Below are 57,671 nucleotides of genomic sequence, written 5' to 3'. Positions count from 1 at the left end.
TCATAGTGACGATAACATCAAGATTTTTATTTGTTTCTTGCAACGTACTGCCCTCAGGAGCAATGTCTCGATCATGAAATGCGAAGAATGGAACATTTAATGTTTCAAAAAGTTGAAAAGCTGCCTCAACTCTAGCTTTTGCTAAATCCATTCCATCATATCTATCCCAAGATCTTTGCATAGTAGCTGCACCAAAAGGATCCGTACCATCTGCTGTAAACGTGTGCCAGTAAGCAACAGAAAAACGCAGCTGATCTTTCATTGTTTTACCGCCTACTACTTCTTCAGGATTATAGTATTTAAAAGCTAAAGGATTTTTAGAATCTTTACCTTCGTATAAAACTTTGTTTGCGCTTTCAAAATAATTAATTTTATTAGTACTAGTTTGGACCATTTGTCATTTCCCCCTTCGATTTAAGTGAACAAGTTTATCCATTAACTATCTTGATTCAGTTAGTTTGTTTATCCAATAAACTAACTTTATTTCATCATATACAAAATAAATGTTTATTTCAATGTTTTTTTTAGAAAATTTAGTTATAATATTAGATATGATACTTTTAAATATCTAATTCAAGCTTCAAAAAACACCAACTTAGTTCGATAGATAAACAAAGGAGTGGTTATTATTCAAATTGCAGATCAAGCTTTAGTAAAAAAAATGAATCAAAAATTAATATTAGATGAAATTTTAAAGAACTCCCCTATCTCCAGGGCAACTCTCTCTGAGATTACAGGATTAAACAAGTCTACTGTCTCCTCTCAAGTAAATACACTGCTTGAAAAAGATTTTATTTTTGAAATTGGGGCAGGGCAATCCAGAGGCGGCAGAAGACCTGTAATGCTTGTTTTTAATAAGAATGCAGGCTATTCGATCGGTATCGATATAGGAGTCGACTATCTTAACGGAATTCTAACCGACTTAGAAGGAAATATTATTCTTGAGAAGACTTCTGACTTGTCTAGTTCTTCTGCTAGTGAAGTAAAAGAGATTTTATTTGCACTTATTCATGGTTTTGTAACCCATATGCCTGAGTCCCCTTATGGTCTAGTGGGAATAGGGATTTGTGTTCCAGGTCTTGTAGATCGTCATCAGCAAATTATTTTTATGCCTAACTTAAATTGGAATATCAAAGATTTGCAGTTTTTAATTGAGAGTGAGTTTAATGTTCCGGTTTTTGTTGAAAATGAAGCTAATGCAGGAGCATACGGTGAAAAAGTATTTGGTATGACAAAAAACTACGAAAACATCGTTTACATCAGTATTAATGTCGGAATTGGAACTGGACTTGTTATTAACAACGAATTGTATAAAGGTGTTCAGGGTTTTTCTGGGGAAATGGGTCATATGACGATAGATTTTAATGGCCCCAAATGTAGCTGTGGAAATCGGGGCTGTTGGGAATTATATGCTTCTGAAAAAGCGTTACTGGCTTCGCTCTCTAAAGAAGAAAAGAATATTTCTCGAAAAGAGATTGTGGAACGTGCAAATAAAAATGATGTAGAAATGTTAAATGCACTTCAAAACTTTGGCTTTTATATCGGAATTGGATTAACCAATATTCTTAATACATTTGATGTAGAAGCTGTTATCTTGAGAAATCATATAATTGAATCTCATCCCATTGTTTTAAATACGATTAAAAACGAAGTTTCTTCTAGAGTCCATTCTCATTTAGACAATAAATGTGAACTATTGCCTTCTTCGTTAGGAAAAAATGCACCTGCTTTAGGAGCGGTTTCTATCGTTATTGATTCTTTTTTAAGTGTTACCCCTATAAGTTAGTTAAGTGAACGCAAAGGTTAGCAAACTATATCACGTTTGATCTTAAGAATGAAGCAGCTATTTTCGATTAATTGATTTTCTATAAAAGGGAAAGAATTACCCTCTTCTAATAAGAGTGTTATGTCTGTCTCCGCCACCTTTTTCATCCCATGCAGCCAGTCACCTATCATAACGGCAACTGGCTGTTTATATGTTATTGGCAACCTGCTCTTTTCTAAACTACGGAGAGTCTTGCCTTTTGGGTTAATTTACCTGCTTTTCACATTATGAAGCATGTCTTGTCAGAGTAGTTATGACTTCTTTATATTCCTCTAACTCTTTGGTCTGTGCGAGAGTATTGATTTTCTCTAGCGATAAAAGAGAACTCTGAATAATAAATGTGCGAGGCTCCGTATCATTTTGCAGTAATTCATCAGATATAAACGTCACAAATTCCAGACTCTTCTTTTGTTCCTCTTCATTTGTTAGTTTATTTTCAATCACCCGTTTTAACTTCGCGGTTACGCGCATAAGCTCAGTCGAAAAATGACTTTCTGTTTTCTCATTAAATACCGCAGAGTAAACGGAAGGATTAAATAACTGTTCTTTTTGTTCTGCTACTTCGATTACGATCTCCTCTATACGCTTCATACAATAACGGACAATTTGTTCAATAGGCAATGGATAGTTTAGTGCTTTATTCATTTTAAATATATTGTTAAGCATTCCTTCTAGCAGCACAGCTCCATCAAATAAATAAGGAAAAGTCTTAGACGGGAAAATCTGCTGCAAACGTTCATATATCCAGTTGAATGTTGCTGTTTTTAACTCCTCTATATATTGAAATGTTTTGATCTCATTTAAAATGAGTGTACTTTCAATCATTTCAGGAATTTTGTTTTGCTCTGCAAAGTTCAGCATAAAAATTATCTGTTCTTCAAATACCTTCTGATTGTCTCCTTTATATTCAATGGCTACTTTTTCTCTTTGGAGAATAAGTGATTCTTGCAAAGACGAAAGTAATGAGAGAAGGAGTTCGCTTTTAGATGAAAAATATTTATAAAATGTTCCTTTTGAAATACCGCTTCTTTCTAATATATCTTGTACCGAAGTGTCTACGTATCCTTTTTCCATAAAAAGCTGGTGCGTATGCCCTAAAATATCGAGCTGTTTTTGGTTCATTGCTGCTACTCCTCTGTTTACAATTTACTTTTTATTTAGTATAACTTATCTGCCTTTTCCTACGTGAATTTTATCCTTTTTCCTTGATAAATAAATAAAAATAATTATATACTATTAGTACATTTTTATACATGTGGTATAAAAATGTACTAATAGTATATGTTAATTAAACAAAGCAACTATTTATCTAGCAAGTGACAACTACTAAGCGCTATGTAGCTAGTAAATTCCAAATTTATACCTATTCTGAAGGAGGAATAAGATCATATGAACAAAGAAGTCATTCCCGTTACAGAAATTCCAAAATTCCAATCACGTGCAGAAGAGTTTTTCCCTATCCAATGGTATAAAGAAATGCTGAACAACCACCCTGTTTATTTTCATGAAGAAACAAACACATGGAATGTATTCCAATACGACCATGTTAAACAAGTCTTGAGCAACTACGAATTCTTTTCAAGCGATGGGCAAAGAACCACTATTTTTGTTGGGGATAATAGTAAGAAAAAAAGCACATCTCCAATTACCAATCTTACAAACTTAGATCCTCCTGACCACCGGAAAGCGCGATCTTTGCTTGCTGCAGCCTTTACTCCTCGCAGTTTAAAGAACTGGGAACCGCGAATCAAACAAATTGCAGCAGACCTTGTAGAAGCCATACAAAAGAATTCAACTATTAATATTGTTGACGATTTATCTTCTCCTTTTCCTAGTTTAGTTATAGCAGATTTATTCGGTGTACCGGTAAAAGACCAATATCAGTTCAAAAAATGGGTAGATATTCTGTTTCAGCCTTATGACCAAGAAAGATTAGAAGAGATTGAACAAGAAAAGCAGCGTGCAGGAGCTGAATATTTTCAATACCTCTACCCGATTGTCATTGAAAAGCGCTCCAACCTTTCTGATGATATTATCTCAGACTTAATTCAAGCCGAAGTTGATGGTGAAACATTCACAGATGAAGAAATTGTACACGCTACCATGCTGCTTTTAGGTGCAGGAGTTGAAACCACAAGTCACGCCATTGCAAATATGTTTTATTCTTTTTTATATGACGACGAGTCGTTATACAGCGAGCTGAGAAACAATAGAGAATTAGCTCCAAAAGCAATAGAAGAAATGCTTCGATATCGGTTTCACATCTCCAGACGAGATCGGACGGTTAAACAAGATAACGATTTATTAGGCGTTAAGCTAAAAAAAGGAGATGTCGTTATTGCGTGGATGAGTGCATGTAATATGGATGAGAATATGTTTGAAAACCCTTTTTCTGTAGACATTCACCGCCAAACTAATAAAAAACACTTAACGTTTGGAAACGGACCTCATTTTTGTTTGGGCGCCCCTCTTGCCCGACTTGAAATGAAAATCATATTAGAAGCATTTTTAGAGGCCTTTTCTCATATCGAACCATTTGAAGATTTTGAATTAGAATCGCATTTAACTTCTTCAGCTACGGGGCAATCTTTAACGTATTTGCCGATGAAGGTGTACAGATAAAGTTTATGTGCATGACAAAGCAGAGAAACGTGAAAGAGGTTTATCTTCTCTCATGTTTCTCTTTTCTTTTATTATCTCGTTTAACTACTTATGTACCAAGTTTAGGAGGGCTTTAATACGATTTAAAGCTGACAGTACCGAAATATAAGTGGCGATGAGCTGGTTAACGAAATATCAGCTATTGCCTTCTCTGCCTTAAAGCATCTTCTATAAAATGCTGATACAAATAATTAATAAGAGCAGTCGCAATCGAGATGATAAAAAGTTGAAAACGCGTCATGTTGACCATTTTGTATACCTTTAGTTTTTCTGCCAGACTCGTCAAAGGATAAGCAAATAGATAATCAAATAGAACGTTAATCAGCAAATATTTTTTAAAATTTCCATAGGTCAGCTTGAATACCCAAAAATTAGCTACAAAAAATGGGCCAAAGATAAAAGATATATCGCTTGCAAGTTTAGGGAAAAGAGGTTTTCTCACTTTCCACCAAGTAAAGCTTTTAGATAACTCACTGATAAAAGCAATAACCAATGAACTAAACGTTAAAACAGGTAGGTATCTTTTAAAGACAAATTTATCAACTTTTACTATAGACAGCCAAGGCAATAAAAGTACTGCCAAAAGCGTTAACTTTCCTTTCATTATGTACCCAACTCCTGCCGTTACGAAAATGTAAGCTAGATCATATCCTCTTTAGTTTGTGTAATAGGCTCTTTTTTATGTGCTTATTACACTGCGTTAGTTCTTTTATTCGCCTTTTGTTACAAAATTTTTTCCTTTCTTTATTTTAATCCTGTACTTTTTTGCTTTTAGGAAATTATTGAGTCTCATATTCTGCATGTGCATGGAGAAAATACGGAGGTGAATGTTTAAAAGGAGGAAATAAAAATGACTACAGTACGTGAAGTTATGACTAAAGATGTGAAAGCTTGTGCACCGCACGACCCAGTAACAGCAGCTGCAAAATTAATGCGTGATATTAATTGTGGTTCTGTGCCGGTGTGTCAAGAAAATCGAGTAATGGGAATGATCACAGACCGTGATATCGTGTTAAATTGCGTGGCGGATGGAAAAGATTGCAACACTGTGCATTGCCATGATTGTATGACTAAAGATGTAATTACGTGTTCTCCGGATACGGATATTCACGAGTGTGCACGTATGATGGCTGACCATCAAATTCGCCGCATTATTGTAGTGGAGAATAATAATATGGTTGGAATCTGTGCAATCGGCGACCTTGCGACAGTGAACGTATATGTTGATGAAGCCGGTGCAGCATTAAGCGAAATTTCTAACCAAGTTCATTAAAACTTTTCAGCATATAAATCCTTAATGCTTGTACAAAATAACCCTGTCTGCAAGGAGGTGCTAACATGCCAAATTTAAACGATAACAAATTTAAAAAGATTCAGTCTGAGAGTCAAAAGCAAGGAAAGTCTCAAGAAGAATATGCGGCTGAGCTTGACGCTAATCGTGCAAAAAGCCAAAAGAAAAAGTAACAATAAAAGGATTACAATCGGCAGAGGCTCGTTTGTAATCCTTTTTATCATCCCGTTTTGTTACAGGCTGCGATCAGTTATAAATGTATAGTGAGTATATGCTTCATACTTCTCACCGGGCTTTAATACACAAGAAGGAAAATGCTTATGATGAATAGCGTCTGGTAAACCTTGTGTTTCTAGGCAAACACCGAGGTATTTCTCTGAGTGAACCCCTCTAATTTCGAATTCTTCGTCTAGATGATTTCCCGTATAGAGAACAACTGAAGGCTGATCCGTTTTGACTTCTATTTTGCGGCCGCTTGCAGGATCAAATAATGACATCTGATTTTCAGCTTCTGCTTCTAAAAGAAATGGATGATCGAACCCTTTACCCACTAATATATTTTGCGGATGTGTAGAGTCCACACCTTCCTTGAGACTATGTCCTTCTCTAAAATCAAATGGAGTATCTGTGACGTTTAGCGTTTCTCCAGTAGGTAAAAGATCATCATTCAACTCTAAGAATTCGTTACTTTTCATCTTCAAAACATGATCCAAGACCGTTTCTTTTAGATTTCCGCTTAAATTGAAATACGTATGATTTGTTAAATTGATAAGAGTGTCTTGATCTGTTGTTCCTTCATAAGAAATATGGAACTCATTTTTATTCGTTAATGTATACGTAACTTTCACTTCAAGGTTGCCGGGATACCCTTCTTCTCCGTCTTTACTTACATATGTAAATTCAACACCTACATGATCAGTTGTCTCAATAGTTTTGGCATTCCATATTTTATGACTAAATCCTTCTTTTCCGCCATGCAAATGATTGTTTCCTTCATTTTTCTCTAGACGATAAGTTTCATTATTAAGCTCAAACGATGCTCCACCTATACGCCCTGCTACGCGTCCAACCACAGCTCCGAAATAAGGAGAATACTTTTGGTATTCTTCTATTGAATCAAATCCCAATACAACACTTTCAATCTTCCCTTCAGAATCCGGCATTTCAATATTTGATATTACACATCCATAGTCAAGGCAGGTGATTTTAAGCCCTTCATCATTTAATAAGGTATAAGCATGTACAGCTTGATTGTTTAGTTCGCCAAATTTCTCTGAGTTCACTTTCACTTTTAATCAGTCCAATCCTCTTTTTATTCGTAAATTGCTTAACGGACCCTACATGTTATAAACATCGGATATGTTGTTATAGTTCCCTCTGCAATCCTTCCTGAATCTTCATTATTCTCATTTTATTGTAATCGTGTACATTTCTTAATTCAAGCTTGAATGATAAAGGCTGGCCACTGTGTGTCATTGCTATTTCTTTAGTATTCCTAAGTATTCTTCCCAAGGTCCTACATCTTCTCTGTATCGTTCTGCCATTACTCGAACAATTTGCGCAATATGGGTTAAATCATGAGCAACCCAAGTCGAGAGCAGCTCTCTGACTTTTACTTCCCCAAACTCAGGGTGTTCTCCTCTCACTTCAAGGTGCTTTTCATGCTTAACTAGCAGCTTTAGTTGATGTAAATTCTGTATTCTTACCTTTTTGAATTCAAGAAGCTTCTCTTCAATAGAATTAGCAGATTCCTTGTTTAAATGGGCATAGCGGTCAAACGGAGGAAAAGCTCCCTCTTTTCCTTTTTGAAGGATAAATTCTAGCCTTGGTATCCAATTGTTTTTTTCTGCTTCTATTAAATGTTCTATGACTTCGGAGGTATTCCACGTTCCTTCTCCTTCATTGCATTGCAGCCACCCTGCAGATAGTCCCGACAAAAGTTTTTCAAGCGTTTGTGGCGTATGCTCAAGTATTTCAATCGCTTCTTTTAAATTAAAATTCATATCAATTCCCCTTTCTCAACGTAATGATGCTGAGCTGTCAGTTATGTAAATCCTTTAGAGATTATAGTCAATTTTACCATAATTCGCTTCTATTAAAGGTGCCAACTATTTTTCTAATTCCTTTTATGATGACTAAAACAAAAACAAGAACACACGTTTGGTTTTTCTCTAGAAATATGATAAAATATATATAGGCTAAAACGCAGTGAGTATCAGTCTGAATAGATATTGCTCATCCGGAAAATAGATTACTAGAGGCTTTTTCATCTTGAACTTTCCGTGTGGATTGGAGTGAGACAACAGTGAGTAAAAATCAAAAGCGATGGACAAAAGAAGAAGATAGATTTCTTATCCAACACTATGGCGCTATGACGCTTCAAGAGATGGGTAAGTATTTACATAGAAGCAAGGAATCGGTTAATAAACGACTTACTCGATTAAATCTTCGTGCTTCGGATACAGCTTTACGTAAAAAATGGACGCTTGAACAAGATGCTTTTTTGCAGGAGAACATTGATATCATGAATAACCGTGAAATGGCACATTCCTTAGGCAGGAGTCCTTCTTCTATTGCTACGCGCATAAAAGTTTTGGGACTAACACGAAAAACGGCGATGCGAAGATGGACGCTGCAAGAAGACGAATATTTGCTAAGGTATTACGGGGTAAAACCTCTTTCACACATATCAGCTAAATTACAGCGAAGTGTGCAAGCGCTAGAATCGAGGTTGAACCGTTTAGAAGTGTATGGAGCCAAAGCACACGTAGGACATATTACAGCGTGTGAACTAGCAGCCTGCCTTGAAGTAGATGTTCATACAATTTACAAGTGGATTCATAAAGAGAATCTATCGTACAAAATGATCATCGCCAAGACCAGAACATTTATGGGAATTGACATTCAATCTTTTTGGAATTGGGCTGAACAAAATAAATCGTGCCTTAACTTTTTTAAAATACCTAAAAATACGCTTATTCCAGAACCAGCGTGGGTGAATGAACAAAGAAAACTAGACTATGTAAAGCGCCCTAAATACGAGCATAAAAAGTGGACAGCAGAAGAAGATGCCAGATTGTGGCGTATGTTTTATCAGGAAAAGCGCAATCAGCGAGAAATTGGACAGCTGCTCGGGCGTTCGAGAAATAGCGTGCAGCGACGCTTAGAGCGTTTACGTAAAAAGAAACTAGTTAGTTAAACGATAAAAAGCTTGGAATAAGCTATGCTTACTCCAAGCTTTTTTTATTGATATGACTTTTTGTTAAGCTTTAACTGCTTTTTCCCAATCTGCTGCAAATTTTTCCATTCCTTGGTCAGTTAACGGATGTTTTGCTAATTGCTCAATAACAGCGTATGGAATTGTGGCAATATGAGCTCCTGCAAGTGCTACACGCGTTACATGATCCGGATGTCTTACAGATGCCGCAATAATTTGAGAGTCGATGTTTTGAACGCGGAATAACTCAGCAATTTTAGATACCAGCTGTACTCCGTCTTCTGAAATATCATCAAGACGTCCTAAAAATGGAGAAACATACGTCGCTCCAGCACGAGCTGCTAAAAGCGCTTGGTTTACTGTAAAGATCAGGGTTACATTTGTTTTTACGCCTTTTTTAGCAAGGTAGCGCGTCGCTTCCAAACCAGCTAATGTCATAGGCAGCTTAATCGTAATGTTTTTATCTCCGTCGTTAATTTTAATCAGTTCTTCAGCTTGAGCAATCATGTCTTCAGCAGAAAGTGCGTCAGGCGTTACCTCAGCGGAGACGGATTCAACTTCCGGTACCATTTGAAGAATTTCTTCGATGCGGTCTTCAAATCTTACGCCTTCTTTTGCTACCAAAGATGGATTGGTTGTCACACCAGCTAGAACACCTACTTTGTATGCTTTCTTAATATCCTCAAGGTTTGCTGTATCAATAAAAAATTTCATCTCACTATTCCCCCTTATTGTTATACATCAATCTGCATTTCAACTTGCGCGAACTATAGTCTAGCCGATTTGCTGAAGGGCATATAGATTTTCTATAGAAGCGTTTTCAATCTCTTTTGCAGTTAATACCTTTAATTTTTCTAAAAATTGTATAGCGTCCACTCGGTCTTCAATGTCTTCTTCTGTACGAATATTCTCCGTTTTAATCTGATGGATACATTCGTTGATGACTTCTTTGTACGCATTCGTTTGGATAAACCATTCTGCTAACAGCGTTTTTGTTGCTTCTCTTTCTTCTTCACTTTTAACTGCAAACAAACTCTCTGTTTCCGTTTCACTCAGCATAAGGCTGCTAAAATCGTGATTCATACAAAGCCAAAAATAACCTTTTTGGCTATCGTAATACTTTCCTTCTCTTAAAAGAAAATACTTGATTCCAAATTTAATTTTATGAGATTGGTTCTCTGAACTCGGCATATGAATTTCTTTTATTTCTACGCTTTCTGATACATCCAGATATGTTTCTAAACCATACTTTGTATTCACTACTTTTGCATCCAATATGTCCATCCTCATTCTCCTTTTCTCAAATTCTATTTATTTTTATAAAAACAGAGGTCTGATTTTATGTAATAACGAATCCCATTTTTGTGGATGTTTTTCTTAACCAACCGACATGTTTTACTGTTTACGCTTTCATTATATATCAGATTATTCGAAAAATCATCAAAAACAATCAAATTCATCCAAAAAAAGTCATGAAATCGTAAAAAGTAGTCAAAAAAGGTCATTGTTCATTAAAAATAGAGGAACTTTTATGTTGATTACGTGCTTCAAAGTTTCTTAAGGTAATTACCTTTTCCAAAAAAACGACTTTTATTACATACCCTTTCTGGAAAAATATACTCATTCGTTTCACCATTTTTTCACTTTAACATGATATCTTGTAGTATACTTTTGTTTCACGTGCTAATTCCCATGATTTTTTGCTATTTAAGGTTATTCATTTTTATTAGTGGGAAAGTTACATAAATACAACACGTTATAGGGGGACTTTAACATGGATAAGAGAATTGAAACATTAAAAGAAAAGCTGCCTGATAATCATAAGGAGGTTGCTGTTCTGACCTCTCATATTTTTGATGCGCTTGATAAATTAACAACTGAACATCGCAGATATGTTGATATTTCGGCAGCAGCCAAAATAAAGCCGAATCCGGATGAAGAGAAAGCTTTTTTTGATACCATTTATCAAGTAAAAACACTCATTATGTCAGAGCTTGAAAAAACCGTTGAGGATATCGAGCACAAAGGTGATAAAAACTGGCATAAGAACTATAAAGACGGAATCGAGTGATAGGTAAATAAAACGTTTAAAAGCCTGTGCTTTTTGGAGCACAGGCTTTTTTCCATGAGATTCTCTACACTCGACTAGCTCGATTTGGAGAGCTCTTGGAATTCAATCATTGAAGGTTTAATACCGTTACTTTTTCACGAGTCATGGATTCAATGCTTTTACGAATACCTTGAGCACCCATACCGGATCCTTTTACGCCAATAAAAGGAAAATGATCAGGGCCGCGTTCCGTACGGCCGTTGATTTGAACGGAGCCCACTTCAATTTTATTTGCAATTGAGAAGGCTTTATTAATATCTTTTGTAAAAACGCTTGCTTGTAAGCCAAATTCTGATTCGTTTGCTATATCAACGGCTTCTTGATCAGAAGCGACGCGGATAATTGGTAACACAGGACCGAATGGTTCTTCCCATGCTACGCGCATAGTATCATTCACGTCATCTAAAAGCGTAGGATAGATAAGGTTTCCTTCACGCTTGTTTCCAGTCACAACTGTTGCACCTTTTCCTAGTGCATCTGCAATTAAAATCTGAATAAAGTCAGCTGCTTTGCTATCAATTAATGGAACGATCGTACATCCATCTTCAGGAGAACCGACTGATAGTTTATGTACTTCTTCTTTTAAAATATTTACGAGCTCGTTTGCCACTTTTTCATGCACAAGTACACGTTTAATAGCTGTACAGCGCTGACCGGAATAAGAAAATGCTCCGCTTATAATATGTTTTGCTGCTTCTTGTAAATCTGCATCTTCACATACAATACCCGGGTCTTTTCCTCCAAGTTCTAGTACAAGAGGAATCATGCCTGCCTTTTTAGCTAATTGAGTACCCGTATTTGTTCCCCCGGTAAATGAAATCATGTTAATGCCTTTATGTTCAACTAAATAATCCCCAATAACAGATCCGCGGCCCGTCACGACGTTTACAAGACCTTGTGGAATACCTGCTTGATGAAGAGCTTCAATCATCTTAATACCGCTGATCGCTCCTTGCGTTGCAGGTTTGAAGATAACTGCATTTCCTGAAATAAGCGCAGGCGCTAGTTTAGCAGCTGCTAAATTTACCGGATAATTAAAAGGAGGAATTGCGAGTACAACCCCTAAAGGTACGCGTTCAACAATAGCAACTTTAGACTTAGAACCGCCAGGAAAACTATCTCCCTTCATGCTTTCTCCGTTCATATGAAGGGCTTCTTCAACTGTATAGCGAATGAAATCTGCTGTGCGCACTACTTCATTCCTTGCATCTTTTAAGCTTTTTCCAACTTCCTTCATAATAATTTCGGCAATTTCACTCTGCATTCTTACCAGCTCATCCGCCCAGTTGTATAAATACTTGGCACGTTCTTGCAGAGAAATTTCTGTCCACCCTTTCTGAGCTTTTTGCGCGGCATGTACTGCTTCATCGACCTCTTCTTTTGTGATAGCCTGCACTTTTCCAATCACGTCATGACGGTATGGAGAAACAATGTCAATTGTCTGCCCTGATTTACTTTCTTTCCACTCACCGTTAAGATAAAAAGAATAAGTTGATACATTTAATACCGTTGTTGTCATAAAAAGTCCCCCTTAATAAAAGTGAAATTATTATCAAAATTTTCAGTCTTTTTTACGAATGAAAACTCTGTGAATATCTGAGCAAAAAGAATTCTAGATACATCCATTTCTATAACTTTTTATATCGCTTGTAACTTCCTTAAACTTGTTGCCTTTAAAGCAGCAGCTTTTCTCTTTTCGACTCAAAACCAAAGCATCATATAATTTAATGAATATTTTGTATTTTTAATATATATAAATTTCTTTCATTCGTACAATACAAAAAAGTTATCTCAACGATTAATAATGTTAATGATTTATGTCCCCCATACAAAAAATTTATGGCTTCCTACTTTTTTAGGGAAAATGGGAGTTTTAAGTTCCCTTGATTATATTTATTTTGAGGGAGATATTGAGGAGATGCACTACTCTTTTTGTTCTATGTGTTGAGAAAATAAAATAAGGGTATATAATAAATATAGGAAAATGAAGATAAAAGTAGAATATATATTCTAAAGGGAGGGATTTATTGTGATTGTTACTTTAGGTTTTGCGGCATCAATTATTGCTTTGTTTATGCTTTTTACTAATCGGACGTCCAATATCCCGGAAGAAATAATCCATGAAACCACAAATGTTAATAAAGAAGAGCAGTATATGTATTATATATAAAGCGTCTTAACAGACGCTTTTTTGTTGCGCTTTTTACAAAGTCTATAGCGGTTAAAAACGGCCCTCACCTATCATTTATCTTTATTTATCAGCGCCTGATAGCCATAAATAGTTAAACAGAAACTAATAAATGAAGAAAAGATATGTTTTGGTTTAAAGTTAACTAACTTAAATAAGTCCAATTTTTGATACAAGTAACTTAGCGGAAAAGCAAATAGTGAATCCATTAGTAAATTAACGAAGAAAAATCGTTTGAAGCTACCAAACGTAAAATGAAAGATCCACAGTGTCCCTACTAAAAAGGGGCCAAAAATAAAACTGCTATCGTTTAAAATTTTCCCTTTCCACCCTCCTTTTACACTCCACCACTTGTAAGGAATAGCTAATGAGCACATTCCAATTACTAACGATGAGGCAAAAAGAGAAGCGGGAAAATAGGTTCTCATTGATTTTTTCGGCATAAAAACAAGGGAGATCCATGGAAGAAACAATTGAAGAATTCTGATGACATTGGGCATATTAGTAAATTCTCCTTTCTTATGTTAACATGCCTAAATGTAATCGGATTATGCCTATGTCCGCAAAACAGAGTAAGCTCTTTTACTCCGTGAGTTCTTTACAACCGGTGGAACAATCATGATTAAGACAGAGCACAGCTTCCAGCAAAACGTTTAAAAGTTAATTCTTTTTAAATGAAAATATCTGAATTCAAAATACGACAGACTTCGACACTAGCTATTTGTTACTATATTTTTTAGGTTCTATTTTTAGATTGGAACCATTTTTACATAAATGATTCAACAATTTAAGCCTTTAAAATGACGTGGCAAGCGGAGGAAACTTAATGTGTTTCAAATGTAGACTACTGCTGATAAAGATAGAATTTATACGAAAAATGATGATGATGATTGCCCTAGAAGAAGGGTTTACAAGTAGTAATACGATTAAAATTAGTCAGGATCTAGATGTATTGTTAAATCGGTTTGAAGCTACTTGTTAAGAAATGCTGGCTGATAACAGAAAAAGGATCTTTCAATAAGATCCTTTTTTACTGTTGGTAGACGATTATTCGTTTCAAAAAAATAAAAGGCTAATGTTATTTAATAGCATATTGTGATCTCTCTTTCGTGCTCTATTTAATCATTGTGGGCTTCAAAAAAATTCCACATCATTTTTGAAGCATTAGGACCTTTTGAATCAGTATCCGATCCATTGTCATTTCCTCCTGACCATGCATGCCCCATATCCTCTACCATAATTTTTTTCATCCACATTTTATTTTCTGTATCTACGTAGTCATACGTTATGTAACTATAGTGATTTTCGTTTTCCCTTGAAGTATAAGGAGCTGCATTTTCATGTAGGTCGATACCGAAATACTTATATGTATAAATCCACTGTTGAATTAATGTAGACGCATTAATTGGGTTGACTGTTGTATCTGATTGACCGTGAAACGTAATGATGGGAACAGGCCGTGCATAAGGTCCCATTTTTTTATAAGCTTCATCACCGTCAAGTTCAGGATTTAGAGATCCATATAGCATGACTTCTCCAGCTGTGATGAGATCTACAGCATAAGCATTACTGCCTGCTGAATGAATGCCTACCGCTTTAAATACATCAGGATAAGCAATAGCCATCACATTTGCCATAAAGCCTCCAGCTGACATACCAGCAAGGTATATATTAGTAGAATCAATCGCATATTTAGCAGTTATGTGATCAATCATATCTTTTATTATGTCTGGCTCTCCATTGCCGCGAAACTGGTTATACTCATAAAACCAATTCCAGCACCCGTTGGAATTAGCAAAGTAATTCATCTGAGGATAAAGAACAATAAAGCCTTTTTCTTCCGCTAGCTTATTCATTTCCGTACCCGCAGCAAAATCATCTGCATCTTGTTGACATCCATGAAGCATAACGATTAATGGTACTTTACTTAACCCAGTATATGTACTTGGAACATATACCTTGTAGGTAAAGTAATCATCATAATTATACTCTTTCCAAATAGGACGAAAGAACGCACTCTGTAATTCTATTAAAAACGTTGAAGCGCTTAAAACTGGATTCATAAAAAAGGAACATAAAGTATTCACGAAGTTTACCCTCTCTCTATTTCTGATGTATACTCTCTATTTCGTTATATCACAAAATAATCCTTTTATTATGGCGCTGATCTTTTTTATATGCCTTTAATTATTTTCCTCTTCATGCTTTAGTCGTACAAATTCATAATGCAAAACTATAGAAAAAAGAATTCTATAGCAAGAACAGTCACTTAGTACGTTTAATACATGTATACGCGCGGAATACTAGAAAAGGACTGGCTATAAAAGCCCGTCCTTTTTTATGTTATCAAACGATTATTTATTTAACCAAAATTAAAAACTGATATTATTTGGCGGTACATTGTCTCCTTTGTCCTCTTTCTTGAGCTCAGATTCTATATATGAATCTTTAGAGGATTCTCCCATACGCCAATAAACAAGAAAGCTGATGGCAATACACCCTGCTACATAGAAAAAGAAAATTGATTCATGGCCAATACTTTTTAGCCATAGGGCGATAAATTCTGCTGTGCCTCCAAATATGGCAACTGTAAGTCCATACGGTAATCCTACACCAAGAGCTCGAATTTCTGTTGGGAAAAGCTCAGCTTTTACAATAGCGTTAATAGATGTATAGCCTGTTACAATGATAAGTCCAACTGTCATTAATAAAAAAGCCATGACTGGGTTATGTGCTTGTTTCATAAAAAGAAACAGCGGTACAGTCAATAATGTTCCTAAAATACCAAAGCTCATTAACAGCGGTCTGCGTCCAATTTTATCTGATAGCATACCTGCTATTGGCTGAATGACAACAAATACAAGCAGTGCACAGAAGTTAATCCAGCTTACGACCCCTTTATCTAGTCCTACACTGTTTACCATAAATTTTTGCAAATATGTTGTATACGTATAAAAAGCGACCGTTCCTCCTAATGTTAAGCCAATAACGGTCAACACCGCTTTAGGATGCTTCATAAGTGCTTTAATTGTCCCTGCATTTTCACGGCTTTCAGCGTCCATTTTAGAAAATTGTTCTGACTCATCCATTGTACGGCGCAACCATAAAACGCTTAGCGCGCCGATTGCTCCAATGACAAAAGGAATACGCCAGCCCCATGAAATCATATCTGCTTCACTAAGAACGTTTTGCAGAATAATTTGAACACCTAATGCTACCAGCTGACCAGCAACAAGCGTCACATACTGAAAGCTTGAATAAAATCCTCTTCGCCCCCTGCTTGCCATTTCAGAAAGGTAAGTTGCAGAAGTTCCGTATTCTCCTCCTAAGGAGATTCCTTGCAGCAAACGCGCTAGTACTAGAATAATTGGAGATAATAACCCTATTGTGCCATAGCTAGGAGTACAGGCGATAATAAAAGAACCGCTCGCCATAATGGTAATAGATAAGGTAAGCGCAGCCCGACGACCATATCGATCCGCATAGCGTCCCATTAATAAACTTCCGATTGGACGCATTAAGAAACCGACGGCAAAGATTGCCGCTGTGTTAAGCAGCTGACTTGTTGAATCACCTTCCGGGAAGAATTGCGATGAAAAATAGACGGCAAAAGCAGAGTAAACGTACCAATCGTACCATTCAATTAAGTTCCCAACAGATCCTTTAAAAATATTACTTGTAACACGCCTGTTGTTTGTAGCTTCACTGGTATGAGCCATGAGTGATCCCTCTTTTCTTTGAGTGTTTAATGTTGGTTCTCCTGTAATATGAAGTAGCAAGTAATTTACCAGCAAATCTTTTTAAACAGCTAGATTGTATTGCTTTCTATAAAACCTGTTCAACCAATTACTTATATAATGAGAGCGCTTAAAAAAGGTTGGATAATTCATTTCAGTATCATCTATAGATAATAAAATAAGTGGTTTTAAAAGCGGCGGCTGTCTATTACATATGTAGTGTTAATCCTCCCTTCCATTTATATATTGTACTATTGATTTATTAGAAAATATAATATTTTCTAATTATTTATACAAAAATTTTACAAAGTTCGGCTTTCTAATTTATATGACAAACAGAAAAAAAGCCATGTTCTTTAAATGAGAACATGGTTAAGAAAATACTCTTATCAACTTGTGAGTGTAAGCTGCTTACATTTACATAATATGTAGAATAAACATAACTTGTACTAAGCTCTAACCTAAATTTAAGATAATTATCGAATTTTAATTTTATCTCTTATTATATATACAGCCATGGATGCTCTATAATTTTGTTGCATTGGCGACCTTAATTTGGCTCATTTAATTTTAAATTCACATAAAAAGCGTTCTATCCCAAGATATTTTTCACCTAAGCTTGTTGTTTGGAAACCAAACTATATAAAATAATGAATGAGAAGAAATACGCCGAGAACTGGAGCCGCAGCTAACATAAGGTTTATAGAATTTCTAATTCTCCACTTCTTGTCCGTTTTTGATTCCGTGGCCAGATTGGCTCTCATTCGATCACCGCTTACAGCTGCTCCAGATATAATAATGGCTAGGCCTACTAGTATAATGAACGCTACGAAAAATACTGTTTCTGAATTTACGTTTGCTATTGTACATCCTAATAAAAGAATAAAAGATAAAATGAACCCGCCAATAATTGATTTAATCATTTTTGTCTTCCTCCTAGCCTTTTTATAAATTTTCCACATATTAACTATATAATATCATTTTTTCTATATTTTTACTTTTATTTTGTTGTTTTAACAGATAAAAAGACAGTAATTAAGGGAACTAAAAAAGCGAAACGCTCATGTCTGAGTACGTTTCGCTCAAGGGAACTACATTTTAACTATCTTTTGTGATGTCTGCTAAACTTAAGCGAATTACTTTTGATAAGTCACTTAACGTTAACTGTATTTGGTGACCTACACGTCCACCTGAAAAGTAAATCGTTTCACAGTTTTCTGCTGTAGAGTCAATGAAGGTTTCGAACTGCTTTTTCATTCCGATAGGAGAACACCCGCCGTGAACATATCCTGTAAGAGGTAACAGCTCTCTTTGAGGAATCATTTCTAAGGACTTTTCACCAGCCGCTTTTGCCGCTTTCTTTAAATCAAGCTCCTTTTCAACCGGTACCATGAAGACATAATGTTCTTTTGATTTCCCTACGGTCACCAGTGTCTTAAAGACTTTAGCAAGATCCTCTCCGAGCGAAGTAGCTACCTGTACCCCACTCAGCTTTTTAGTGTCATAAGAATAATAGTTGTACACAATTTTTTTCTGATCTAAAATTCGCATGACATTCGTTTTATCTGCTTTTTTACCCATAATTATCACCGATACCATCATAACACGTTTTGTTTTCATATCTCCATATATTAGGATAGATAGGTTAGTAAGGATTATTTATATCTTTTATATAAAAATGAATCTAATACGCTGAATAATGACTTTTCACCACCCTTTAAATCCGCTATTTTCACACAAAAAAGCCACTAGAGGCACTAGTGACTTTTTCCATTTCTATCTATTCGATTGTGCTGCTGCATCAATACGTTTGTTTTCTCTATCGCTACAGCTTTTCACCTTAACTATAAAGATGACATTTTACTTTATGCTTGTTGTCAATCACTGTATCTTCAGGTGTTTCTTTCATGCAGCGGTCAAATGCGAACGGGCATCTTTTATGAAACGCACAGCCTGAAGGTGGATTAAGAGGAGAAGGAATTTCACCTTTAACCTCAATTTTTTCGCGTTTTTCATGTTCGTGAATTGCCGGGACAGATGACAAAAGAAGTTTTGTGTAAGGATGACGAGGATTTGAAAAAATCTCATCTGTTGGCCCTTCTTCTACTAATCTTCCTAAATACATCACACCAACGCGGTCTGCAATATGTCTTACGACGCTTAAATCGTGGGAGATAAAAAGATATGAAAGCTTCATTTCTCTTTGCAAACTGCGCAGTAAGTTTAAGATTTGTGCTTGAATGGATACGTCCAGTGCTGAAACCGGCTCATCACAAATGATAAGCTTGGGGTTTAAAATCAATGAACGCGCAATGCCTATGCGCTGGCGCTGACCTCCTGAAAATTCGTGCGGATAGCGGTTGTAATCTTCTTCGTTAAATCCAAGCTTTTTTAATAACTCAATGACAAGCTGCTTTCGTTCGCTTTTTGCGCCTACATTATGAATTGTTAATGTTTCTTGAATGGAAGCACCAATCTTTTTTCTTGGATTAAGGGAAGTATGTGGATCTTGGAAAATCATTTGTAAATCTTTACGAATTGTTCGTAAGCGTGATGCTTTAGATTCGAAAATACTTTCTCCATTAAACTGTGCTTCTCCGCCCGTTGGTTCTACTAATTTTAAAAGCGTGCGCCCCGCTGTACTTTTCCCGCAGCCAGATTCACCTACTAATCCGTACGTTTCGCCTTCATAAATATCAAAGGATAAATCTTGAACTGCTTTGATTTGGCCTTTTGCTTTCCCTAAAGCAGAACGAACCGGATAATATTTTTGCAGGTTGCGAACTTCAAGCAAGGGCTTGGCGCTTTGCTGCTTTGCTTCACTAGACATACGCAACCTCTCCTTCTTGAATTTTTTCATAGTGCCAGCACCGAATGCGATGCGTATCATCGGCATGCTCTAAAACAGGTACTTCTTTATGGCATTTTTCCGTTGCAAACGGGCATCTTGGTGCAAAACGACAGCCGGCTGGCACGTTTGAAAGCGGCGGAACCGTTCCCGGAATGGACGAAAGCTCTTGTGTTCTGTCGCCATCTAAGTGAGGAACCGACTTAATTAGGCCCATTGTATAAGGATGAAGCGGCTTTGAAAACAGCGTTTTAACGTCCGTTTCTTCCATCACTTGTCCTAAATACATCACGGCTACTTTTGTACAAATATTAGCTACAACGCCTAAATCATGGGTAATGAAAAGCACGCCCATGTTGAGCTTGTCTTTTAAATCCATCATGAGGTCAAGAATTTGCGCTTGAATGGTTACGTCTAAAGCTGTTGTTGGCTCATCGGCAATAAGAAGCTTTGGCTCACAGGCTAAAGCCATCGCAATCATAATGCGCTGCCTCATTCCACCGGAAATTTCATGCGGATACTCTTTTGCTCGCTGTTCTGGAGACGGAATGCCTGTTAGTCTCAAAAGCTCTACGACTTTCTTTTGCGCTTCTTTTTTGGAGACTTTCTGATGCAGACGAATCACTTCAGCAATTTGTTTTCCAATGGGCATAACGGGGTTTAATGACGACATTGGGTCTTGGAAAATCATTGAGATTTCGTTTCCTCTTAGCTTTTGAATTTGCTTTGAAGACATCTCTAATAAGTTTTTTCCCTCAAACAAAATCTTGCCATCGTAGCTTGTTAGGTCTTCATCTAATAGCTGAAGAATAGATTCGGACGTTACGCTTTTTCCAGACCCTGATTCACCGACAATCCCTAATACTTCTCCTTTATTTAATTGAAGAGATACATTGTCAACAGCCGTTACTTCTCCGCTATACGTTGTAAAAGTTACTTGTAAGTCTTCTAATTTTAAAAGGGCGTTACTCAACGTTTTTTCCTCCTTTTCTTCAGCATTACGTTTTTCGGATTTAACCAATCCCGCAGACCGTCACCAAATAAATTAAGGCCAAGTACAATTAAAATGATGAATACACCCGGAAACACGGTCATCCACCATGCGTTGTAAATCGCAAGCTTTCCGTCATACAGCATATTTCCTAAGCTCGGTGTCGGCGCAGGAATCCCGGCTCCTAAAAAGCTTAGCGAAGCCTCAGTTAAAATCGTTACGGCAAACACGTATGTTACTTGAACGATTAAAGGCGATAAGACGTTTGGCGCCATATGAAAACAAATGATTCGAAGTGAGTTTGCTCCTTGAGCTTTTAGCGCTTCAATAAACGTTTTTTCTTTTACAACAAGCGCAGCTGAACGAACAATTCTCGCAATCGAAGGAATAAATACAAGGCTCAGTGCGATAATAACGTTGCTTGTTTTAGGTCCTAAAGCAGACATAATAGCAATTGCTAGTAAAATAGATGGAAAAGCAAACAAGCCGTCACAAATTCTCATTAAAATATAATCAAGAATTTTATAATAAGAAGATAAAAGTCCAACGATTAAACCAAGTACAGTAGCAATAATCGTTACTGCGGCTCCAATCATTAATGATATTCTGACGCCGTACATTGTCCGGCTAAATACATCTCGTCCAAAGTTATCCGTTCCAAACCAGTGCGTGCTTGACGGCGGTGCTAATCGATTTGCAGGGTCGATTTGTAAGCTGCCAAAAGGAGAAATGAGCGGAGCAAAAACAGCAATCAAAATAGATAATAAAATAAGTATCGCTCCTCTTACTAGCAAACGATTTGAGAAAAAGCGCACTACCGCTGGGTTTCTTTTTTTCTTTACAGTTACTGAAATGGTCTCTGTATTTTGTTGTGCGTTCACATTCATCACCCTCCTTTAATCATGATAAGAATTGCGTACACGCGGATCGATCACGGCATACAGCAAATCAACAACTAAATTGATGACCACATAAGCAACCGTAATTAAAAGTACGGCTCCTTGAATAAGCGCGTAATCCCGGCGTTCAATTGATGAAACAATCAGCTGACCTAGCCCTGGAATGTTAAATAATGATTCTGTTACCGCCGCTCCGGTCACAAGTCCCGCAAATGATTCTCCGATAACTGTTAAAATCGGTAAAAAACTCACGCGCAGCGTATGCTTAAGCATAATTGTGCGTTCATTTAATCCTTTTGCTTTTGCCGTTTTAACAAAGTTCTCAGAAATGGTATCGAGTAAAGATGAACGCGTCATACGCGTAATTAATGCAGCTTGAATCGCTCCGAGCGTAATCGTTGGTAAAACTAAGTACTTTAAATACTCAAATAATCCAGCATTTAACGGAACGTATCCTGAAACAGGAAAAATTCGAAGCTGTACCGCAAAAAGCAAAATAAGGAATGAACCGAGAAGAAAGCTAGGAATGGAAATACCTAAAAGGCTAGCTCCCATAATGCTTTCATCACGAATCGTTCCTTTATGTTTAGCTGCATATATACCAAATAGTAAAGCAAACGCCACACCAAAAATTTGCGCGAGTATAGCTAGAGAAACCGTAGGGCCTACATTATCCCAAATTGCCCCGAGCACAGGTTTATTTAAAAAGTAAGAATAGCCAAAATCTCCGTGGAAAATGTTAGATAGCCAGATAAAGTATTGATTTACCACAGGCTCATCCAATCCCATTTCTTTGCTCAGCGCTGCAATTTGTTCCGGACTTGCGCCTTGTCCTAAAATGATTGCTGCGGGACTCCCAGGCGTTAAGCGCGTAATTAAGAACACAACAATAGATACAATGAATAAAACAGGGATTAGTGCAAAAAGTCTCTTAAGTGTATAAGCTCCCATCGTAAACTCCTTTCTAAAACAGAGAGCGTAAGCCCTCTGTTTATTAGAATAATAAGATATTATTTTGTTAAACTCATATTGTAGAAAATTGGACCTAAATTATACTCATAGCCTTTTGCATTGTTAGAAACGGCATTGATGTTCACTTTATGACCAATAAGCGTAAACGGAAGCTCGTCCCATACGTATTGCTGAATTGCATCAATGTCACCGCGAGCTTCTTTAACAGAAGGAGCAGCTTTAATTTTGTTTAAGTAGTCCATTGATTTTTCAACTGATGTACCTTTTGTAGTCCAGAATCCTTGGAAGATGGTAGAACGAGCGTTCCAGTCAACAGGATAGATGTCCCATTGGCTTGTATCACTCATTTTATCGCTGAATGTCGCCCAGTCGTATACTTCTAATTTTACATTCATACCAATGTCTTTTAACTCTTGTTGAACCACAACAGCTGTATTGTATTGATCTTGGTAATCACGAGACGCCATTAAGCGAATTTCTTCTCCGTTATAACCAGATTTCTTCAAATATTCTTTTGCTTTTTTCTTATCATGCTGGTTATATTCTTCTTTTCCAGCTGTACTGTAGTAATTTGGATACTCTTTGTTCACAATGGATGAAGAAAGCTTGTAATAATCCGAGTTTCCGTAAGAACTGTCTAAGATGTCTTTTGAGTTAAGAGCTGCGTTAACTGCTTTTCGTGCATTGATGTCTTTAAAGACGCCTTTATCTGCGTTGTAGAAAAGTCCCATAAATCCGCCTGGTGATGTTTCTACTTTTGCATTTTGACTGGCTTCAACTTGTTTGGCATTATCGCTTGATACAGATAGCGCAACGTCAAATTGTCCGGTTGTAATACCAGAAATCCTAGTTGACTCATCGCTTACGAAACTAATCTTAATTTCATCGACGTGAGGAGTTTTCTTAACTTCGAGGCCTTTCGAAGAATAATCTTTAAATTTCTCTAATAAAAGATATTGATTTTTCTTCCACTCTTTTACTTTATATGGACCTGTTCCTATGTAGTCTTTGATCCCTTCATCAGATGCATTGTCAACGACTTCTTTTGGTAAAATAGCTGCTGCGGGGATTGGATCAGCTAATAAAGAAAGCGTGTTAACGTTTGGTGATGGTAAATGAAGCTCTACCGTATAATCACCGGTTTTGGTCATTTCAGCACCAGAGAAGTTTGTTTTCCCAAGAGACGATAGCTTAATCCAGCGGTTAATAGAAGCGACAACGTCATCTGCAGTCATTTCTTTACCGTTATGGAATTTAACCCCTCTTCTTAATTGGAACGTGTATGTTTTATTATCATCGCTAATATCTACTTTAGACGCTAAGTCAGGCTTAGGATTTCCTTTTTCGTCTAAAATCATTAGTCCTTCGTAGATACTGCGCGTTGCGTCTTTCACATCTGAGTCCCCAGTAATTTGAGCATCTAGCGTTGCTGGCTCACTTTGAGACGCGACGTTTAGCGTTCCACCTTCTTTTCCTTCTTTTTCACTTGAAGAATTTTTGCTTGCATTACCACTGCACCCTGCTACCATGAGGACAATGGTTAAAAGAGAGATGAAAAGTAAATAAGTCCTTTTCACTAAAATCACTCCTATTTCCTTGTATAAAATTTTAATCCGACTATAATAAGAAGAATAGTAGGAATGTGAACAATTGTAGCACTACCTTCTACCTTTGGCAATTAGTATTTTTAACATACAGAGGCTATTATACCATTTTCTATTAAGTAAATATGGTATATATGTATAATAGTTGAACAAAAGAACCATTTATTTCTTATAAAGCAAGCGATTGAACACACTTTATCAACGCAGTAAAAAAGAAAGAACATCTCAAGAAATGGTAATTTAACAAAAAGGAGAAAACAACAGTGGGATTTTTAATTGGCATATCAGGAAGCATTATTGTGGATCAAGGAGGACGCTTTCCAGGCTATAAGCGAGCGTATGTGAATAATGACTATATCGAATCAACAGCGCTCAGCGGCGGAATTCCTTTTATCTTGCCAGTGCTAAAAGATGAAGAAATGATTAAAGCGCAGGCAGAAAGTATAGACGGGTTGATTTTATCAGGTGGTCAAGACGTTAATCCCCTTTTATACGGAGAAGAACCGACAACCAAAACGGGTTCACCTTTTTTAGCACGAGATCAGTCTGAACAGCTATTGTTAAAGCATGTGATCGATCAAGGAAAGCCGGTGTTAGCGATTTGCCGCGGCTTACAAATTTTGAACGTTGCTTACGGCGGGACTCTTTATCAAGACATGTCAGACATTAAAGAGTCATTTATCAAACATGATCAATACAAAAATACAAGCGACCCTTCTCATTCCATCATGATTAAAGACGGAACACGCCTGCATGACCTTTACGGTAATCAAGCTCTTATTAATTCATTTCACCATCAAGCTATTAAAGACGTAGCGCCAGGTTTTGAAGTTTCTGCATGGGCAAAAGATGGAGTTATTGAAGCCATTGAAAAACAAGGAAAACAATTTGTAGTCGGCGTCCAGTGGCATCCAGAAATGATGGCAAAAGAACATACTTCAATGCTAAACTTGTTCAAACTGTTTATGGAGCATGTGCAGCAGTCGGCTGTAAAAAAAGTCAGCATTTGACGTTTTAATCTACTGCGTCACCAATACAAAAAGGCAGGCCATTATAATGGCCTGCCTTTTTGTATTACCTGAAGATACGCATAGAAATCTAGACAAATTTTCATCTATTAATAAAGAAGGAAAACAGCGCAAGCATCTTTAGCTTTTACAATATTTCAATATATCCTTCTGTTCCATGTACGCGAATTTGCTGTCCGTCTTTTATCAGCCGAGTAGCATTCTCTACGCCGACAACCGCTGGCAATCCGTATTCACGTGCAATGACTGCTCCATGAGTCATCAGTCCGCCAACTTCCGTAACAAGCCCCTTTATCCCTACAAATAACGGGGTCCAGCTAGGGTCAGTAAAGGAAGTAACTAATATATCTCCCTCTGATAGATTAGCATTTTCCATGTTTAAAATGACGCGCGCTCGCCCTTCTACCACTCCTGAAGAAACCGGTAAACCTACAATTGCTTGGGACGGAAGATTTTCTCGTTTGTACGCACCTGTAACAATTTCGCCATGAGACGTGATTACACGCGGAGATGTTAGCTTTGTGTATAATCGGTATTCTTCTTTTCGCTTGGTAATGATTTGATCATTCACTTTATGTGTGCGCACGACTTCTTGAAGTTCGTCAAACGTCAGATAGTATATATTTTCTGTTTCAGAAATAACACCGGCTTTTACAAGCTGAGCGGCTTCTTTCAGCAGAGCCTGTTTATAAACAAAATAGCGATTAATCATGCCGTATTTGGGATATTCACGATAACCGATAAAATTCCGCATGAGATTAATCTTTTCTTTTGTTTCTTTTGCTTTTTGTTCACCATCCGGCAATTGCTTCAAGCGGTTTAATAGCTCTTGCTCTTTTTTCAAGGCTTCCTGCAGGCCTTTTTCAAATTTTTGCTTGCTAGCGTTAGCCTCAAAGTTTTTAATATTACCAAGAATCACAGGGATAAGTGCAGCCGGCTTTTCGCTCCAGCGAGTTTTCGTAATATCGATTTCGCCGGGGCATCGCATTCCGTATTTGCTGAGATAATCATAGATAGCGTCTTGAGTTTTCTCTCCGCCTTCAAACTTAACCAGTTTCTCCAAAAAGTTATCATCTTTTACGTGTTGTAAATAATGGATGACTTCTGGATAAGGACGAATCACATCTGCGACATCCAATAGCGCCAGACCCATTTCTGATGTAATATTGTTTGGTACAGATTGAGAAATCACGTCTGCTGCGTTTTTTTCACCTAGCCACGTCTCCATTTTTTCATTGATCCATGATGAAGCATCCATAGCAGCCATAAACACAGCTGTACTTTGTGGGTCAAATAAAATCTTCTTTAATGTCCCGATATCTTCTGAAATAAAATCGACTAATTCCGACCCAGATTTCGTTTGGATGGTTTGCTTTAGCTCTTCTATTGATGCTTGATTTTTCTTGATCAAGTCAGAAACTATGGTCGAGTCGTTTTCGATTTGTGTCTTAGGCTTCGTAGGCGGCATGCTTTTATTGCTTTTACCAGAACTTTGATCATTTGGTAAAGGTTTTATAAAGTCTCCTCGCTCTATTATGCTTGTAAGTGCGTCTTTCATGAGGGGATCATGTTGTCCCATGGCACCTAACATCATTTTTCTGCTGTCAGATGAAGCCAGCATAGGGGTGACATCAACAAACAGCCTTCCACCGGCTGTACGCATAGGTGCATTAGTCGTTAACAGAAAAAAAGACAACCCCAGTGGTTTCATGGCATCGGTCATCATTTGTTGATGTCCAACAGATACATAAACGCGATTTTCCTGATCATGTGCTTCAGGAATTGGATATAAAGTAGTGATTGGACGACTTTGAACAATATAAAATGTATCCTCAGCCAAGCACCATTCAATATCTTGAGGACAACCGAAGTAAGCTTCAAGCTGTCTTCCAACGCGTTCTAGCTGTAAAATTTGAGAGTCAGTGAGCGCTTGCGTTTTTTGTAGATCGAAATGAACTTCCTTTGTTTCTGTTCCGCCTTCTTTTAATCCGTAAATAGCTACCTTTTTAGCTGCTATTTTTTTATCGACGATTTCGCCTTCTTTTACTTTATAGCAATCGGCAGAGACCAAACCTGACACTAGCGCTTCTCCAAGTCCAAATCCCGCATCGATTGATAACAGCTTTCGGTTAGAAGTAATTGGGTCAGCGGAAAATAAAATACCTGAAGCCTGCGGAAAAACCATTCGTTGAACAATAACAGATACGTGCACTTGACTATGGTCAAATCCATTTTTAATACGGTAGGTTACCGCACGATTTGTAAACAGGGAAGCCCAGCATTTGCTAATGTGCTGCAGAATAGCTTCTTTGCCTCTGATGTTTAAATAGGTGTCATGCTGACCAGCAAAAGAAGCATGTGGCAAATCTTCAGCAGTCGCACTTGAACGAACGGCATAAGCATGCTCTTCCCCAAACTGAGAGAGAGAATGAATAACTGCTTTTACAACGTCCGAAGGAATTTTTATTTCCAGAATGATTTGGCGGATTTTTTCGCTAATTTCACCAATTTGATCTCGGTCATCAGCTTTTAGCATCGTCAGCTGGTTCAGTAACGCTTGAAACGTTTCATTTTGTTCAAGGGCTTTTTGATACCCGGCCGCTGTCACACAAAATCCTTCCGGTACTTGTATTCCTTGAATTTTTGATAACGCGCCTAAATTTAAGGCTTTTCCTCCAACAAGTGAAAGCTGTGTATCTTTTATTTCTTGAAAGCTAAGAACTAAAGAGTTCATTCAACATCTCTCCTAACCGGTAATGTTTTATTGATTTTACCAGCAGTAAATGAGAATAAACAGTCTATATCGGCGTTTTTTTATGTGGTATAATTAAAGTAGGAAGAGAAATACATACCTTTTTGTTTGCGGTTACATTTTTAAAAGTTGTATAACTAACTTATCTAATTGATTCGTATCCTTTTTAAAGCAGGTAAGTACACGTTTGAAGGATTTGTTGTTCTTCCTCATTTAACACTTTCTTTTTAGAGAATGAAATTTCAACATCTCTCCTCATTTTAACCCTTCTTTCATTTGGTCACCTGAAGAGTCTAGCTCATTAGATGATTAACTCTCTTTTTTTGAACTATTCCGAAACCATAGTATTACGAATGTATCTCTTCGCTCGTTTTCTAGCAAGTGTATAAATAATCACCTGCAGCACAAGCGCCGCAAGGCTTATCAGTACTACTTGTTCGACAGAATTAAAGGGCGAAAAATATTTCTCCCATTTAGAATCAGGAAGCCTTAATGCGTTATAAAAATATGAGGTACTAAAAGAAATTATATTTCCTAAAATAAGTGATAAATCCGCTCTAATAAGCCCACTTAGATAAGACAGTGCTACTGTAACTATGGCCATGATTATATAGCTTACCTTTGAATCATCCTCAAAATCTTTTCGCATAGATAAATAAACATATGGAATGCAGTAAATGGTAAAAATTATAAAAGGGAGTAGTCTTCTCATATAGTAGTCTCTCCAATATTTGGGGTTCGACATAGTTTTCTATTATTATAAATTACCGAAGAGAATTTTTTCCAGTTTTTTGTACGCAGAGAGTGTAGAAATACTTATATGTATCATGATCGTTTGTAGAATCATTCCTTAGGGCAAAGTAAAAAAGCACGCTTATGAGTGCTTTTTTACAGCATATTTATTTAAACAGGACGTGTGTTTTCATCGAACATTTTCCGTTTACTGGTAACAATTACTTCTTTATTTTTCTCCTAAAATGGCTACAGGGCTAAATACCTCGTAATGAATACGTTCGTTTGGTATATCCCATCTATGTAGTGCTTTAAGAATAGCTTCCATAAACGGAATCGACCCGCAGAAATAAAAGACAGCTTCTTTTGAAGGAACAACGGATTGTAACAATTCTAAATCAATATAACCCTCTTTATCAAAATCAGTGCCAAGTCGATCCCCTTCATTAGGCGAGCTATAACAGATGAAGGAGGTAACATTTTCGTTATTTCTATTTAGTTGAGCCACATGTTCTTTAAAAGCATGCGTTTTCCCATTAATACTTGCATGAAGAAAGGTAACCTTACGTGTAGGTTGTTTTTCTACAATGGTATTCAGCATACTAAGCAAAGGTGTAATACCTATACCTCCACTAATTAGCACAACGGGAAGTTCACTGTGATCAAGTACAAAATCTCCAGCTGGAGCTGAGAACTTAAGAGTATCTCCTGTCTGAACTTGTTTATGTAAATAGTTTGACACGATTCCTGCTGGCGCACCGTCATACCCTTCTTCTCGTTTTACACTGATTCGATAATAATCCTTTCCAGGGGCTTCAGAAAGACTATAGTGGCGAATATGCGTGTATTTCTCTCCCGGAACATTTGCTGCTAATGTAAGGTATTGTCCTGCTTTATAAGAGGCAATTTCTTTCTCATTTTTAGCTTTTAAATAAAAAGACGTTACATTATCACTTTCTTCTACTTTCTTATCTATATAAAAGCTTTGATATCCTTCCCAACCTCCAGGTTGACTCTCTGTCTCTTCGTAGAGAGCTTCTTCTAGCTCAATAAAAGCATTGGCAATATATCCGTACGCTTTTCCCCATGCTTCAATAATCTCATCTGAAGCTGTATCTCCCAAAACATCCTTTACTGCTTGAAGTAAAGTTTCACCAACGACTGGATATTGTTCTGCCTTTACCCCTATCGCACGATGCTTTTGTGAAATCCGTTCAATTACAGGTTTAATGGCTTCTAAGTTTGTAATATGTTCTCCTGCAGCATACACGGCATATCCTAATGCTTCCTGTTGAATTCCTCTTTTTTGATTTGTTTGATTGAACATATTATATAAATCTGGCGCTTTTTCAAATAACAATTCATAAAATCTCTTTCCTATTTGTTTACTATGTTCTTTCAAAACTGGCACTGTTGATTGGACAATTTCAATCGTTTTAGAATCAAGCATATAACATCCACCTTTTAAGAATTTTTCATATGTATTAATCTTTTTTAATACTACAATTTAATATGGCTAAATTTGGATTATCCTATACTGGAATGAAAATACTAACTTTAGTTACCGTAATGAATAGGTTTTTTAAGAAACAACTTTATTAGATTTGACATTACTTTAATTTGGCTTTTCAACAAGTATCCAAGGGACTTCTATCTCAAAATCAAGTTGAAGTACGGGTCTGGTAAATCCGCCAGGGACAAATTCTAAATCGTTGGAAAAGCCAATATGTAGGTTATTGCTTATTTCAATTGCACCATCTGAATTCATAATTTCAAGAGGTATTTTGTTAGATACCTTATCTACCATATGATAGCAGCCAATATAGAAGTGGAGTCCATTTTCTTGAGAATCAAAATGTGATAAGTGATTACATTGAGAAGGATTAATACCTAGTCGGTTAAAAAACTGAAGCTCTATCTCTGATCGGGACTTCATAGCTTCATAAAAGTTTAGACAATATAGACAATCGCACAAATCCCATTTTTTCAAATACTGTGTTTTTGTTTCTTCAACATCAATTTCTAAAATCCAATCATTAATTTTTATGGTTTGATACAAACTCTTCACTTCCCATACTTAGGCTATTTAACAGTTACCTTCAGTTGCAGAATTCTTTAGCTTAATTTATAAGATGATTAGAAAGATATACGGGCAATTATAACAAATCAGCCAAAGCACCTAATAAGTCTTCACCTTTAGTTTCTGAATAGCTTTTAATACATCTTCTCTATTCTTAGCAAACTTCAGCCACTTTGGCAGTCGACTCTCGACGCTTAAATAATAGGGATGTGATTCCCTGAGTTCAGCTTCTATATAGCTTTCGATATAATTTAAATGTTCCAGGTTTAATGCCCATAAGGTGTTTCCACTACATTCAATTTGTAAATAGAGCGGAAGTTGAAAATACCAGTCGCAGGGATCTCCAATTAAAATTACTTCATAATCAGCTTTACGTTCGTACGATACTCTTGCTTGTCCGTAACCGTTTGCTTTTATAACTTTGTCTTTTGTGGTTCCGCAAGTAGTACAAACAAACCTTCTTCTGACGTTAGCGACGTAGGGACTCGAATCATCTAAAGCTATGACTTTTGCACAAGAGGCGCATTGTGGACAAACGACTAGAAATTCATATCCTAACCCTATAAGTGTTTTATTTTTATTTAGAAATGTTTTTTTCAAGACGTTTTCTCCCTTGAATTTATTAATTCATATTATCGAAGCGATGGAACTACAACATTGATTTCAGTTTTAATTTTACATTAATCGCCAGAGGCAAATACTAATTTATTTAGTTTCAGTGCCTCTAAGCAAAGGCTCTTTAATGCTTCAGCAAATGTTTTCGTCTTCAGGGCTATCTCCGTTGATTGTCTACAGATTGTCTGTAATGCTTCACATACCTTGATTAATTGATTTATCTCTTGTACAGAAAACAACTTGTCCCCATATTGATCTAATCCTGTCAATAATTCAAACGAATGTCTGAATTCTCTTGTTAACAGGTAGTCGTGTACTCTTTCCTCAAATTTTACACATTTAGTAGAAAAAGCTGCTTCTTTCTTATTATCGGCAATGCAGAAATCGATTCCTACCATCAGGCCCTTCCTTCCTCTACATTCTTTCTAAGTTTAATAGGTACTAAAAAAGAGGACAGCTAGGTATATACTAAACTACTATCTGTCCTTCTCTGGCCGTACTTTTATCAAAATCTTTTAACGAAGCAATAATTAAGTAACCTCTTCTACAAACTCTTTTAGAGAATCATACATTTCTAAAGCGTCCCATTCACCCATGCCATGTTCAGCTGTGAAAACTGGGTAATCTACATTCCCTATATCAATAAAGAGCGGGTCACCGCCTATTTCTTCATCATACCCTATGACAAACCAGTTTTCTTGCCAATCTCCTTCTTGATTTCCTATAAGGGAATTTGCTTCTAAATCTTCTCTGTAGCCTAATTGGCCATCTAAAAACTCGCTTTTAAGGTAGATGTAATAAGGAGCAGAAAGAATTTCTCCCACTTCATCTTCAAATTCTACTTTCACTGACGTACCTGGAAGTTCTTTAAGAATTTTATAGATTTTCTCTATATCAGGTTTTATCATTTGCTTCTCCCCTTTAATGATCTGTATGACTTATCGTGGCTGTTATCCATTCTTCTAAGCTGTCTGCTATTACTTCACGCTGTTCCCAATCATGCCAAAAGGTGATAATTTGACCAATTTTCCCTCCTTCATCAGGATCCAAGTCTATACAAATATCATCTCCTCCCCCATTCGTGGCAATCGAAATCCAACGTGGGTTCCACCAAAATTCTTTTTTTACTGGCCCAATAGGTTCAATTTCTGGAAAATCTTCAAATTCTCCTCCGTCTAAAAGCTCTTTTAATGTTTGCCACGTATACAGAATCTCCTCTAAAGGTAATAGAGTATAATTTTCAATAACTGCTATATATTCATCACGCTGTCCATTATGTATCATTAACCAGTCTTTAAGGTTTTTGGGGAATGTTAGTCCCATCTTTTGTTCAACCTCTGCAATTTCTAATTCAGTAGCTGCTTCTTTAAGCGTTCCTGCTGCTTCTGGTCGATTTATTTTTAACCACTGCTCAAACTCATTCCAAACTTGCTTCATATTAGGAGCCTCCTTATATAACGTCATTAAATGAATCTAGGAAAAATGATTAGATATTTTTTAAACTTATACTAATTATGTATGGAAATCTTATGTAAATAAACGGTTTTATTATTTTCTACTACATGAAACGAACATCAATTAGCTCGCTTAACCTCATTTTGTTCGTTTGCTTACATCCTTCATCTATAAATACAAATAACCCTCCAAGGGAATCTACAAATTGAATAACTCCTGTTTCCGTTATACATTGCCCATGCTTGTAATACGTAAGGTATACTTTTTTATGTGTATGGAGAGCTTCGATCAAGGTAAAATTAATTTGTTCCATTTGATCTTCTGTTAAAAAAGGTTGAGGTATTTCTGATTGCTTTTTTATAACTTCTTGTAATCCTTTGTATTGCTCGGGCATAGTGGCAAACGGTCGCCATTTTTTCATTCCTCTGTTTTGCATGTCATCTTCCTCCTTTATGCTTTATGACCTCCTAAAAGGCCGTTTCGATAACGAGCTGTTGAATGCTCGAGATGGCTTGAAGCTCGCAGAACGCTATTCTTCCCATAACGCATACGAATTTCATCAATCGTTTTAGCAAGGGCATAGGCTCTTTCGCGCTGGTCAATATCTTCAAATAAGCTCATTTGCTCTTCTTCTTGAATAAGGGTGTTCGATAAAGAAATTCCAATCGATCGAATGGGCATTCCGCTATCAAATGTGTGTAGGATGGTTAAACAATAAGGGAAGATATCTTGACTTAAATTCGAAGCTCGCTCCATTTTCTTTTGCCTCGAGAAACCTCCACCTGTTTGTTTGCTGTAGCCAATGGATAAATGAATAGTATGTGCCACGACTTGATGCATACGTAAACGAAAGCACACATCGTCTAACAGTTCTAATAGCAGCAATTCCACTTCTTTTCGATTTGTATAGTCTCGAAACAGAATTTGACTCTTCCCGAATGATCGAGAGCTCGGAATATACACGTCAGAAATGCGACTAAAATCAATTCCATTTGCATGTTGGTGGATTTCCTCTCCTAAGACACCAAATTCTTTACGTATCATCTCTACAGAAGAAAGAGCGAGTTCTTTTATGGAGTGAATGCCCAAACGATTTAAGCGTCTTTCCGTAGCAGACGAGATTCCCCAGAAATCCTTCATTGGGTGAATCGACCATAATTTGAAAGGAATATCTTCGTATCGCCAATAAGCTACCCCTGTTGTGCTATTCTTGGCCTCATGATCTAAGCTCACCTTAGCCAGTAAGAGATTCGGACCTATGCCTGCAGTAGCTGTCAGCCGTGTTTTGCGATAAATCTCGTTGATGATTTTACGGGCTAATTCTTTTGGTGTGCGAGCGAATAAATGCAAAGAAGCTGTGGCATCAATAAACAACTCATCAATGCTATACGCATGAAAATCCTCAGGAGCCACATACTGTAATACCAAACTAGAAACATAGTTCGAAGCCTTGACATACCTTTCCATGGATGGATTTACGACATGGATATCTTTCCTTCTAGGAATGTCGAAAAGACGGCTGCCTGTTTTGATCCCTTCTTTCTTTAATAAGGGTGTGGCAGCTAACACAACTGATCCCGACCGCTTTGTATCTCCTACAACTGCCAACTTTGTTTTTAATGGATCTAGCCTACGTATCACGCATGAAACAGAAGCAAAGAATGCTTTCATATCAATACAAATAATGACTCTGTTTGGTAGATATTCATAATCCATTGGAATAACTCCTTAAATAAAGAACGTTTGTTCTCTATTATATACGAACAAATGTTCTTTATTCAATAAAAACTCTAAAGTTTTCCCGATTATTGTTAATATAATAGGAGACAAGAATATTGTGAGTAAATTTGGAAGATAAAGGAGATGGCAAATGAATAAGAAAATGACTAACTATATTATCTTTTTTTCATGGTTTTTATTCTTAGTTCTTTTGTGGATTGTCGTTTCATTATTCAAAGGTGAAAATGGACAGTGGTGGTCTATGTATCGTTTAAATGCAGACAAATACGGCCTTTGGGCTTTAGAGATTTCTTACATAAAGTTTAGTATTGCTGCTTTTATCTCATTAGCAATAGCTTATATGGTGAGTTTTGGATTCAAAAGAAAAAGATAAGGTGAAATAAAGTGCTTTGAAAGTAATATAGATCGTTGGATTTAATCGGAATAAGAAATAATGATAAAAAGACCCTAATTAATATGTTAATAAGGTCTTTTCAGTATCTATAAAATTTATTATGTATTTTATAGATATTAAATAATTGATTTTACTTTTGATGTTCAGCCCATTTTAAAAAGCTTTATAAGTTTCGTAGTACTATATTTATAAACTTTCTTGCATGTAATTAAACCCCATTAATTAATAGAATAATATACGCGTTTTGAATATTATTTATGATCTTTTCAAAAAAATATCCGTATTAAACTACTTAATGTACGCGATTTGAATAAAGATTTTGTTTTTTAATATTATTTTTATTTTAATAATGAATAATGAACGGAAAATTGATAATTTTTAAATTTTATTAAAAAAGTTTATTTTTTATATTGAAATATGTAATTTGACTGTTTATAATACAAAAAAGATAAGTTATTTGCAGGTTTAGTTGTCTGAAAATTTAATTTTTTATGAAGAATATTATTAATGGGGGTTTCACCGTGTCAAACAAAGTACCGTTTTCTTTTATAGTAATCATTGGTTTAATGTTATTTGCATTATTTTTTGGAGCTGGAAATTTAATATTTCCTGCCATGCTTGGCCAGTCAGCGGGAGCAAATATCTGGTCAGCAAATGCAGGTTTTTTAGTTACTGGAGTAGGCTTGCCTTTACTTGGTGTACTAGCTTTTGGATTCTCTGGAAAGGAAGATTTACAATCATTAGCAAGTCGCGTACATCCTATCTTTGGTTTAGTATTTACAACTGTTCTTTATCTAGCTATTGGACCTTTATTTGCTATCCCACGAACAGGTAACGTCTCTTTTGAAATCGGACTTAAACCTTTCATTTCTGAAGGCTCTAGTTCTATAGCTTTACTTGTGTTTACTATTATATTTTTCAGCATTACATGCTTTTTTTCTCTCAATCCGGCGAAAATTGTCGATATTGTCGGAAAATTCTTAACGCCGATTAAATTAACATTCATCGGAATTCTAGTTCTAGTAGCTTTTATTCATCCTATTGGAAAATTTCAAGCACCCACAGAAAAATATGTAACAAACTCTTTTTTTAATGGGTTCCAAGAAGGATATCTAACAATGGATACTCTTGCATCTTTCGTTTTCGGAATCATTATTATCAATGCAATTAAAGAAAAAGGCGCTAAAACAAAGAAGCAAATTATAACTGTTTGTCTAAAAGCTACAGGAATTGCTGCTATTATTCTTGCAACTATCTATTCTGCCCTTTCATACATGGGCGCTTCAAGTGTAGAAAAGCTTGGGCATTTAGATAATGGTGGTACGGTGTTAGCGAAAGTTTCTGATTATTATTTTGGAGAATATGGAGGATTACTATTAGGCTTAATGATCACAGTAGCTTGTCTGACAACTAGCGTAGGGCTTATTACTTCATGCTCTTCTTATTTCCATAAATTATTACCTTCTATTTCTTATAAGAAAATTGCGATTAGCTTATCCGTGTTTAGCGCAATCATCGCAAATGTTGGATTGAATCATTTAATTTCTTTTTCAGTACCTGTTTTAACAGTGCTCTATCCATTAGCAATCGTTCTAATCTTTTTGACTTTCCTTCATTCTTTATTTAAAGGATGTGCTGAGGTATACCAAGGCAGCCTATTCTTAACATTTGTTGTAAGCCTGGTAGATGGATTAAATGATTTTGGTTTACACATCCCTGGTATTGACCAATTATTTACTTACTATCTTCCTCTTTACCATATTGGATTAGGTTGGATATTCCCTGCAATTATTGGAGGTCTTGCAGGTTATGGAGTTAACTTGTTTAAAAATAAAGAGCAATTTACTTCTAAATCAACAAGGTTAAATAAATAAATTCACTTTAATTCTTTGATTAAATTAAAGCATTTAGATGAACACTTTGAAGCCTCCTTTTATTACTATTTCGCACTTAGTATAAAATGAAGTTTCAATTAACTTCTAAATAAGGGAGTATAACTATGAAGAAAACGTCACAAGCTTATAGCTGTATGGATGCGTTAGTATTTAGATAAGATTAAAGAAGATTTAATGGAAGAAGATGAATTACTTAAAAATTCTCTTAAATAATAAAGCAAATGTAAAAAGAGGCTTTTACTTATACGAAGTAAAAGCCTCTTTTTACGCGTTTCTCTTGTTATATATGTTTTTGATAAAATATTATTAGATTCCTGTTCTTAGATATAAAAAAACTTCTATATCTCCCTTTTTTGATTTTTATAACATATACAATATCTAAAACTGATTAACATAAAACGATTTTATAGGAATAAATAAAGCCTCAAGAAGTGTTACATACTTCTTGAGGCTTTATTGTAGTTATGTATTCTTTAACTTATTACTTGGTCATCTTGGTCATAGATAACGATTTTGTAAGAATCACCTTTAGAACGTTCCTTTATTTCTTTAGTTTGAAGAAAAGTATTTACTTCTCTTTTAATTTTTTCACTATACTCTTGAGAGCTGTCATCAGATTTACTGATAGGAGTAACAATAGCAACTGTAACAGGTTGTTTTAACGTAACCTCAGTCTTTTTATATGTTACATCTTTGTATTCTTTATTTTCTTGTAAATGTGCAAGAGCTTCACTTTCAATATCCAGCCATCGCTTCTCTTTTTCTACTTGTTTAACATTTCTCTCACGAACGTTAACTTTATAGGCGTTCAAACCGTTCTCTTTTAATTGACGTTTAATATCTGCTTTTACCTTGTTTACATCTTCAGTATCCTCTACCTCGACTTTTACATCTTTTGAGTCTGAACCAACACTTAGAACGGCATATTTATCAGATACATCCCTAAGAAGAGCATCTAAATCCTTATCTTTAGTGTTTGAAGTTGTATCAACGTTCTGACAAGCTCCAAGTAATAATGCGAAACAACTAAGAAATACAATATTTTTTATTAATTTCATTCTTTCCTCTCCTTATAGATTTAATTGTTCTGTCTTAAACGAACCATACGATTATTTCATAAAATAGAAAAAAATAGAAATATAATTTTTACTTATAAGTGAATACCATATAAATCGCTAGTTTACATAAATACTCTTCCAGAACCCATAATAAAAAAGAACTCTTGATACAGGACAGAGGACTTCACCCTGTTTTTGAGACAGGAATCAAAACACCTTTTATACATATTCTCTCCTCTCTCAAAATAGTATTTTTAGGAAAAATATGATATTGTTTACATACGGTTATATTTTGGTACTTTATAATTGTGAATTCTGATAAAAAGCTACCTCGCTTGCCAATGCCGGGGGAGCTTTTTATTTTTGCTACAATTCTTCGAAAGGAGTATTTGATGTTATTAAAAACGCTAGTTACAGCATTTATTGGAGGTATTCTTTTTCCTTTGTCAACAAAATTATTTATGAAAAAAAAGACCGCTAACAAGGACATAAGTTATATTACAATGAGTTTGTCATTCGCTATTATCTTCTTTATTATGCTTCTATTTACAAAAACCTTCACTTAAAAAGAGCAGAAGATCTAAATATTTTCAGTCTATTAAGGAGTTTTTCAAATGAGTAATCACGAAAAAACTAAGAATAAAAAAAATATAATTTTAGGTATTATATATGGTCTAATTGTAATATTTGTATATGCATTTAATTTACCTCTACAGATAGCTTTATCTATACTTACTCTTGTCATAATCTTTGAACTTGTAACTTCAATAAAAGAAGATGACAAAGCTAAGAATGTTATAAACATTATTACTCTATGTTTATTTATACTTGGAATTGTTTTTCTCTAACTAATACTTACTAAAAAATAATAATAAAAACAGAACGAAGACTTCTTATAAATTAAGAAGTCTTCGTTCTGTTTGATCTTTCCAACTCTTGTTCCTTGCGTTTATCGTGCTTTTGAATATCTCCAACGGGTTTTAATTCAATATTGATATTGTCTGATATAGATAGTTCAAAAGGGTACAGCCTTTTGGACGCAAGAAAAACGAATGAGAAAACGTCTATTTGTCGTCACCTAGAGTAAATAGTAAAACTATATTTTTTAGAATAAAGTTTATATATTTACTCTTTCATGCGAAATAAGTTTTTACTGTATTTTTGATTAAATTTATCTTATCAATCTTTAATAACTTCCCTTGGTTTCTTCTGACTAAATCGAAGCATATACTTTTAAAATAGTTCTCATCTATTTCATTTGGTTTGTTATCTATTGAACTATAAAAACCAGTTACTCCATTAGGAAAATGCATTAAGTAAATAACTCCTTTCAAAATGCTTAGATACATGTATTTTAAATCTATAAAGCATTCAATTCTAGCTACCATAATGTCGTTTTCTAGGAACTAAAAAGCTGAAAGAGCCCCATCGTTGGTCTTTCAGCTTTTACTTTTATTAACTAAGTCAATATCCAAGGAACGTAACATATAAATACCGTTTCTTCTAATTCTGGTCGTACAGTAGCTTCTTCATGAAAAAAGTAACCATGTTTATATACTAAACCTATCCTTTTCTCGCTTAAAAAATTAAGTATTCCACCTGCTTCTTTATTTCTCCAAAGATGTAATTCCTCATTTTTTAAATAATCAACTATTAAATTTTTAGAAATGTCTTCTTCAGAAAATAAAATAACTGTATCTAAACTTTCAATTAGATATCTATTTACTAACCGCATTGCTTCAATACTATTATCAAACTTGTAGTCCCACTTATAAGCACCTACTTTGGATGCTGGCTCATACTTAGCTAAAAACCATTTTTTATTTACATTCATCTCTATATTTTCCTTTATAACCTTCATGTTTTGCCATCTAAATAGACTAAATCACAGGTTTATTCTATTTTAATTATATATCAAAATTGAGTTGGGAAACTTGAATATCATATACAAAGTTAGTTAACATAATCACTCTTCCAGAAAACATATAAAAAACGATCCCTTGATAATCAAGGGATCGTTCACTTTTTGTTTTTCTTTTTTATCTTTGAAATACCATTGGTTATTGTACATTTTTATCACTTCTAGCTTAAACGAGATTGTAAAAGATCGTCCTTAGTGACCCATAAAAAATTCCCCTCCATGTACAGTGTCATCCTCACTCTCAAAGAGTAATTTTTTCACACTATATTTAGAGGGGATAATACCAAATTTTACTTATTTTCTCGCATTACTTGAGCTACTTCAGTAAAAATTACGCCTAAGCCATGTGCACCTGCGTCCGGATAACCAAGACTTCTTTCTCCAACCGTACCAGCACGTCCCATACGTGCAACAATCTGTTCGGTTGATTTTGCTCCTTCAACAGCAGCTTCTGCTGCTTTGACAAGAGCATGTTTCATGCTTTCACCTTCAGCAGCACTTGATGTTAACGTATCTGCATAAGGTACTAAGGCATCGATTAAAGTTTTATCTCCCACAACAGCTCCACGTCCAAAAGAACGTTCTCCTGTTGCTTGAATTCCTTTTACAGACGCTTGGATCATTTCAGCAAATTCTGTTAAATTCAGTTCGGTTTTAGATTCGGCGTTCTTTCCAGCCGCGCGAAATGCTGCTCCCCAAATAGGGCCTGATGCTCCGCCACAGTGCTCCATGATAACGATAGAACACGCCTCTAAGAAGTTTCCAATATCATTTGATTTATTTTCGAGAATTTCGTGCCATTCAGCTTTCAGCTGTTTGAACCCTTTAGCAACACTCATACCAAAGTCTCCGTCACCAGCATGGGAATCTAATTCACAGAATGGTATTTCATTTCTAATAATACATTCACTCATTTGGTCAACCATAAAAATAATATTATTCAACGTCAATCGATTTTCGGTTACTACGGAATATTCTTTGTTGGTTTGCACCTCATAGGACACTTTCGGGGCCTCCGCGGTACCGATGATTTCATTATAAGTGACAGCTGGTACTTCACCTTTGATTTTTAGCGCAGGAGTATCGCACTCTTCAGATAGGAGACTCTTTAAGTGTTCATCTAATTTCATAATTGAAATAGAAGCACCGGCCATATCGATGGCTGTCATATAGTTTCCGACAAACGTTCTTGCAATCGTTACGTTTCTACGTGACAATTCACGAATGACAGAATGATTTAATAAATATAGTTCTTGAAGAGGTGTGCTTCCAAATCCATTAATTAGGACAGCCACTTCTCCTTTTCCATCTTCTATCCCTACTTCTTTTAATAATGAAGTTACCGTACGCTCTGCGAGTTCGTCTGCTGAAATAATTTTTTCACGACGGATACCAGGTTCTCCATGAATACCAACGCCAAACTCCATCTCATCTTCTGCAATCTCGAAAGTAGGAGTTCCTTTAGCAGGAACTGTGCAGGAAGTTAGTCCAAAGCCAATGCTTTTAACATTCGTAATAGCGTTTTCTGCTGCCTCTTTCACTTTTGGTAGATCATAGCCGCGTTCTGCTGCAGCACCTGCTATTTTATGAACAAGAACAGTACCAGCTACTCCGCGTCTTCCAACTGTATATAAACTGTCCTGTACAGCAATATCATCATCTACTTTTACATAATCCACTTGAATTCCATCTTCTTCTGCTAGATAAGCAGCATTCTTGAAATTCATCATGTCACCACTATAGTTCTTAATCACTAGTAAAGTTCCCTTATCGCTAGCTGTTTCTTTAATGGCTTGATAAATCTGTATTTGAGAAGGTGAAGCAAATACATCACCACAAACTGCTGCATCTAACATGCCCTTTCCTACATATCCAGCGTGAGCAGGTTCATGTCCACTTCCGCCCCCGCTAATTATACTTACTTTACTTTTATTAATTTGGTCTTTTTTAATGACTTTATATTTTTCAATTAAATTCAGTTCAGGATGTGCTAGAACCATCCCTTTACACATCTCAAGTACAACATCTTCCGGTTTATTAATAATTTTTTTCATTTTATATCAACCTCTTCTTATAATCATTTCCAATTTGATCTGCTGCAAGAATAGCTGCAGCTACTGACTCTGGATTAACAGGGAATGGCATAGAATAGATAGATTCCTCTGGAATACAAGCTTTATTAGCTACTTCCATTAACTCTTCTTGTGTAATTTGTTCCACTCCAATATCAGCGAGACAAACTGGAAGTCCTACTGCTAAACAGAAATCTAACACTTCTTCTATTTCCTCAGTTGGCGCATTTTCCAATACCAATTGTGCTAATGTACCAAAAGCTACTTTTTCACCGTGGAAGTAGTGGTGCGCACTTTCTAAAAGAGTAAGCCCATCATGAATCGCATGTGCTCCAGCTAATCCACCACTTTCAAACCCTAATCCTGATAATAAGATATTGGCTTCAATAATGTTTTCTAAGGCTGGAGTAACAACATTATGATCGCTTGCAGCTTTTGCTTTAACCCCGTCCTCTAATAGAGTGTTGTAGCAATGTTCTGCTAACACTAATGCTGCATTTGTACCTTTTGCTGGTGAACATAAGTCCTCACGTACTCCACAAGGTAATCCAGCATTTACATTAGAGAAAGAACGTGCTGTTGCTCTTGCTTCGAAATAAGTGGATAACGCATCCCCCATACCAGATACTAAGAATCTAGTAGGTGCATTAGCAATGAGTGTTGTATCAATTAATACAACACTTGGGCTTTGCTTAAAGTATGCGTAATCATCGAAAGCACCCTCTGGTGTATAGATAACTGCGGAATGACTTGTAGGTGCATCCGTAGCAGCGATTGTTGGGACGATAATTAATCCCTCTCCCTCAGCCACACATTTTGCTGTATCAATTGCCTTACCGCCACCTAAACCAATTGTACAATCACAGTTGTTTTCTTTCGCTATTTCCTGCAATCTAGAAATTTCTGGTCTTGAACATTCGCCATTGAATCCGCCTTCAAAAAATGTAATACCATATTTTTCTGCTGTTGCATCTAATTTGTCTTGTACACGTTTAATATCTTCAGGATGTGCTATTAAAAGTGCAGAAGTACCAAATGTTTTCACAAAATAACCTAAATTTAAAATTTCATCTTCGCCTTGAATATATTTTGAAGGACTAATAAATGCTTTTCTCATAAATAAAACCTCCTAATTAACTTTGTAATCCCTTACAATCGGAATTTTACTATCTTTTGTATAAGATTACATTAGTCTTAAGTGACGAGTTTTTACAACTTTTTATCGTATTTTTTTGCTCTCTTCATTTAATATGGTATTATTATGACATTATTTTAGGTAAAAATACTACTAAGTTCACGTTGAAAAGAGGTTACCTTTATCGCTGAACAATCTTTTATTTTACGAACTCAGGAATAAAATAAAGATATTCTCAAATAGGTAATCCAAACTACCGCACGGAAAGTAGAAGCAAGGGAGATAAAACATCATTGAAAACTACTTACATGAATTTAGATAAAATACTAGATTTAAAGAAATGGCGAAACCTTCAAGATTCGCTTGCGCTTGTTACAAAATTAGCGATTGTCACGGTTAACTATAAAGGAGTGCCCATTTCTCAACACAGTGGTGTACGTCCGTTTTGTGAGACTATGCGTAAAGATCCTAATACAGCAAAGCTTTGTGAAAAGTGCGATGCGCGGGGAGGATTAGAGGCAGTCAGAACCAATGCTCCTTATATCTATTTATGTCACTGGAATATTATCGATATTGCCATTCCCATTATAATTGATGATAAATATGTAGGTGCTATCATGGCGGGAGAAGTGAAAATTAAGGACGGTGACAAACCTCCTCCCTTGGAACAAATGCTTACTGTTCCATCAAAGGGATTTGAACAAAATTTAAATAATAATGAGGAAATACAGCGTCTATATGATTCTATTCCTACTCTATCCTATACAGAAATTAACGACGCTGCTCAAATGTTATATAGGCTTTGTAACTACATTGTAGAGGAAGCTATGAATAAAAACTTAATTTTAGAAGTATATGAAAAGATGGCTCCAGTAAAAGAGGACCTTTCTACTGAAGACATTTCTTACGGTTATTCTCTAGATAATATTCAAAATATAAAAAAGGAATTAGCCAACACCGTTACTAATGCTTACGTAAAAACGTCTATTAACGATCACTTAGTTTGTAAAAACAAAGTATTACAGCCAGCCTTTGACTACATTTATAAGCATAAAAGAGAAAAAATATCTCAACAAAAGATGGCTGATTTATGTCACATTAGTACAGGTTATTTCAGCCGTGTATTTACCAAAGAAACGGGTATGAATTTTTCTGTTTTTATTTCTCTCAAAAAAATAGAGTGGTCTAAACAATTATTAGAAAAAACGGATTTGTCTATTGCACAGATTAGTGATGAATTGGGTTTTAACGATCCCGGGTATTACATCAAGACATTTAAAAAATATGAAAATATAACTCCTAACGTCTATCGGAAATATTATCAAGAAAAGCTGTAGAATTTTCAGTCCTGATGTAAGAAATATATATAACTTTTCCATACGGATACTATTACTCTAAAAAGGGATACTCTCAGTATGGAAAAGCAAAATCTCTTTAAGTGGAAACACGATTGATTTTTATCTGAGTAAAATAAGAAATAAACAAGCAGCATAGTAAATAAACAAATTTTTTATTTACTCCATAGTTTTAATAAAGTAGTTTAATCATTTACTTCTCATTAACAATAACGTTTATTACGTATTCGTAATAAACATTAAAGTGATTTGGTGGTTTTGTTGCGAAAGAAACAAAAACTCGTTATACTGTATACAAATTAGGGAGGAGTTATTATGGATAAACGACAGCAGTTAATGAGTGAACTTATGGACTTGTGTAATGAGATAATCTGGCGTAATAAACCTGAAGTAGAATTGGCTTTAAAGGACTATACGTTGAGTGAAATAGAATTAATTGAAAATATCTCTCTAATCCCAAATGCGAATGTAACAAGACTTGCAGCTGCAAGCTACATGACTCGAGGTGCTATAAGCAAGCTTACCAAGAAGCTGATAGCTAAAAATATTATAGAGAGTTATCAAAGTGTCGAAAATAAAAAGGAAATATATTTTCGACTAACAACCAATGGACAAAAAATAAATGATATCCATCAAAAATTACACCAATCTTTTCTTGAACGTGATAAAGAAGTATTTAAGCACATGACCGATGAAGAATTTGACACTATTTTTCGTTTCATTGGTCGATATAGACATCATCTGAAAAATATCACTGAGTAAGTGGTATTTTTTTATGTTGTTTTATTGTTGACGAGGAAACAATAAAACGGTAAACTTATGTTTGTTTCCTAAGAAACAATAAATTTAAAGGAGAATTATCGTGGATACTTCAATAAATAAACATCCCCTAACGTTTGGGTTTATCACTGTCTTCTTAACTGGTCTTGGATTGACTATAGTTAGCCCCGTTTTACCTTTTTTAGTAAAGACTTATACTAGTAGTCCCAGCAGTCAGGCTACTGCAGTAACATTACTTACGTCTATATACGCTCTTTCTGTCTTTTTGGCTGCACCAGTTTTAGGTGCGTTAAGCGATAGGTATGGTCGTCGTCCAGTATTAATTATTAGTCTTATCGGCTCTGCCTTTGGTTATTTTATCTTTGGACTTGGAGGTTCACTTTGGATTCTCTTCCTTGGCCGTACCATTGAAGGTTTGACAGGTGGCGAAGTTTCAGCGATTTTTGCTTACTTTGCAGATATTACCTCTTCAAATGAACGCACTAAGTACTTTGGTTGGATTAGTGCTGTTGTTGGGGTTGGCACTGCTCTTGGCCCTATAATTGGAGGTGCACTTGCGACTTTCGGAAACAGTGTTCCTATGTATGCTGGTACGGTTATCACATTGCTTAATGCTATATATGGCTATTTTTTTATGCCTGAGAGTCTTGAGAAGTCCAGACGCTCTTTCAGTATTTCTGTTAGAGAGCTTAATCCATTTATACAATTATCCAAGGTTTTTTCCTTTAAATCTGTTAAATGGCTGTTAATTGCTGGGTTCCTAGTTTGGATTCCTAACGGATCATTACAAGCTATCTTCTCTCAGTTTTCAATAGATACCTTTGCATGGCAGCCTATATTTATTGGTCTGACATTTTCTATAATAGGTGTACTTGATATCTTTTCACAAACAATCATTATGCCACGATTACTCAAATTCTTGACAGATAAAAAAATTGCTCTTTTAGGCATGATAAGTCAAATTATTGGTTTTATCCTTATTTCAATTTCAGCCCTTACAGATTTTTATTTCGTCTTTATTGTTGGGATGATTTTCTTCGGGCTGGGTGATTCGGTCTTTGGGCCATCATTTAATGGTATGCTTTCAAAATCAGTTAGTGACAGTGAGCAAGGGCATATACTAGGGGGAGCCCAAAGCATTCAATCTCTAGCTCGGTTCATTGGACCAATTATTGGCGGTCAGTTGTATTCAGTAGTTAGCCACACTACTCCAGCCGTCATGGGTGTGGTATTGATTGGTATCTCTACTCTCGTTTTATCAAAAAAGCATCGTTATAGTTAATAAAAAACAACCCTTAAACAAGAACAGAAGAACTGCCTCTTAACCGATGGGGGTTTTTTCTGTTTTATAACTGTATACCTTATAAGCAGTTAGTTCACATAAACACTCTTTCCGGAACACACGCAAAAAGAGAATACTTGGAAATGAACTGAACCCAAAAAGTTAGACAATTTATATTTAAGCAACGTAGTTGGCTTGAGTACGGTATTCGACTGGACTCATGCCTTTCAATTTTTCCTTAATGCGAGTGTTATTGTAGTAATGTACATATTCTTTTAGCTCTCTCTCAAAATGGTCCATATCTTTAAATTATTGAAGGTATAAAAGCTCTGACTTCAGTTTGGAAAATAAATTAATAACAAGAAAATAAAGGGTTCTATAACGCGGGAATTTGCGTTGAATCAGGAGTTATATGAAAAACAAAAGTTAATTTTGTCAGCGAGCATTTCTCTGCATTTCAAAGTCTTTGATTAACTAGGTTTTTATTTATAAATGATTGTGACGAGAAAGCATCTTTCTATTTGTACGGGAGGTACTTTTTCGTTTCTTATAAAAATATAAAAATGGAGGAACGAAAAAAAGCCCAATTTCTCTAGTTTAATACTTAGGAATTGGGCCTTTTAATATTAGAATTCCCTTGACGTTGTAAATCCGCATTTCCTGATACTACCCCTTTTAGATAGAGGAGAAACTACTCTTTTGTATCCCTTTCATATAAATATAAAATATAATCAGTCATAACACCGGGATGGCCTAATTGCCGTAGCATAGCTATAATATTGCCACGATGATATGTTCCATGATTGACAACGTGTTGTACTACATCAGATAAACGGGTTTCGAGTCGTCCAGCAAATGAAGTTTCAAGCACAAAGTCGCTTTCTATATCTTCTTGATGATTGAGAAACGCTTTGTACCGGCCTGATAAATCGAAAAACATCGTTTCTAATTCTTCAATTCTTTTCGTTTCAATCTGTTCTCTCAATTGATTAGCCGACGCAAATGCTTCATCAAACTTTTCACCAGAAATACAATCTAACCATATGTTGTCAGAGACATAAATGTGCGCCATCACCTTTGATATAGAAGAAAAAACGCTCTGAATTTCCTTTTCGTAAATATCCTCAGAAAGTTCTTTTAATCGGTCGAAAATTTTTTGGTTTGCCCATACATGGTAGTCGTACAATTTTAATGAGTGATGTGACATTTAAAACTCCCCCTATTTCCCAATTCATTATCGACATTACACAAGGTATCAGTAGTCAACTTAACTATACTTCTATAAAAATATCCTCCAGACCTTTTGTTTAAAGGAGTTTTTTGTTCACTTAATATGAATTATAAGAAGTAACAAACCTTTAAGATTCCTATTATTAAAGGTTTTTATATATTTATAATTCAAATTTTGTAAAAGAAAAGTTCCAAAAAGGATAATAACTCTTGCCTTGTTATATTCTTTAGGATACAATACTGAGATATTTCCTCACCATTTTTATTCTGATTTGAAAACCTACTGTACTCTTGTTTGCACAGTAGGTTTTCTATTATAGAAAAGCGTACAATTCAATCACAGTACAAATGATTGGAAAAGGAATGATTAAATACCGAATAGTGGTAATGATTATCTTTATGTAAAATCTAATAACTCTTCTTATAGCTGTAAATAGATAAAAACATATTGACATTTAATTTCAAACTAACTATGATGATATACATTACATACACTTTAATTTAATAAACAAAAGCTAAGATAGGATCTTAAGTAATCCTAATCTCCCTGTTATAGAGAGCTGATAATTGGTGGAAGTCAGTACAAAGATTAGAGATGAAATTCACTCCTAGAGCTTCCTCTTCTAATAGTGTTTTAGAGAGGACGGATAAAACCGTTATGGTAATTAAGAGGTAAGATGTTTTTACAATATAGGGTGGTACCGCGAAATTTTCGTCCCTGCTGAATAATTCAGCAGGGACTTTTTTATGTTAAAAGGAGGGCATCATGAAAGAAAATACTGCATCAAAGAATACGTTAAAAAAGCAATTATTACCGCGACACATTCGAATGATTGCTATTGGAGGAATGATTGGAACAGGGATTTTCAAAGGGAGTGCTGATACAATTGGATTAGCAGGACCTTCGGTTATCTTTTCGTATCTATTTGCTGGACTATTGCTTCTCATTGTAATGGGAGCTTTGGCTGAAATGGCTATTGTATACCCATCGCACAATATGAAAGATCTAATTCAAAAAGCTTTTGGAAGACGTTTTTCTTTTGTAATGGGGGCTACTTATTGCTTTATGTGGCTTACTGTGTGCGTTATTGAAGTCATTGCTGCAGGTAGTTTTCTGCAATATTGGTTTTCTTCTATTCCTTTATGGATTCTTTGTCTTATTTGTTCAATTGTACTTATTTTAATTAATGCTACAAGCGTAAAGTCTTTTGGAGAAATTGAGTTTTGGTTTGCTGGTATTAAAATCTTTGTTATTATTGCTTTTATTTTATTAGGTATAGCGATACTATTTGGAATTATGCCAAGTAATAATTCATCTTCTCATTATCTTCATAATTATAGTGATTTTGTGCCAAATGGCTGGAAAGCCGTTTTTTCTACATTACTTGTAGTCATTTTCTCGTATGGAGGATCAGAACTCATTGGTTTAACTATTACGGAAACAAAAGATGCTGAAAAGGTATTACCAGGGGTAGTTAAAGGCGTTATGTGGAGAGTAGTTCTGTTTTATACTTTGCCTATTTTTATTATCTGTGGCTTGATACCATGGGATAAAATTGATGCAAATGCTAGCCCTTTTGTCCAAGTATTTGAAACAGCCGGGCTTCAAGGTGCTTCTCATATTATGAACTTTATTTTATTAACAGCTGTCCTTTCAGCAGCCAATTCAGGTATTTATGGCTGTACAAGGATGCTTCATTCTTTATCTCAGTCGGGAGATGCTCCTAAAAGTTTGTCCTATGTAAATAAACAAGGCGTACCTGTTTACAGTTTAGCTTTCAGTGTCCTATTTTTATTATTGGGAACGTACCTCGTATACTTATATCCTGAAAAAGCTTTTTCTTATTTATTAGCTATTCCTGGATTTACAGTTTCTCTTATATGGATTAGTATTTGCTTAGCTCAGCTAAAGCTACGTCCTCAATATAAAGAAAAACCATATTTTAAACTTTGGGGCTTCCCTTATTTAACGCTTTTTGCCGCATGTACATTAATTATTAGCTTCATAGTCTTTCTCATAGACAGTGCGAATAGGTTAAGCTCTATAGTTTGTGTAGCATTCGTTCTTATAATGGTAATTATTTCATTTTTCAAAAGGAACACCAAACCTACTTCTCTTGAAGTACCGAATGATACCAATTAGATTTTACATTCTTCAAAAACTTAAATCAAAAAAAGATACTTTATAAAGTATCTTTTTTTGATTTATAGAAGCACTTGCTTTATCTGAGGGCATTTTTAGTGATTTAACTCACGATTTGTTTTTGGGATTTTGCTCTTCATTCCAAGCCTCTAAGGTTTCAAGGCCTGTTAAGTGCCCAAAATGGTGATATATGATTGCGTTTGACATACCTTTGTTATCCACACTGTAAATTCGTTAATCATGTTAATTAACTCGCGAATGTACTTGTTTTTTTGACGATCAAACTGTTTGTACGTTCCCTCTACTTTGCTAAAATCAATCCATTTCTTTAGTTTAATCATAGGCGGATTAGTGCTCAAAAAATATGCGAGTTCTTGCAGCTGATTACTGATCCTCAGCCATGTTTCTACTTTGATTTCTGTCACTTGGGTAGGTTGATACTGTGGCACATACTTGCAAATCGTGGTATAGAAATAAGCAAAAGCTTCATCAGCAAAATAGACCGATTCTTTATTCCAATACTTTGCATTGTACTCACCTGGTTTCACTTCTATATAATAAGCATTTTCGACCTTGTCCACATTGGTTATCATTTCAAAAGGAGATTCCATAGTAACACCTCTTTTTTAGATAACGTTAGTATGTCCTTTTTTATTAGTGATTTACCTAAAAATTACTCCCAAGTTAATATCGTGTACTTTTATTTTTTTAACCATTTATAAAACATAGGTATGATTGCCTTTCCTTTGAATAGGTTAGTTGTAAAAAACCATATAGCCGAAAGGAAGTAGCAATTATGCATATAGAAATGAATATCTTATTTACTTTAGGTTCTTTACTGGGTTTATTAGCAGGAGGAGGACTTCTCAGATTAGTAAACCATCTGGCAAGGGGAAGAATCCAATTTATGTATGCTATATGCGGTGGAATCTTATTGGGCTTATTGTTCTTTGATATCCTTCCGTCTACTTGGCATCTATATGATTTAAGAGGCGTTTTATTAGGAATTGTAGCCGGATATATCATCATGCTATGCATTGACCTCTTTTTGCATAAACAAAACAGCGAAATTTCACCCTTACAGGCACTTATCTTATTAACGGTTGCTATCTTTTTTCATAATGTCATCACAGGTATTACATTTGGAATAACAGATATGCACCAATCAGCTTCTGTATTCGCAGCTACCCTTTTACATCAGGTCCCAGAGGGGATGGCAATTATGACAGTCCTCTCTATAGCAAAAATACCTAACACCTTTTTTTTACTAATTATAGCCATTCTGTCGCTGTCTTTAGGAGGCAGTTTATTCATTGGTGAAAGTGTACAAGCTTCCTCACTTAAACTACAAGCTTTATCGACTGGCGCAGCAATCGGTACACTGTCTTTTGTTATCTTTCATGAAATAATTGGAAATACCATCAAGCACTTCAGGAAATTGCATGTATGGCTATTAATTTCGCTAGGATTCGTAATTATTTATGTTTATCAATATTCTCTTTCATTATTTCATGGCCATTAGAACGATTAAATTTAAGTGTCAAAAAGACACCTGCAAATGTATACAGCTATACCTCACTCTGATCATTTATAAAAGAAGAACATTTCACACAATGTTCTTCTTTTACATTACTTCCTAGGGTCATGATTATGGTAACTAGAAATAACTGCTTAGAATCCATATTTAATTCTCCTATATGTAAGCTTTTGTATGTTACCACTCTCTCCACTCTTCTGTAATATCCTCTTCAGTCTCTAAGCCAGCTGCATTTGCAGCTTTAATGATAAACTCACAAAGTTCTTCTCTTTCTAACGTTTCAATGAAATAATCAAATTGTTCATTTAATTCGTTTAATCCTATAACTACCTCTTTTACATATTCTAAGATATCTTGTTCTGACATTTTATCTACAGAATCTTTAAGTCTATTCATATAAGTATCAAGGATTTCATCAGTGGCTTTAATATTCTCTACAGTGAAAATTTCATCATCTTCCATTCTTTGTTGCCAAGCTACTGTCGGTTTATTATTTTTTAGGTCTTGCATTATTGTAATATCTCCTTAGGGTCATATTTCCATTGAGCTATAAGCCTAATGCTAATCTGATTATATATCAAAATTAACCTAGAAGATTGGAGATACCCTTTTTATTTTTAGTTACTGTAAGACAGGTGATTATGGATATAAAAAATGTGCTAATTAGTGGATGAATCCTACTTTTCACTTAAATAAAAGGTCAATTTCTTCTCGATCATAATCCAAAATCCAATTATTATATTCTTCATAAAGAAAGCGTATAGATTCTTTACTTGAGGCTAAGACATCACATCCGCGGTCATCATACAAATGAAAAATCATTTTTTTAGAGAGATTAATAAAGTAAATATCATAACTACTTTGGGAATTACTCTTCAGAATAGTAGATGGATGAGCAAAGTCTTCATAATTAATAGCCTTTAAAAGCTGCGCATATCTTAATTCTGTTTTCTTACAAGAAAGTCCAAAGCGATGGGTCAAAGATTGATCATCGTCTTCATCTTCATCCTGAAATATACTCGGCAAACAGTGATGGTTTAATTGATATAGCCGCTGTTTATCTTTTATGTATTTTAAATAAACGTTTAAAGGTCTTTTTTGAAGGAAACGATCTTTGTTCGTAGTATGCACATCCGTAACAAAAAGAATCTCATCTCCCTCTCCAAATACCCTTTGAAATAATGTGATTGATCGATGAAAAGCTTGATTCAAACAATCTTTTTCGTGAGATGAAATTAATGGATCTGATATTTCAAAGCGAATGCTATATTTCCAGGAATAAAACAGAGCTGGACTTAAAGTTAATCCTTCAAAGTATTTTTCTGAAAATAAAGGCAGAGTGTTAGTGCTCATGTATTTTTCTCCATATTTTATAGTTTATAAGTAACTTTTTTTACTTAAACATTAAGTAATTGTTTTAATTCTTTTTTTTAAGCTTTTATAGTGCCCATTAATATGGTCAAGTTCTAACTCCATTTCAATTAATTGTTCTATAACTTTCTCTTTATCTAGTGAAGAGCTAAGAAGAGCTTCAATTAACCGCTCAATTTTATTACTACTCTCAGAAATGTTATTTAAATTTAAATCAGTCTATTTATTAAAATAAAAAGCACCTCAATTAATAGATGCCTAGTTTTTATTATTATTTTTCTTCTGTAATCATAAACTGTACCACGTTATTTAAATTGATGTGCACTAACTCTTTTTCATTCGAAATGAATCTTTCATATTTTGTTATATGACTAATGACTTCTTTCTTTGATGCGGCTTCGAATTTTAATTCCTTTGTCCTGCCATTTATAAATTCGAAAATAACTTTAAATTTAAGCATAGGTGTATCTCCTCATTATCTACTTATTATTCTTGTTTCATTAATTCTTCTTCAAAGAAAAAATACTTGGATATTTAGTAACCGTATAAGAGTATCTTTTCATGTTTTTTACATAATGAATTTTTAAGATTGTTACTAATTCATTCGATACTCTTATAGTTACTGTTTTTCCATCACTAAATATTTTCACGTTATATCCTTCATCTTCTCTCCTACGTTCTGTTCTTGCCTTTTTAATAGCGAACAGCTAAGGAATGTTCGCTATTAATGATGGGTGAGAAAAATGTGTCAGTCCTATTATCTTTGGGCTAACGTTTACATACGCATCAATGCGCCATTAGGCTTTGGTAACTCCTCAGCTGTTATCAGATTCATTTTACAAAAATGTTCAAAAAATTGTTGTGCCAGCTCTCTTTCCTTTGGGTCACTTTTTAACTCAGCTATATCAAGCAAAATTTGAGCCATCCATAAATTATCAAAATAACGGTATTTACCTGTATTCCATGTCATTTTTTGGGATGTTCTTTCATTTACATAATATTTCCAGAAAGGCATCTGATCCGATTCCTGTTCTGTAAGCTGGAGTCTGTATTTTGAATGAGCAGGAATATATCCATCTTCACAAAGCTTACCGATAAAATCTTCATTCACCATATAGACGCCTAAGATACGTCTGTCTTTTTCAGGCATACTGGAATCTATTGCTGTTAACAAGACAGCACTATTTTGGTGCAAACGGATGGGTTTGGTTGGCTTCCCCTTGTTATTACCACTTTTTATTACACCTGAAAAAACCTTCCACTCTAAAAAAGAACTATTCTGTTCTTCTATGTCACACCAAAAAACCATTTGTGATTCAGAATGAAGTTTATGATTCTTCATAAGTTTTTCAAGTCCCCAGCGAAGTTCCTGGTTTTTTCGTTGTAGTTTTTTTTCCTCTTCCTTCTTCCGTTCTTCCTCGTTGTGTTCCATTTCCTTTTTTTCTATAATTTTTTCGAGTGAATGAGCAACACTTTTATCATGCAGTTTTAGATGCTTTCCAAATACATCAGGGAAAACAAACTTTTTATTTTCCGATGCGAAATGTATTTCAATACTAGAATCATTACATTTAACTATACTACCTATCCCAAAAAGCTTGTGTGTAACTTTCTTATTGATTAGATTCATTATTCTAGGCCTCCTTGTAGAATAAAAACTCGGTTACTATTAGATGGTAAATTAATAATTTTATTCAACTAACTTACCTTTAAAGCTCACACAACTGTTTGAGTTTTTTTTCAGTTTAAAAAAAGGGTATTGAAAAAATGTATCCATAATTCTATCTGAAAAAAAACACAGCGGAATTCGGAATACGATCGAAAAAACAATTGTAAAACTATTATAACATTTTTTGAAAATATTACAAATTTTTCATTGACAATATATTTTAATTTGAGGTAAAATGAAGTTTTATTATTTATAATAACTCGAAATAAAAGTTTCCAACAAGTCATGAAACTGCTGGAAAGCCCCTATAAATAACCATTTGATTACCGGTGATAAGCGAAATGATTCCACCATTAAACTAATCTTTAAACTAACCCTCCTTACGTTGGCGGCTTAGTTTAGGTATGTACTACTACAGTAAGTGGTGCAATTAAAAAGCAAAAGAAGAAGATATGAACATTATTACCAAGTGTTTAGAAATTCTTATATCAAAAATTCCGTGCATTATTCCATGAAAATAAAATGGTAAGAAACACTAATTTATATAAATGATTATTACTCCTTTATAAGCTATAATGTAATATGAGGAGTAGTGATGTTAGTATGTATTATTACGGCAAAAGAAACCAAGAACCTTTAGCTCAAGAACAAACAGAGGTTTGGGAATGTACAGTAGAAGATTGTAAGGGCTGGATGAGAAAAGATTTCTCTTACGACAACCACCAAAAATGCCCTTTGTGTGGAAATCACATGGAAGCTGGAGAACGGCTTATTAATAAAATCCCCCTTAATCCCCATCGAAGATAATTTGTACCAATGCTATCGCATAGATTAAAAATTACTACTATATTATTTAATTGAAAATATAGCTAATTTATTTGCATTTGCTTTCTATTTCTAATGTATGTTATAACTAGTTATACCTTGTATCGATCGTCTTGTCTAAAACCCAGGCTTTTTTTAAAAGCCTGGGTTTTCTATTGAACTAATAGTAGATAAATCATGGTTTGCTAATTATAAGACCATAAAAAAAGGACTCCTTCATAAGGAGTCCTTTTTGTTATCACTTTTGATTATGCTTTGTGAACGTTAGCAGCTTGTGCTCCACGTTGACCTTGCTCGATATCAAAAGTCACTTTTTGACCTTCTTCTAATGATTTGAAACCTTCACCTTGAATAGCACTGAAATGAACGAATACATCGTCTCCGCCTTCGATTTCAATGAAACCGAAACCTTTGTCTGCATTAAACCATTTTACTGTACCTTGTGTCATAATGTTGCCTCCTGCTGTGGAATATTCCACAAATGTATTACCTTTCTTGCCCAATCATACTATTTCAAGATAAAAACTTCTGTTTAAGGTTTTTTCTTCTCTCAATCTTATACCGAACAAAAACAAGTTAAACATAGTGTAACACATAGAGATATTGATAGCAAATAATTGCTTTTTTCCTTTCTTCACTAAAAACAGTATTATGAGAAACGCTCAGAATTGGAACGAGTGGACAATCACCCGCGAAATAAAGAATATCTTCTTCTGATAGCTTCTCAGTACAACATTTCAACACTTATGCACCAGAATCCCCTTAACTATGTATAGTTAATTTATGGTTAAGTTTTTCCAATATAGATAGTCTTAAAAAGTACACTTTTTGGGATTGTAAAAAAATGACTTAAAAAACAGCTATCCCATTCGAAAAAATATACTTTTACGGACTCCTAATTTTTAACTTTATTCAAACACTAAAGGAATAAAGTTAAAAAATTTATTGGAATTAATAAAATTGCTTTAACGAAACTCAAACAAAAGGTTAATTAATACTTTTAATGAATTAATTTACTTTTAATTTATTTTTAACCATATTTTAATGATTCACTATAATTATTGGATTATAATGGAATCACCAAAGTGATTATCCTTCTTTCAACTTGCTTTTTGAAATTAGTTAACCTAATGTCACTCTCAATAACTACAAACGCCTTTCATCAAGAAGTGTTTATAATGTGGTATTTTTAATAAACTTCATTTCTATATACAAACCAAAAGTTAATAACATATATACTGATAAAGAATGGAAATAGGAGAGGATAATCTTGACTAAAAATCATCCATATTTAGATGAGAAAGTTATGACTATAAAAATCGTTACTGAAATGACAGGTTTATCAGAAAGACAAGTTCGTTATTATGAAGAGCGAGAGCTTATTTTTCCAAAACGAAACTCTTCAGGTACCCGAATGTATTCCTTTTCCGACATTGAAAGGTTAATGGACATTGCAGAAAAAATTGAAGATGGTGTTAGAACACGGGAAATGCGTAAGGATTTATTTTAAAGTAGGTGAATTTGATTTGTTCTTTTAGTCTTTGTTCATGCTTACTCAATCTCTATATTCAATATTTACTGGGTTATTTTTATTCGGATTTTTTATAAATGTATATAAGATAAGACTTTTATGCACTCCATTATTATTTAGCCTAGAGAAAAACATTGATACATAAGGGATGTATAAAGATGTCTATATTTTATAAAAATCATTCTGTTAGAACCCTTATTCCCATAAAGGTTCTCTTTTTCATATGTTCCTGAAAGAGTGATTATGGTAACTAGCATATTAAGTAAGCCCCTTTGTGTTAAACTGTACACAGAAACATGTATGAGTCTGGGGGCAATATAATGAAATGTGCAATAGGGATAGTTCTTATTGCTCAATCTTTATTAACGTACTTAACTATTAAGACAGCATATACTCCTTACACCGTTAGAATATTAGATAGAAATACTGGAGTTATGAAAGTTTCCTATAGTTTCCCTTTAACGTACTGGTTAATCTTTATAGGTTTGGGCATCATGTTTTTAGTGGGAACATATTTAGTCTTTGCTAAAGAAAAGAAGCAGATCTTTAATTAAAGGTCTGCTTTTTATTTTTACCGATAAATGGTTTTATGGTGCGACAAGAAGTCGCTTTCTTACAGTGTAGCTAACGCTACTCATCTAGACGCAGAGATGATCTCCATCCGAAACGGCATTCTTGGTAACGAGTCTGTCGGTTGCATGAGGAAATGTGGAAACAGAGGACAAATG

56 protein-coding genes, 2 pseudogenes and 1 other annotated feature (1 of these 59 running past the window's edge) are annotated in these 57,671 nt (G+C 35.1%); of the genes and pseudogenes, 19 read left to right on the top strand and 39 right to left on the bottom strand.

What is annotated here, in order from left to right:
* A protein-coding gene (gene xylA, locus ACFX4R_RS10215; protein ID WP_162214056.1) for a xylose isomerase crosses the window boundary here: on the bottom strand, nucleotides 1-394 show its start. Its footprint begins 944 nt before the window's first position; 394 of the gene's 1,338 nt are visible here — the first part of the coding sequence; its start codon is at nucleotides 392-394; its stop codon lies beyond the left edge, outside the window.
* A gap of 234 nt (nucleotides 395-628) precedes the next feature.
* Here xylA and xylR point away from each other — a divergent pair, with 234 nt between their 5' ends.
* A complete protein-coding gene (gene xylR, locus ACFX4R_RS10210; RefSeq protein ID WP_028408895.1) occupies nucleotides 629-1,786 on the top strand; it encodes a transcriptional repressor XylR in 1,158 nt (385 codons plus the stop codon).
* Nucleotides 1,787-2,050: 264 nt separating this feature from the next.
* Here xylR and ACFX4R_RS10205 read toward each other — a convergent pair whose 3' ends face one another.
* Nucleotides 2,051-2,947 (bottom strand): TetR/AcrR family transcriptional regulator, encoded by an 897-nt coding sequence (locus tag ACFX4R_RS10205; RefSeq protein WP_043981916.1) that lies wholly within the window; start codon nucleotides 2,945-2,947, stop codon nucleotides 2,051-2,053.
* Nucleotides 2,948-3,214: 267 nt separating this feature from the next.
* On the opposite strand from ACFX4R_RS10205, the gene ACFX4R_RS10200 reads away from it, so the two are divergent.
* Nucleotides 3,215-4,447: a cytochrome P450 gene (locus tag ACFX4R_RS10200; protein WP_377569494.1), complete on the top strand. Its 1,233-nt coding sequence runs from the start codon at nucleotides 3,215-3,217 to the stop codon at nucleotides 4,445-4,447.
* A 178-nt stretch (nucleotides 4,448-4,625) separates the two neighbouring features.
* Here the strand turns inward: ACFX4R_RS10200 and ACFX4R_RS10195 are convergent, their stop codons facing one another.
* Nucleotides 4,626-5,090, bottom strand: coding sequence for a hypothetical protein (locus ACFX4R_RS10195; RefSeq protein WP_043981912.1), 465 nt, complete (start codon nucleotides 5,088-5,090; stop codon nucleotides 4,626-4,628).
* A gap of 246 nt (nucleotides 5,091-5,336) precedes the next feature.
* Between ACFX4R_RS10195 and ACFX4R_RS10190 the strand changes: the two genes are divergently transcribed.
* Both ACFX4R_RS10190 and ACFX4R_RS10185 read left to right on the top strand, forming a co-directional pair.
* A complete protein-coding gene (locus ACFX4R_RS10190; RefSeq protein WP_013056563.1) occupies nucleotides 5,337-5,759 on the top strand; it encodes a CBS domain-containing protein in 423 nt (140 codons plus the stop codon).
* Nucleotides 5,760-5,824: 65 nt separating this feature from the next.
* Nucleotides 5,825-5,950, top strand: coding sequence for a hypothetical protein (locus ACFX4R_RS10185; protein ID WP_013056562.1), 126 nt, complete (start codon nucleotides 5,825-5,827; stop codon nucleotides 5,948-5,950).
* Nucleotides 5,951-6,010: 60 nt separating this feature from the next.
* Here the strand turns inward: ACFX4R_RS10185 and ACFX4R_RS10180 are convergent, their stop codons facing one another.
* Nucleotides 6,011-7,066: an aldose epimerase family protein gene (locus tag ACFX4R_RS10180; RefSeq protein WP_043981911.1), complete on the bottom strand. Its 1,056-nt coding sequence runs from the start codon at nucleotides 7,064-7,066 to the stop codon at nucleotides 6,011-6,013.
* 189 nt (nucleotides 7,067-7,255) lie between these two features.
* Nucleotides 7,256-7,780, bottom strand: coding sequence for a DinB family protein (locus tag ACFX4R_RS10175; protein WP_043981910.1), 525 nt, complete (start codon nucleotides 7,778-7,780; stop codon nucleotides 7,256-7,258).
* Between the two features lie 302 nt (nucleotides 7,781-8,082).
* Between ACFX4R_RS10175 and ACFX4R_RS10170 the strand changes: the two genes are divergently transcribed.
* Nucleotides 8,083-8,976 (top strand): hypothetical protein, encoded by an 894-nt coding sequence (locus ACFX4R_RS10170; RefSeq protein ID WP_043981908.1) that lies wholly within the window; start codon nucleotides 8,083-8,085, stop codon nucleotides 8,974-8,976.
* Nucleotides 8,977-9,039: 63 nt separating this feature from the next.
* Here the strand turns inward: ACFX4R_RS10170 and fsa are convergent, their stop codons facing one another.
* Both fsa and ACFX4R_RS10160 read right to left on the bottom strand, forming a co-directional pair.
* Nucleotides 9,040-9,708: a fructose-6-phosphate aldolase gene (fsa, locus tag ACFX4R_RS10165; protein ID WP_013082751.1), complete on the bottom strand. Its 669-nt coding sequence runs from the start codon at nucleotides 9,706-9,708 to the stop codon at nucleotides 9,040-9,042.
* A gap of 60 nt (nucleotides 9,709-9,768) precedes the next feature.
* Complete coding sequence (locus tag ACFX4R_RS10160; protein ID WP_025749002.1) at nucleotides 9,769-10,278, bottom strand: hypothetical protein; 510 nt, start codon at nucleotides 10,276-10,278, stop codon at nucleotides 9,769-9,771.
* 490 nt (nucleotides 10,279-10,768) lie between these two features.
* On the opposite strand from ACFX4R_RS10160, the gene ACFX4R_RS10155 reads away from it, so the two are divergent.
* Nucleotides 10,769-11,065 carry a hypothetical protein gene (locus ACFX4R_RS10155; protein ID WP_013082749.1) on the top strand — a complete coding sequence of 99 codons (297 nt, stop codon included), beginning with the start codon at nucleotides 10,769-10,771 and terminating at the stop codon, nucleotides 11,063-11,065.
* Nucleotides 11,066-11,171: 106 nt separating this feature from the next.
* Here the strand turns inward: ACFX4R_RS10155 and ACFX4R_RS10150 are convergent, their stop codons facing one another.
* On the bottom strand, nucleotides 11,172-12,623 hold the full coding sequence (locus ACFX4R_RS10150; protein ID WP_043981906.1) for an NADP-dependent glyceraldehyde-3-phosphate dehydrogenase: 1,452 nt from the start codon (nucleotides 12,621-12,623) through the stop codon (nucleotides 11,172-11,174).
* 510 nt (nucleotides 12,624-13,133) lie between these two features.
* On the opposite strand from ACFX4R_RS10150, the gene ACFX4R_RS10145 reads away from it, so the two are divergent.
* The gene (locus ACFX4R_RS10145) at nucleotides 13,134-13,274 is read left to right on the top strand and encodes a hypothetical protein (RefSeq protein WP_013082747.1); all 141 of its coding nucleotides are present in this window, start codon (nucleotides 13,134-13,136) and stop codon (nucleotides 13,272-13,274) included.
* A gap of 71 nt (nucleotides 13,275-13,345) precedes the next feature.
* Here ACFX4R_RS10145 and ACFX4R_RS10140 read toward each other — a convergent pair whose 3' ends face one another.
* Nucleotides 13,346-13,792, bottom strand: a complete 447-nt coding sequence (locus ACFX4R_RS10140; RefSeq protein WP_162214052.1) for a hypothetical protein — start codon at nucleotides 13,790-13,792, stop codon at nucleotides 13,346-13,348.
* Between the two features lie 326 nt (nucleotides 13,793-14,118).
* On the opposite strand from ACFX4R_RS10140, the gene ACFX4R_RS10135 reads away from it, so the two are divergent.
* Entirely contained in the window at nucleotides 14,119-14,274 is a 156-nt protein-coding gene (locus ACFX4R_RS10135; protein ID WP_016763750.1) for an aspartyl-phosphate phosphatase Spo0E family protein, read from the top strand.
* 136 nt (nucleotides 14,275-14,410) lie between these two features.
* Here ACFX4R_RS10135 and ACFX4R_RS10130 read toward each other — a convergent pair whose 3' ends face one another.
* The 9 genes from ACFX4R_RS10130 to ACFX4R_RS10090 form a co-directional block, all read right to left on the bottom strand.
* Nucleotides 14,411-15,379, bottom strand: coding sequence for an extracellular catalytic domain type 1 short-chain-length polyhydroxyalkanoate depolymerase (locus tag ACFX4R_RS10130; RefSeq protein ID WP_340447586.1), 969 nt, complete (start codon nucleotides 15,377-15,379; stop codon nucleotides 14,411-14,413).
* A 285-nt stretch (nucleotides 15,380-15,664) separates the two neighbouring features.
* Nucleotides 15,665-17,011: an MFS transporter gene (locus ACFX4R_RS10125; protein ID WP_043981901.1), complete on the bottom strand. Its 1,347-nt coding sequence runs from the start codon at nucleotides 17,009-17,011 to the stop codon at nucleotides 15,665-15,667.
* A gap of 656 nt (nucleotides 17,012-17,667) precedes the next feature.
* The gene (locus ACFX4R_RS10120; protein WP_043981900.1) at nucleotides 17,668-17,952 is read right to left on the bottom strand and encodes a DUF5316 family protein; all 285 of its coding nucleotides are present in this window, start codon (nucleotides 17,950-17,952) and stop codon (nucleotides 17,668-17,670) included.
* A gap of 175 nt (nucleotides 17,953-18,127) precedes the next feature.
* Nucleotides 18,128-18,610 (bottom strand): Cys-tRNA(Pro) deacylase, encoded by a 483-nt coding sequence (gene ybaK, locus ACFX4R_RS10115; RefSeq protein ID WP_043982614.1) that lies wholly within the window; start codon nucleotides 18,608-18,610, stop codon nucleotides 18,128-18,130.
* 259 nt (nucleotides 18,611-18,869) lie between these two features.
* Nucleotides 18,870-19,859, bottom strand: a complete 990-nt coding sequence (locus tag ACFX4R_RS10110; RefSeq protein WP_043981897.1) for an ABC transporter ATP-binding protein — start codon at nucleotides 19,857-19,859, stop codon at nucleotides 18,870-18,872.
* Nucleotides 19,852-20,850, bottom strand: a complete 999-nt coding sequence (locus ACFX4R_RS10105; RefSeq protein ID WP_377569492.1) for an ABC transporter ATP-binding protein — start codon at nucleotides 20,848-20,850, stop codon at nucleotides 19,852-19,854. Before ACFX4R_RS10105 ends, ACFX4R_RS10110 begins: the two co-directional genes overlap by 8 nt.
* Nucleotides 20,847-21,755, bottom strand: coding sequence for an ABC transporter permease (locus ACFX4R_RS10100; RefSeq protein WP_377569491.1), 909 nt, complete (start codon nucleotides 21,753-21,755; stop codon nucleotides 20,847-20,849). Before ACFX4R_RS10100 ends, ACFX4R_RS10105 begins: the two co-directional genes overlap by 4 nt.
* A 9-nt stretch (nucleotides 21,756-21,764) precedes the next feature.
* The gene (locus tag ACFX4R_RS10095) at nucleotides 21,765-22,718 is read right to left on the bottom strand and encodes an ABC transporter permease (RefSeq protein ID WP_013082737.1); all 954 of its coding nucleotides are present in this window, start codon (nucleotides 22,716-22,718) and stop codon (nucleotides 21,765-21,767) included.
* Between the two features lie 59 nt (nucleotides 22,719-22,777).
* Nucleotides 22,778-24,316, bottom strand: coding sequence for an ABC transporter substrate-binding protein (locus ACFX4R_RS10090; protein ID WP_377569489.1), 1,539 nt, complete (start codon nucleotides 24,314-24,316; stop codon nucleotides 22,778-22,780).
* 290 nt (nucleotides 24,317-24,606) lie between these two features.
* On the opposite strand from ACFX4R_RS10090, the gene ACFX4R_RS10085 reads away from it, so the two are divergent.
* On the top strand, nucleotides 24,607-25,353 hold the full coding sequence (locus tag ACFX4R_RS10085) for a gamma-glutamyl-gamma-aminobutyrate hydrolase family protein (RefSeq protein WP_043981888.1): 747 nt from the start codon (nucleotides 24,607-24,609) through the stop codon (nucleotides 25,351-25,353).
* 145 nt (nucleotides 25,354-25,498) lie between these two features.
* Here ACFX4R_RS10085 and ppsA read toward each other — a convergent pair whose 3' ends face one another.
* The 9 genes from ppsA to ACFX4R_RS10040 all read right to left on the bottom strand — a co-directional run bounded on the left by ppsA (nucleotide 25,499) and on the right by ACFX4R_RS10040 (nucleotide 34,721).
* Nucleotides 25,499-28,105 (bottom strand): phosphoenolpyruvate synthase, encoded by a 2,607-nt coding sequence (gene ppsA, locus ACFX4R_RS10080; RefSeq protein WP_322551954.1) that lies wholly within the window; start codon nucleotides 28,103-28,105, stop codon nucleotides 25,499-25,501.
* A 979-nt stretch (nucleotides 28,106-29,084) separates the two neighbouring features.
* The gene (hmpA, locus tag ACFX4R_RS10075) at nucleotides 29,085-30,305 is read right to left on the bottom strand and encodes an NO-inducible flavohemoprotein (protein WP_165575287.1); all 1,221 of its coding nucleotides are present in this window, start codon (nucleotides 30,303-30,305) and stop codon (nucleotides 29,085-29,087) included.
* Nucleotides 30,306-30,470: 165 nt separating this feature from the next.
* Nucleotides 30,471-30,914, bottom strand: a complete 444-nt coding sequence (locus ACFX4R_RS10070) for a hypothetical protein (protein ID WP_377569486.1) — start codon at nucleotides 30,912-30,914, stop codon at nucleotides 30,471-30,473.
* A gap of 120 nt (nucleotides 30,915-31,034) precedes the next feature.
* On the bottom strand, nucleotides 31,035-31,535 hold the full coding sequence (locus ACFX4R_RS10065; protein WP_043981880.1) for a hypothetical protein: 501 nt from the start codon (nucleotides 31,533-31,535) through the stop codon (nucleotides 31,035-31,037).
* 80 nt (nucleotides 31,536-31,615) lie between these two features.
* The gene (locus ACFX4R_RS10060; protein WP_043981878.1) at nucleotides 31,616-31,948 is read right to left on the bottom strand and encodes a hypothetical protein; all 333 of its coding nucleotides are present in this window, start codon (nucleotides 31,946-31,948) and stop codon (nucleotides 31,616-31,618) included.
* 132 nt (nucleotides 31,949-32,080) lie between these two features.
* Complete coding sequence (locus ACFX4R_RS10055; protein WP_043981877.1) at nucleotides 32,081-32,458, bottom strand: hypothetical protein; 378 nt, start codon at nucleotides 32,456-32,458, stop codon at nucleotides 32,081-32,083.
* A gap of 13 nt (nucleotides 32,459-32,471) precedes the next feature.
* Nucleotides 32,472-32,987, bottom strand: coding sequence for an SMI1/KNR4 family protein (locus ACFX4R_RS10050; protein ID WP_116515721.1), 516 nt, complete (start codon nucleotides 32,985-32,987; stop codon nucleotides 32,472-32,474).
* A 121-nt stretch (nucleotides 32,988-33,108) separates the two neighbouring features.
* A complete protein-coding gene (locus ACFX4R_RS10045) occupies nucleotides 33,109-33,441 on the bottom strand; it encodes a YolD-like family protein (protein ID WP_097823712.1) in 333 nt (110 codons plus the stop codon).
* A 14-nt stretch (nucleotides 33,442-33,455) separates the two neighbouring features.
* Entirely contained in the window at nucleotides 33,456-34,721 is a 1,266-nt protein-coding gene (locus tag ACFX4R_RS10040; RefSeq protein ID WP_116515720.1) for a Y-family DNA polymerase, read from the bottom strand.
* 154 nt (nucleotides 34,722-34,875) lie between these two features.
* Between ACFX4R_RS10040 and ACFX4R_RS10035 the strand changes: the two genes are divergently transcribed.
* Together ACFX4R_RS10035 and brnQ are read left to right on the top strand one after the other, a co-directional pair.
* Nucleotides 34,876-35,118, top strand: coding sequence for a hypothetical protein (locus tag ACFX4R_RS10035; protein WP_043981873.1), 243 nt, complete (start codon nucleotides 34,876-34,878; stop codon nucleotides 35,116-35,118).
* 542 nt (nucleotides 35,119-35,660) lie between these two features.
* Complete coding sequence (gene brnQ / locus ACFX4R_RS10030; RefSeq protein ID WP_121944878.1) at nucleotides 35,661-37,013, top strand: branched-chain amino acid transport system II carrier protein; 1,353 nt, start codon at nucleotides 35,661-35,663, stop codon at nucleotides 37,011-37,013.
* A gap of 494 nt (nucleotides 37,014-37,507) precedes the next feature.
* Here the strand turns inward: brnQ and ACFX4R_RS10025 are convergent, their stop codons facing one another.
* Nucleotides 37,508-38,092, bottom strand: coding sequence for a DUF4030 domain-containing protein (locus ACFX4R_RS10025; RefSeq protein ID WP_377569483.1), 585 nt, complete (start codon nucleotides 38,090-38,092; stop codon nucleotides 37,508-37,510).
* 614 nt (nucleotides 38,093-38,706) lie between these two features.
* Here ACFX4R_RS10025 and ACFX4R_RS10020 point away from each other — a divergent pair.
* Nucleotides 38,707-38,940: a hypothetical protein gene (locus ACFX4R_RS10020; protein ID WP_162214040.1), complete on the top strand. Its 234-nt coding sequence runs from the start codon at nucleotides 38,707-38,709 to the stop codon at nucleotides 38,938-38,940.
* 611 nt (nucleotides 38,941-39,551) lie between these two features.
* Here ACFX4R_RS10020 and ACFX4R_RS10015 read toward each other — a convergent pair.
* From ACFX4R_RS10015 to ACFX4R_RS10005, 3 genes are all read right to left on the bottom strand, one after another.
* Nucleotides 39,552-39,953 carry a hypothetical protein gene (locus tag ACFX4R_RS10015; RefSeq protein ID WP_377569481.1) on the bottom strand — a complete coding sequence of 134 codons (402 nt, stop codon included), beginning with the start codon at nucleotides 39,951-39,953 and terminating at the stop codon, nucleotides 39,552-39,554.
* 350 nt (nucleotides 39,954-40,303) lie between these two features.
* The gene (gene dhaK / locus ACFX4R_RS10010) at nucleotides 40,304-42,067 is read right to left on the bottom strand and encodes a dihydroxyacetone kinase subunit DhaK (RefSeq protein ID WP_377569479.1); all 1,764 of its coding nucleotides are present in this window, start codon (nucleotides 42,065-42,067) and stop codon (nucleotides 40,304-40,306) included.
* Between the two features lies 1 nt (nucleotide 42,068).
* Nucleotides 42,069-43,202, bottom strand: a complete 1,134-nt coding sequence (locus tag ACFX4R_RS10005; protein WP_377569477.1) for a glycerol dehydrogenase — start codon at nucleotides 43,200-43,202, stop codon at nucleotides 42,069-42,071.
* 311 nt (nucleotides 43,203-43,513) lie between these two features.
* Between ACFX4R_RS10005 and ACFX4R_RS10000 the strand changes: the two genes are divergently transcribed.
* The 3 genes from ACFX4R_RS10000 to ACFX4R_RS09990 all read left to right on the top strand — a co-directional run bounded on the left by ACFX4R_RS10000 (nucleotide 43,514) and on the right by ACFX4R_RS09990 (nucleotide 46,637).
* Nucleotides 43,514-44,557 (top strand): PocR ligand-binding domain-containing protein, encoded by a 1,044-nt coding sequence (locus tag ACFX4R_RS10000; protein WP_237074798.1) that lies wholly within the window; start codon nucleotides 43,514-43,516, stop codon nucleotides 44,555-44,557.
* Nucleotides 44,558-44,890: 333 nt separating this feature from the next.
* Entirely contained in the window at nucleotides 44,891-45,337 is a 447-nt protein-coding gene (locus tag ACFX4R_RS09995) for a MarR family transcriptional regulator (protein WP_043981865.1), read from the top strand.
* A 100-nt stretch (nucleotides 45,338-45,437) separates the two neighbouring features.
* Nucleotides 45,438-46,637, top strand: coding sequence for an MFS transporter (locus ACFX4R_RS09990; RefSeq protein ID WP_237074796.1), 1,200 nt, complete (start codon nucleotides 45,438-45,440; stop codon nucleotides 46,635-46,637).
* 177 nt (nucleotides 46,638-46,814) lie between these two features.
* Here the strand turns inward: ACFX4R_RS09990 and ACFX4R_RS09985 are convergent.
* Together ACFX4R_RS09985 and ACFX4R_RS09980 are read right to left on the bottom strand one after the other, a co-directional pair.
* Nucleotides 46,815-46,991, bottom strand: a pseudogene (locus ACFX4R_RS09985) (IS3 family transposase); the annotation flags it as partial.
* 337 nt (nucleotides 46,992-47,328) lie between these two features.
* On the bottom strand, nucleotides 47,329-47,844 hold the full coding sequence (locus ACFX4R_RS09980; RefSeq protein WP_043981863.1) for a DinB family protein: 516 nt from the start codon (nucleotides 47,842-47,844) through the stop codon (nucleotides 47,329-47,331).
* A 531-nt stretch (nucleotides 47,845-48,375) separates the two neighbouring features.
* Nucleotides 48,376-48,590: a binding site (T-box leader), on the top strand.
* Nucleotides 48,591-48,633: 43 nt separating this feature from the next.
* Here ACFX4R_RS09980 and ACFX4R_RS09975 point away from each other — a divergent pair.
* A complete protein-coding gene (locus ACFX4R_RS09975) occupies nucleotides 48,634-50,010 on the top strand; it encodes an amino acid permease (protein WP_043981862.1) in 1,377 nt (458 codons plus the stop codon).
* A gap of 167 nt (nucleotides 50,011-50,177) precedes the next feature.
* Here ACFX4R_RS09975 and ACFX4R_RS09970 read toward each other — a convergent pair whose 3' ends face one another.
* Complete coding sequence (locus ACFX4R_RS09970; protein ID WP_098526312.1) at nucleotides 50,178-50,621, bottom strand: hypothetical protein; 444 nt, start codon at nucleotides 50,619-50,621, stop codon at nucleotides 50,178-50,180.
* A 185-nt stretch (nucleotides 50,622-50,806) separates the two neighbouring features.
* Here ACFX4R_RS09970 and ACFX4R_RS09965 point away from each other — a divergent pair, with 185 nt between their 5' ends.
* The gene (locus ACFX4R_RS09965; protein WP_162214032.1) at nucleotides 50,807-51,532 is read left to right on the top strand and encodes a ZIP family metal transporter; all 726 of its coding nucleotides are present in this window, start codon (nucleotides 50,807-50,809) and stop codon (nucleotides 51,530-51,532) included.
* 192 nt (nucleotides 51,533-51,724) lie between these two features.
* On the opposite strand, the gene ACFX4R_RS09960 is transcribed toward ACFX4R_RS09965, so the two are convergent.
* The 4 genes from ACFX4R_RS09960 to ACFX4R_RS09945 form a co-directional block, all read right to left on the bottom strand.
* On the bottom strand, nucleotides 51,725-52,057 hold the full coding sequence (locus tag ACFX4R_RS09960; RefSeq protein WP_274158106.1) for a hypothetical protein: 333 nt from the start codon (nucleotides 52,055-52,057) through the stop codon (nucleotides 51,725-51,727).
* A 174-nt stretch (nucleotides 52,058-52,231) separates the two neighbouring features.
* Nucleotides 52,232-52,900, bottom strand: coding sequence for a DUF3885 domain-containing protein (locus ACFX4R_RS09955; RefSeq protein WP_165575293.1), 669 nt, complete (start codon nucleotides 52,898-52,900; stop codon nucleotides 52,232-52,234).
* Between the two features lie 289 nt (nucleotides 52,901-53,189).
* Nucleotides 53,190-53,378: a hypothetical protein gene (locus tag ACFX4R_RS09950; protein ID WP_013082641.1), complete on the bottom strand. Its 189-nt coding sequence runs from the start codon at nucleotides 53,376-53,378 to the stop codon at nucleotides 53,190-53,192.
* Between the two features lie 315 nt (nucleotides 53,379-53,693).
* Entirely contained in the window at nucleotides 53,694-54,548 is an 855-nt protein-coding gene (locus ACFX4R_RS09945; RefSeq protein WP_043981857.1) for a hypothetical protein, read from the bottom strand.
* Nucleotides 54,549-55,190: 642 nt separating this feature from the next.
* Between ACFX4R_RS09945 and ACFX4R_RS09940 the strand changes: the two genes are divergently transcribed.
* Nucleotides 55,191-55,394: a cold-shock protein gene (locus ACFX4R_RS09940; protein WP_016763693.1), complete on the top strand. Its 204-nt coding sequence runs from the start codon at nucleotides 55,191-55,193 to the stop codon at nucleotides 55,392-55,394.
* Between the two features lie 266 nt (nucleotides 55,395-55,660).
* Here ACFX4R_RS09940 and ACFX4R_RS09935 read toward each other — a convergent pair whose 3' ends face one another.
* Nucleotides 55,661-55,861, bottom strand: a complete 201-nt coding sequence (locus ACFX4R_RS09935; RefSeq protein WP_013056497.1) for a cold-shock protein — start codon at nucleotides 55,859-55,861, stop codon at nucleotides 55,661-55,663.
* Between the two features lie 857 nt (nucleotides 55,862-56,718).
* Here ACFX4R_RS09935 and ACFX4R_RS09930 point away from each other — a divergent pair.
* Nucleotides 56,719-56,916 (top strand): annotated as a pseudogene (locus ACFX4R_RS09930) (MerR family transcriptional regulator); the annotation flags it as partial.
* Nucleotides 56,917-57,671: the final 755 nt, after the last annotated feature.

It is taken from the genome of Priestia sp. YIM B13490, from assembly GCF_042787735.1.
GTDB classification, from domain to species: Bacteria; Bacillota; Bacilli; order Bacillales; family Bacillaceae_H; genus Priestia; species Priestia megaterium.
This window is presented reverse-complemented; position numbering and strand designations above follow the sequence as displayed.

Bases quoted from the DNA above. Each gene is read 5' to 3' on its own strand.
- ACFX4R_RS10060 (WP_043981878.1), bottom strand. From the start codon at position 31,948: ATGGTAGGAATCGATTTCTGCATTGCCGATAATAAGAAAGAAGCAGCT.
- ACFX4R_RS09945 (WP_043981857.1), bottom strand. From the start codon at position 54,548: ATGAATCTAATCAATAAGAAAGTTACACACAAGCTTTTTGGGATAGGT.
- ACFX4R_RS10190 (WP_013056563.1), top strand. From the start codon at position 5,337: ATGACTACAGTACGTGAAGTTATGACTAAAGATGTGAAAGCTTGTGCA.
- ACFX4R_RS09950 (WP_013082641.1), bottom strand. From the start codon at position 53,378: ATGCTTAAATTTAAAGTTATTTTCGAATTTATAAATGGCAGGACAAAG.
- ACFX4R_RS10175 (WP_043981910.1), bottom strand. From the start codon at position 7,780: ATGAATTTTAATTTAAAAGAAGCGATTGAAATACTTGAGCATACGCCA.
- ppsA (WP_322551954.1), bottom strand. From the start codon at position 28,105: ATGAACTCTTTAGTTCTTAGCTTTCAAGAAATAAAAGATACACAGCTT.
- ACFX4R_RS10020 (WP_162214040.1), top strand. From the start codon at position 38,707: ATGAGTAATCACGAAAAAACTAAGAATAAAAAAAATATAATTTTAGGT.
- ACFX4R_RS09935 (WP_013056497.1), bottom strand. From the start codon at position 55,861: ATGACACAAGGTACAGTAAAATGGTTTAATGCAGACAAAGGTTTCGGT.
- ACFX4R_RS10155 (WP_013082749.1), top strand. From the start codon at position 10,769: ATGGATAAGAGAATTGAAACATTAAAAGAAAAGCTGCCTGATAATCAT.
- ACFX4R_RS10205 (WP_043981916.1), bottom strand. From the start codon at position 2,947: ATGAACCAAAAACAGCTCGATATTTTAGGGCATACGCACCAGCTTTTT.
- ybaK (WP_043982614.1), bottom strand. From the start codon at position 18,610: ATGGGTAAAAAAGCAGATAAAACGAATGTCATGCGAATTTTAGATCAG.
- dhaK (WP_377569479.1), bottom strand. From the start codon at position 42,067: ATGAAAAAAATTATTAATAAACCGGAAGATGTTGTACTTGAGATGTGT.
- ACFX4R_RS10110 (WP_043981897.1), bottom strand. From the start codon at position 19,859: ATGTCTAGTGAAGCAAAGCAGCAAAGCGCCAAGCCCTTGCTTGAAGTT.
- ACFX4R_RS10100 (WP_377569491.1), bottom strand. From the start codon at position 21,755: ATGAATGTGAACGCACAACAAAATACAGAGACCATTTCAGTAACTGTA.
- ACFX4R_RS10125 (WP_043981901.1), bottom strand. From the start codon at position 17,011: ATGGCTCATACCAGTGAAGCTACAAACAACAGGCGTGTTACAAGTAAT.
- ACFX4R_RS10015 (WP_377569481.1), bottom strand. From the start codon at position 39,953: ATGAAGGTTATAAAGGAAAATATAGAGATGAATGTAAATAAAAAATGG.
- ACFX4R_RS10120 (WP_043981900.1), bottom strand. From the start codon at position 17,952: ATGATTAAATCAATTATTGGCGGGTTCATTTTATCTTTTATTCTTTTA.
- ACFX4R_RS10005 (WP_377569477.1), bottom strand. From the start codon at position 43,202: ATGAGAAAAGCATTTATTAGTCCTTCAAAATATATTCAAGGCGAAGAT.
- ACFX4R_RS10150 (WP_043981906.1), bottom strand. From the start codon at position 12,623: ATGACAACAACGGTATTAAATGTATCAACTTATTCTTTTTATCTTAAC.
- ACFX4R_RS10035 (WP_043981873.1), top strand. From the start codon at position 34,876: ATGAATAAGAAAATGACTAACTATATTATCTTTTTTTCATGGTTTTTA.
- ACFX4R_RS10185 (WP_013056562.1), top strand. From the start codon at position 5,825: ATGCCAAATTTAAACGATAACAAATTTAAAAAGATTCAGTCTGAGAGT.
- ACFX4R_RS10040 (WP_116515720.1), bottom strand. From the start codon at position 34,721: ATGGATTATGAATATCTACCAAACAGAGTCATTATTTGTATTGATATG.
- ACFX4R_RS10050 (WP_116515721.1), bottom strand. From the start codon at position 32,987: ATGAAGCAAGTTTGGAATGAGTTTGAGCAGTGGTTAAAAATAAATCGA.
- ACFX4R_RS10055 (WP_043981877.1), bottom strand. From the start codon at position 32,458: ATGATAAAACCTGATATAGAGAAAATCTATAAAATTCTTAAAGAACTT.
- ACFX4R_RS10025 (WP_377569483.1), bottom strand. From the start codon at position 38,092: ATGAAATTAATAAAAAATATTGTATTTCTTAGTTGTTTCGCATTATTA.
- ACFX4R_RS09965 (WP_162214032.1), top strand. From the start codon at position 50,807: ATGCATATAGAAATGAATATCTTATTTACTTTAGGTTCTTTACTGGGT.
- ACFX4R_RS10135 (WP_016763750.1), top strand. From the start codon at position 14,119: ATGTGTTTCAAATGTAGACTACTGCTGATAAAGATAGAATTTATACGA.
- ACFX4R_RS09955 (WP_165575293.1), bottom strand. From the start codon at position 52,900: ATGAGCACTAACACTCTGCCTTTATTTTCAGAAAAATACTTTGAAGGA.
- ACFX4R_RS09995 (WP_043981865.1), top strand. From the start codon at position 44,891: ATGGATAAACGACAGCAGTTAATGAGTGAACTTATGGACTTGTGTAAT.
- ACFX4R_RS09970 (WP_098526312.1), bottom strand. From the start codon at position 50,621: ATGGAATCTCCTTTTGAAATGATAACCAATGTGGACAAGGTCGAAAAT.
- ACFX4R_RS09940 (WP_016763693.1), top strand. From the start codon at position 55,191: ATGTATTATTACGGCAAAAGAAACCAAGAACCTTTAGCTCAAGAACAA.
- ACFX4R_RS10195 (WP_043981912.1), bottom strand. From the start codon at position 5,090: ATGAAAGGAAAGTTAACGCTTTTGGCAGTACTTTTATTGCCTTGGCTG.
- ACFX4R_RS09975 (WP_043981862.1), top strand. From the start codon at position 48,634: ATGAAAGAAAATACTGCATCAAAGAATACGTTAAAAAAGCAATTATTA.
- ACFX4R_RS10160 (WP_025749002.1), bottom strand. From the start codon at position 10,278: ATGGACATATTGGATGCAAAAGTAGTGAATACAAAGTATGGTTTAGAA.
- ACFX4R_RS10200 (WP_377569494.1), top strand. From the start codon at position 3,215: ATGAACAAAGAAGTCATTCCCGTTACAGAAATTCCAAAATTCCAATCA.
- ACFX4R_RS10140 (WP_162214052.1), bottom strand. From the start codon at position 13,792: ATGCCCAATGTCATCAGAATTCTTCAATTGTTTCTTCCATGGATCTCC.
- hmpA (WP_165575287.1), bottom strand. From the start codon at position 30,305: ATGCTTGATTCTAAAACGATTGAAATTGTCCAATCAACAGTGCCAGTT.
- ACFX4R_RS10045 (WP_097823712.1), bottom strand. From the start codon at position 33,441: ATGCAAAACAGAGGAATGAAAAAATGGCGACCGTTTGCCACTATGCCC.
- ACFX4R_RS09980 (WP_043981863.1), bottom strand. From the start codon at position 47,844: ATGTCACATCACTCATTAAAATTGTACGACTACCATGTATGGGCAAAC.
- fsa (WP_013082751.1), bottom strand. From the start codon at position 9,708: ATGAAATTTTTTATTGATACAGCAAACCTTGAGGATATTAAGAAAGCA.
- ACFX4R_RS09960 (WP_274158106.1), bottom strand. From the start codon at position 52,057: ATGCAAGACCTAAAAAATAATAAACCGACAGTAGCTTGGCAACAAAGA.
- ACFX4R_RS10095 (WP_013082737.1), bottom strand. From the start codon at position 22,718: ATGGGAGCTTATACACTTAAGAGACTTTTTGCACTAATCCCTGTTTTA.